We start from the raw sequence: 55520 nt of genomic DNA, 5'->3' as shown, positions 1-55520 counted from the left end.
CCATGTTGCGCAGCGAGCGGGGGTGGGCTGCAGTGCGCACCGTGCCGCTGGCTGCGTTACTGGTGGCCGGGTTGGTGCTGGGCGTGTGGTTGCGCCGCACTGCTTAGCACGGCGCCGTTGCAGGCTCAGGGCGTGACGATATTGAAGCGCCCGTCAGGCTCATCCAGCCCAGCCATGAACTGCATGAACTTCACCCGCTCACCGCTGATGTCGATATCACCCGTCTTGGCTTCCTTGAGAAAACCGGTCTGCTTGAGTGCGATGCGGTCCAGGGTGGCCTTGCTCATGTTGATCTGCACATCCGCTTGGGCGTGCTGTGCATGGTCGCGGTGGGTCAGCACGCCATTGCGCAGGGTCAGGGCGTAGTCTTCATCGATGTCGGTGAAGCGCCAGTTGATGGTCAGGTCCTGCTCAGCCGCCTTGGCGGCATCGACGCGCACACCCAGGTAGTCGAAGAACAGCGATGGGGTCAGTGCGCGTACCAGGTCGTCGGCGCTGCCGCCTTTGCTGGCACCGGCCGCGACGCCGTTGCGCAGCTCCTGCGCACCGGTCAGGTAGGCGTTGCGCCAGGTGGCGTTCTCGCTCTGGTAACCCAGTTGCTCCAGGGCATCGGCTTGCAGGTTACGTGCAGCGCTGTTGTCGGCTTGGGCGAATACCAGGTGCCGGGTGAGCTCCGCCACCCAGCGGTAGTCACCCTTGTCGTACGCCTCACGCGCCAGCGTCAGCACCCGCTCGCTGCCGCCCAGCGCTGCCACGTAGCGCTGGCCTGCATCGCTCGGCGGCAAGGGGTTGAGGGTCGCCGGGTTGCCGTCGTAGAAGCCCATGTAGCGCTGGTACACCGCCCGCACGTTGTGGCTGAGCGAGCCGTAGTAGTCGCGGCTGTACCATTTGTTGGCCAGCCGGGGTGGCAGCGAGGTCAGTTCGGCGGCGATCTCGGTAGGGGTGAGGCCGCGGTTGAGCAGGCGCAGCGTCTGGCTGTCGAGGAAGGCGTACATGTCACGCTGATCGGCCAGGTACTCACGGATCGCTGCGCCGCCCCAGGTCGGCCAATGGTGCTGGGCGAACACCACCTCGGCCTTGTCGCCGTAACGCAGCAGCGACTGGTCCAGGTAGTGCGCCCAGACCTTGGCATCGCGCACCTGCGCGCCACGCAGGGTGAGGATGTTGTGCTGCACATGGGAGGCGTTTTCGGCCATGCACAGGGCTTTGAACGCCGGGAACCACAGGTTCATCTCGGCCGGTGCTTCGGTGCCGGGCGTCAGCTGGAACTCGATATCCACGCCGTCGATGCGCAGGGTTTCGAACGGCTTTTCGATCAGCCGTGTCGGGGCGATGAGGCTGACTGTGGCATTGGCCGGCACGCCCTTGCCGAGGCCTGCGTCAACCTGCCCGCGGGCGCTGCGTGGCAGAGGCGCACCATACATGTACTGCGCCCGGCGCTTCATCGCCGGCCCGGCCAGTACGTTCTCGCTGATGGCATGTTCGAAGAAGCCTTGAGGGGCGATGACCTGGACCTTGCCGGCCTTTACATCGGCCTCATCGATCACCCCGCGCGCGCCGCCAAAATGGTCGACGTGTGGGTGGGTGTAGATCACTGCCACCACCGGCCGCTGCGGGCGATGCCTGAAGTACATGGCCAGCCCGGCCCGGGCGGTTTCCACCGACAGCAGCGGGTCCATCACGATCAGCCCGTGTTCGCCTTCGATCAAGGTCATGTTGGCCAGGTCCATGCCGCGTATCTGGTAGATGCGGTCGGTAACCTTGAACAGGCCGGCGATGGTATTGAGCTGGGCGATGCGCCACAGGCTGGGGTTGACCGTCGCCGGCGCCTCGCCCTTGAGGAAGGCGTAGCGCTGCAGGTCCCAGACCGTCTTGCCATCGGCATTGAGCACCGCCTGGTCGGCACTTTCCAGCAGGCCGCGGCGGGCGTTGTCGAAGTCTGCCCGGTTCTCGAAGGGCAGGCGCTGCAGCCACTGCTGGTTGCTTTGGCGCGTCAGCTCGGTGGCGTCCTTGGCCGGTGCCTGGGCCAGCACCGCAGAGGGCAGGGTGAGGGCCAGGAGGGTGGGCAGGTAGCGTAGGCGCATGGGGGTGGTCCTTGTTGTTATGGGGGCCACCACTCTAAGGACATCGATTGCCAGCGAACCAATACCACTCTTGCATGGGTGGCCATACCTGAATGCGATGGCTCAGCCGGCGCGAATGTCCATGATGCGCGCGACCAGCCAAGCCAGTGCCGGGTCGTGCTGACGATGGGCAAGGTACACCAGTTCCAGCTCGAAGGGCTCCAGGGCGAAGGGCAGGTCAAAGACCTGCAAGGGCAGTAGCTGGGCGAAATGGCGGGCCAGTGCGGTGGGCAAGACCACGCACAGGTCGGAGCTGGCGGCCAGGTGCGCGGCCTGCAGGTAATTGGGCGTGGTATAGGCGATGCGCCGCGCAAGGCCCTGCTCGGCCAGCCACTGGTCGACCATGCCCCGGGTCTGGCCGCCGTGCACCCAGAGGTGACGCAAGCCCAGGAAGGCTTGCAGATCGAGCGCGCCATCGACCTCCGGATGCCCCTGGCGCACCGCCACGTGCAGGGTTTCGCTGCGCCAGTGGCGGCGCTCGTAGCGCGCCGGCACATCGTCGAAGCGCCCCAGCACCAGGTCGAGTTCGCCACGGTCGAGGGCTTCGGCCGGCAGGTTGGGTGCCAGGTGCAGCACATCCACACGCAGATGCGGCGCCTGGGTTTGCAAGGTGGCGAGCAACCTGGGCATGCACAATTGTTCGGCGAAGTCGGTCAGGGCGATGCGCAGTTGCCGGTGGCTGCGGCCTGGGTCGAAGCTGTCGCCAGCGCCGAGGGTCTGCTCGATCTGCTGCAGGGCCGCGCGAATCGGCCCTTCCAGGGCCAGGGCGCGGGGGGTTGGGCGCATGCGTCGGCCGACCCGCACCAGCAGCGGGTCACCGAGAATGTCCCGTAAACGCGCCAGGGCGTTGCTCACCGTCGGCTGGGTCAACGCCAGGCGCTCGGCAGCACGTGACACGTTCTGTTCACGCAGCAGCATGTCCAGCACCCGCAGCAAGTTGAGATCGAAGTTGGCTATATTCATGCGAAAAATACATGGGATGGAAAATTAGAATTTCAAAAATAGTAGGCGCCTGACTAGGGTGGGGGCAATGCCTTTACACCGAATCAGGAGTGTCACCCGTGAGTACTTCCTATAACGTTCAGCAGGCTGCAGTGATCGGCGCCGGCACCATGGGCCGCGGCATCGTCATCAGCCTGGCCCGTGCCGGGCTGCCTGTGCTGTGGCTGGACAACGACCCCAGCGCCACCGAGGCAGGCCTTGCCATGCTCGCGCAGACGTGGGCGCAACAGGTCGCCAAAGGCCGCATCGACCAGGCCCAGGCCGATGCCTGCCTGGCTCGCGTGCGGCAGGTCACGGCTTACACCGAGCTGGCCGAGGCCGACCTGGTGATCGAGGCGGTGTACGAAAACCTGGCGCTCAAGCAAGAGATCTTCCGCACCCTGGACAGCACACTCAAGCCTGAAGCGATCCTGGCCAGCAATACCTCGGCGCTTGACATCGATGCCATCGCCGCCGTCACTGGGCGGCCTGAACAGGTGTTGGGGCTGCACTTTTTCAGCCCGGCGCATGTGATGAAGCTGCTGGAAGTGGTGCGCGGGAAGTGCACCGCGCCGGCAGTGCTGGAGGCGGCCGTGGTGCTGGGCCAGCGCATCGGCAAGGAGGTGGTGGTCGCTGGGAACTGCCCCGGTTTCATTGGTAACCGCATGTTGCGCACCTATGTCGCCGAGGCCCGCCAGTTGCTGCTCGAGGGTGCCACGCCGCGGCAGGTGGACGAGGCGCTGCAGGGGTTCGGCTTTGCCATGGGCCCGTTCCGCGTGTACGACGTGGTAGGCATCGACCTGGAGTGGCGCGCACGTCAATTGGCCGGGCAGGGGATGGATGCCCCGTTGGTCCAGGTCGACAATGCCCTGTGCGCGCTCGGTCGCTTCGGGCAGAAGGTTGGCCAGGGCTATTACCGGTACGCCCCCGGCAGCCGCGAAGCTGTGCATGACCCCGAGGTGGATGCCTTGGTGCTCAAGGTCGCTCAGGACCTGGGGGTGCGTCGGCGTCCGATCGACGATGAGGAAATCCGTGAGCGCTGCCTGCTGGCGCTGGTCAATGAAGGGGCGAAGATTCTTGAGCAGGGCATAGCCAGCAGCAGCCAGGACATCGACCGGGTCTACTTGCATGGTTATGGCTTCCCGGCAGAGACGGGCGGGCCGATGTCCTGGGCCGATCGGCAAGGGCTGGGGCTGCTGCTGGCGAGGCTGGAGCGGCTGCAAGGCCTGTTTGGCGAACACTGGCGCCCGGCGGGTCTTCTGATGCGGCTGGCGGCAGCTGGCAAACAGTTGGCTGACGTGAATGAGGGCCGCGTATGAGCTACCGAGCCCCCCTGCGTGACATGCAGTTCGTCCTGCATGAGGTGTTCGATGTGGCGCAACATTGCGCCCGCCTGGGCAACGGTCTGGGCGGTGACACCATCGATGGCATCCTTGAACAGGGCGCTCGCTTTGCCAGCGAGGTGGTGGCCCCGCTCAATCGCCAGGGCGACGAGCAGGGCTGCCGCCTGGAACAGGGGCAGGTGTTGACCCCCGAAGGCTTCCGCCAGGCCTACCGGCTGTATGTCGAGCAGGGCTGGGGCGGTATGACCGGCCCGACCGAGCACGATGGCCAGGGCCTGCCGCAGATGGTCGCCGCCTGTTTCCACGAAATGCTGATGGGCGCCTCGCTGTCGTTTCGCATCTATTCGGGCCTCACCGAAGGCGCTGTGCTGGCGCTGCATCGCCATGGCAGCCCGGCGCTCAAACGCGACTACCTGGGCAAGCTGGTCAGCGGCGAGTGGGCCGGCACCATGTGCCTGACCGAACCGCAGGCTGGCACCGACCTGGCGCTGTTGCGTACCCGGGCCGAGCCGCAAGGCGATGGCAGCTATCGCATCAGTGGCAGCAAGATCTTCATCAGTGGCGGCGACCAGGACCTGACCGACAACATCATCCATCTGGTGCTGGCGCGCCTGCCCGATGCGCCGGCCGGTGTCCGCGGCATCAGCCTGTTCCTGGTGCCCAAGTTCGAGTGCGCGGCCGACGGTGGGCCGGGGGTGCCCAACGCCTTGGGCTGCGGTGCCCTTGAACACAAGATGGGCATCAAGGGGGCAGCCACCTGCGTGATGAACTTCGACGGCGCCCGCGGCTGGCTGGTGGGTGAAGCCAACCAGGGCCTGGCGTGCATGTTCACCATGATGAACGATGCGCGCTTTCAGGTGGGGCTGCAGGGGCTGGGCATTGCCGAAGCTGCCTTCCAGGGCGGCCTGGCCTACGCCCGCGAGCGCTTGCAGTCGCGTAGCCTGGCCGGCCCGGTGGCGCCGGAGCGCAGTGCCGACCCGATCATCTGCCACCCTGATGTGCGGCGCATGCTGCTGACCCAGAAGACCCTCAGCGAGGGTTGCCGGATGCTGGCGGCCTATGCTGCACAGGCGCTCGACCTGGAGCAGGGTGCGGCGCAGCCTGAAGTGCAGGCTGCCGCCGGGCGTCGGGCAGCGCTGCTGATTCCGGTGGTCAAGGCCTTCCTCACCGATGTCGGCCAGGAGGTCGCCAGCCTGGGCGTGCAGCTGTATGGCGGCCATGGTTACATTCGCGAGTGGGGCATGGAGCAGTTGATGCGCGACAGCCGCATCACCCAGCTGTATGAGGGCACCAATGGCATTCAGGCCCTGGACCTCGTGCGCCGCAAGGTGCTGGCCGATGGTGGCGAGCAGCTGCGCCTGTTGATCGATGACCTGCTGGAGGCGGCGCACGCGTGCCGCGCAGATGACCTGGCAGCGATGGCCGAGGCGGTGACCCTGCGCCTGCAGGAGTGGCGCAACCTCAGCGCCGAGGTGCTCGATGCCTGCCGCTGCGACCCCCAGGAAATTGGCGCGGTGTCGGTCGATTTTCTTGCCTATTCAGGCTATGTGCTGCTGGCTGCGCTGTGGCTGCGGGCGGCCGAGCGGGCCCGTGCGGCACTGGCCGCCGGCAGCGGCGACAGCGCTTTCTATCAGGCCAAATTGCACGCAGCGGACTTTTACTGGCGGCGCATCCTGCCGCGCGCAAGTGCCCACTGTGAGGCTTTGCGTGGCGGCGCGCAGTGCCTGATGAGCCTGAATGAAGCGCACTTCGCCTTCTGAGCGCTGCGCCGTTCACCCACAAGAACAAAAGGACCCTGAACATGCAGCCATTCAGTTTTGCCACGACCGCTCACCTGCTCTGCGAACCGGGCGCTGCGGGTCGCCTGGCCCAGTTGTGTCAGCAACGCGGCGTGCGCCGCGTGCTGATCGTTACCGACCCCGGTCTGGTCAGCCTGGGGATGCTTGACGACATCCTGCCTGGCTTCACCCGGGCGAACCTGAGTGCGGCGATCTTCAGTGATGTCAGCGCCGACCCCAGCCATGCCTGCGTGCTGGCTGCCGTCGGCCGTGCCCGGCATATCGGTGCCGAGCTGATCGTCGGTTTCGGTGGCGGCAGCTCCATGGATGTCGCCAAGCTGGTCGCGCTGCTGGCCCACCCAGGGTGCGACCAGACCCTGGAGGCGGTGTATGGCATTGACCAGGCCAAGGGCCAGCGCCTGCCCCTGATCCAGGTTCCGACCACTGCGGGTACCGGCTCGGAGGTCACGCCCATTGCCGTCATCACCACCGGCGAGTGCGCCAAGATGGCGGTGATTTCACCGCTGCTGCTGCCAGACCTGGCGCTGCTCGATGCCGAGCGCACGCTGGGCCTGCCACCTGCGATCACGGCCGCCACGGGCATCGATGCGATGGTCCATGCCATCGAAGCCAGCACCAGCAAGTTCAAGCGCAACCCACTGTCCAGCCTGCTGGCCCGCGAAGCCTTGACACTGCTGGCAGGCAACCTCGACCAGGCAGTCCACAACGGCGGTAATCTGCAGGCCCGTCAGGCCATGCTGCTGGGGGCTTGCCTGGCCGGCCAGGCGTTCGCCAACGCACCGGTCGCTGCGGTGCACGCCTTGGCCTACCCGCTGGGGGCGCGCTTTCACGTACCGCACGGGCTGGCCAATGCCTTGGTCCTGCCGCATGTCATGCGCTTCAACCGTAGCGAGGCATTCGCCGACTACGCGGCGCTCGCGCCGGCCTTGTTGGGCGAGCGGCTGGTGCCTGGCGGGCCCCATGAGTTGTGCAGCCAGTTCATTGCCGAGCTGGAGCAATTGGCACCTCGCTGCGGCTTGCCGAGCCGGTTGCGGGATGTCGGCGTGCCCCGGCACAGTTTGCAACAGCTTGCTGAAGAAGCGCTGCAACAACAGCGCCTGCTGGTGAACAACCCGCGCAAGGTCACCCTTGCCGATGCCGTCGAACTTTACCAGGCGGCGTTCTGATCATGGCCAGGGAACGCCCGCTACGCGGCGCCTATCGCCACTTCCAGCCGATCACCACGCGCTGGCACGACAACGACCTGTATGGGCATGTGAACAATGTCGTCTACTACGGTTTTTTCGACAGCGCGGTGAACACCTGGCTGATCGAGCATGCCGGTCTGGATATTCACCGCGACCCGGTGGTGGCCTATGTGGCCGGGTCTGCTTGCGACTACTTCGCCGCGGTCGCCTTTCCGCAGCGCATCGAAGTGGGTATCGCGGTCACGGGGATAGGCAACAGTTCGGTGCACTACGCGCTGGCCGTCTTCGTCGAGGGGGAACCTCAAGCGTGCGCGGCCGGGCGTTTCACCCATGTATTCGTCGATCGTCGCGAGCAGCGTGCGGTTGCCATACCAGGCAAGGTGCGCAGGGCCTTGGAACTGTTGGCGGTGTGAGGTCACCTGCGGGGGCGGTGCTCGTTTCGCGCCGCCTCATAAAAGCCCAGGCAGCCCCGAACGCCTCTCTCAAGCCCCGCCCAGGCCATAACAATCTGGCATGGCACTGATCCGAAGACGCTATTTGTGAGCCCGCTTTCACTGCCCCGATAATCCAGATTACCGGTACCGCCTGCCTCGGCGACCGGCACTTCATCTGTGCTACCCCACCTTTCACTCTCGAATAAAACAACAAGAGGTTAAGAGTGAGCGAATACATCCGTATCTGCCGGCGCCAAGCGCCGCTGGCGGCGCTATGCTGCCTGCTCGCCGCTCCGGCGGCTGCCTTGCAGTTCCAGGCCGGCCCGCTCGAAGGGCGCTTCGACACGGCGCTGTCGTTCGGCACTGCCGTCAGCACAGCCAACCCCGACAAGCAGCAGTTGCAGGCCGCCAACAGTAATGACGGGCGGCGGAACTACCGCTCGGGTGATGTGTTCTCGGCCATTTTCAAAGCAACCCATGACCTGGAACTGCACCGGGACAACGTTGGGGTGTTTCTGCGCGGCACCTACTGGTATGACACGGTGCAGCGCGACCATAGCCAGCGGGCTGTGGACATCGACGACCACAACCGCCAGGCATCGGCTAAAACCGCCGCAGCGGAACTGCTCGATGCCTTTGCCTATACCCTCTACGACATCGACGGCGAGCCCGGCTCAGTGCGCCTGGGCAAACAGGTCGTGAACTGGGGCGAAAGCCTGTTCATCCAGGGTGGCCTGAACGTGATCAGCCCGTTCAATCAGGCCGCGTTGCGCCGGCCAGGCTCAGAGGTCAAAGACGCGCTGGCGCCGGTCAACCTTTTGTATGTCACGCAGAACCTCAACCAGGCCCTGTCATTCGACGCCTTCTACCAACTGGACTGGGAGCAGACCCGGTTGGACAACTGTGCGACCTTCTTCTCCAACAACGACTTCATGCCCGAGGGCTGCCAAGGCCTGGACGTGGGTGGGCAGATGGTCGCCAACCCGGGTGTTTCCCAAGCGCTGGCGTCCCTGGGTGTGACGCTCACCGATGAGGGCGTGCGCGTGCCGCGTGGGGCCGACCAGGATGCGCGCAATGGAGGCCAATGGGGGTTTGCCTTGCACTGGTATGTGCAATCGCTGGATACCGAGTTTGGCCTGTTCGCGGCCAACTACCACAGCCGCTCTCCCTACCTGGGCACAGTCAGCAGCCGCTACTACGCCAATACCGGTTTTGCCAGGGACCTGTGCAGCACGGTTGGCGTGCCACTGTCTGGCTGCGGTGCCTTCCTGGCGTCGAGCAGCGGGCAGTCACTGGCCGGCGCCCTGCGCATGGGAACCTCGCAGTACCTGGCGCAGTACCCCGAGGATATCCGGCTCTACGGCATCACCTTCGCCACCACCCTGCACAACGGCACCGCCGTGCAGGGAGAGTTGAGCCACCGCCCCAACCAGCCGGTGCAGCTGAACGGTAACGATGTGCTGCAGTCGCTGCTCAACGCCCCGGGCCGCAGCCCGCTCAACGCCGAAGGCCTGCGCCCATCGACCGACGACACCTTGTTCGACGGGTATCGACGCAAGGAAGTGACCCAGGCCCAAGTGTCGGCGATGCAGGCGTTCAGCCAGGTGATGGGCGCCAACCAGCTGCTGCTGATGGGGGAGGTGGGCGCAACCTATGTGGGCGGGCTCGAGGGGCGTTTCGGGCCGCGTTATGGCCGCTCCGGGGCCTACGGCAATGGTGAGCTGGCCGATAACAGCCTCTGCCAGGCGATCTCGAAAAGCCCTGCTGACTGCAACGGCGAAGGGTTCGTCACGCCGTTTTCCTGGGGCTACCGGCTGCGGGCGACCTGGAGCTACCAGAACCTGGTCCCGGGCCTGGACATCCGCCCTAACCTGGCCTGGTCCCACGACGTGAAAGGCTATTCGCCTGCCGATGGGTCGGGCTTCAATGAAGGCTCGCGCTCGATCAGCCTGGGCGTGGACGTGGCGCTGGCCAGCAAGTACTGGGCAAGCCTTGCCTACACCGATTATCTCGATGGCGATTACGGCACCCGCGGCGACCGCGACTACGTGGCCGTGAGCGTGGGCGCCAACTTCTAGACCACTCAAGGAGGCAAGACCATGTCCAAACGCAGCATGCACCCATCACCGGCCAACCTGCCCGCCATCGCTTTGATGCTGGCCGGTACACTTGCCCCGGGCGTGGCCAGCAGCGCACCGGCAGAGCAGGGCGTGATGCAAGGGTTTCCCCCTGCACCGCAGTTGCGCGTGAACCAGGCCAACGCGTTCCAGCCACCGTTCCTGCGCTGGTCCATGCGCCACGCCCGCGAGGTTTCGCCGACCCGAGGCATCGGCCGCGCGTCCACGCCGCTGGCCTTGCCGGCAGGCACCGAGCTGGCGCTTGACCAGGTGGCGTTCACTGCCGGCGAGCAGCCCCTGACGTTGGCGAGCTACCTGCAACAGACCAGCACCGATGGGCTCATCGTGCTGCACCGTGGCCAGGTGGTGTACGAGCGTTATCTGGAGGGTTTCCAACCCGGGCAGCCGCATATCTGGGCCTCGATGACCAAGTCCGTGACTGGCCTGATCGCCGCCCAACTGATCGCCGAAGGCACGCTGGACCCGCAACGTACATTGGCGCATTACGTGCCGGAACTCAGCGGCACGCCATTTGGCGAGGCGACGGTGCAGGCCAACCTGGACATGCAGGTGGCGGTGGAGTACCCGCCGCAGATGCCGCCGGACCTGGGGCTGTTTGCCGCCACGGGGCTCATACCTCGCGCCGAAGGCATGCCGGGGGATATCTACAGTTTCCTCCAGCACGCACGAAAGGCGCCCGACTCAGGCGCCAAACCGCTGTTTTTCTACCAGAACGGCTCACCCGAAGCGTTGGCCTGGGCACTGCGGCGCATCACCGGGCTGAACTGGGCGCAACTGGTTGAACAACGTATCTGGTCACGCTTCGCCCAGGACGACGCCTATGTGCAAGTCGACCCGCTCGGTACCGAGATGGCCAGCGGCGGTATCAGCTGCAACCTGCGCGACACGGCGCGCTTCGCTGAACGGGTGCGCCGTGAGCTGGCCCGTGACGTGAAGGGTGACAGTTTCAACCAAGCGGTGCGCAGCACGTTCCAGCCCGCCGACCCGGCGTCGTTCGCCCAAGGCAACCTTGCACCCGGCCGCCCGGGCTACGCTTATCGCAACTACTGGTATCAGAAAAACGATGGTGACGGCTCTGTCGAGGCCAGCGGGCGCTTCGGTCAGAAAATCTATATCAACCCGCGCCGCGAAGTAGTGATCGTCAAGCTGTCGGCCACTGCCGACCAGGCCCGGCGCGCCACCCGTGCCGACGGTGAGGCGAAAGTCACTGCCCGCGTGGTGGACTCACCGGCGAGGTTCAACGGCATGGTCACTGCGGTGTTGGCGGCGCTGCCGGGTTGAGCGGTGTGGGGCGTTCGGCGAATCGTTATCATGCGTGCCATCTTGCTGTGCTGTTCAACGCCCTATACCAGGTTCACTGCGCCGGAGGTGCAACATGAGCATTGATTGGATCAACTTCACACCCTGGAGTGCTTTGGGGGGAGGGGCTTTGATCGGGCTGGCCGCCAGCCTGTTCATTCTGGCCAATGGCCGCATCGCCGGCATCAGCGGCCTGCTTGCAAGTGTGATGCAAAGGCGCAGTGAGGGCTGGGGTGAGAAGGCGCTGTTTGTTCTCGGCCTGCTGATTACGCCTTTGCTGTGGGGGCTGTTCGCCGTGCTGCCGGAAATCGAAATCGATACCCCGTGGCCGGCGTTGGTGATTGCCGGGCTGCTGGTTGGCCTGGGGACACGATACGGCTCGGGTTGTACCAGTGGCCACGGCGTGTGTGGTGTCTCCCGCTTGTCTCCCCGCTCCATCGTGGCGACGGTGTGCTTCATGGCCAGCGGTTTTGCCACCGTGTACGTCATCCGCCATGCGCTGGGGGCCTGAGAATGAACAAGTTGACGGCTTTTGTCGCCGGGTTGATCTTTGGTCTGGGCCTGCTGTTGGCAGGAATGGCGAACCCCGCCAAAGTGCTGGCTTTTCTCGATGTGACCGGGGCCTGGGATCCGTCACTTGCACTGGTGATGGCCGGGGCCATCGCGGTGGCGGCTGCGCCGTTGAATTGGGCCCGCAAACACCAGCGGTCGTTGCTGGGTGCCCCTATGCAGTTACCTGTGAAAAGAGAGCTGGACGCCCGTCTGATCGGTGGCAGCCTGGTGTTCGGCATAGGCTGGGGCATTGCCGGCATCTGCCCGGGGCCTGCGGTCGCTATCTCGCTCACCGGGCACTGGCAGATACTGGTATTCGTATTGGCCATGCTGGCGGGGATGTATGCGTTCACTGTGCTGCAGGGGCGGCGTACACCCTGAGGAGGTGCCCGCCGCCTGTTTGAATGGATCACGCTGTCCTGAAACGAACGTCAGGCACAGGCCATTTCTTGCGTCTGCAGATATCCAGGTCAGTCAACGGTTGCTACATAAACCACCCGGTCACGCCCATTCTGCTTGGCGCTGTAGAGCCCGGAGTCGGCGCGTTCCAGCGCCCGGTCGAGGTGCTCTTGATCGTTGAGCAGCGTGCAGCCGATGCTCAGGCTGACACGCAGCGGGCCAGTGGGCAGTTGTAGCGGTTCGCTGCCGATCATCTGCCGCACCCGTTCGGCAATCCCCTTGAGCTCTTCGCTGTCGTTGACCATGACCAGCGCGACGAATTCCTCGCCGCCCTGGCGCACCACCAGATCGTCCGGGCGCAGCGCTGCGCGTAGGCGGCGGGCGCATTCGCACAGCACCTGATCGCCAGTGGCATGGCCATACCGGTCGTTGATGCTTTTGAAATGGTCGAGGTCTGCATAGATCGCCCCCAGGCGCAGGCTGCTCTGTGCTGCGCGGCGCCGCTCGTGGTCCTCGAACGCTGTCAGACCGTTGCGGTTCCACAGCTGCGTCAATGGGTCGAGCATGGCCTTGCGCTGCTCTCGGTCCATTTCCAGGCGCAGGTCACGGTTGGTCTGGATCAGGCCACGCAACTGCAGATAACCCTCTGCGAGGGTGGCCAGGTCCTTGAAGTTGGCTTGCTGCGTTTCGTTCAGCGTGCGCGGGCGAGGGTCGAGCATGCACAGCGTCCCTATGGCTTTGCCATTCCCCGCGCGCAACGGATGGCCGGCGTAAAAGCGGATGTAGGGTGGGCTGAGTACCAGCGGGTTGTCGACGAAACGCGGGTCATGCGTGGCATCGGGCACCAACAAGGTGCCTTCGCCAAGGATGGCGTAGCCACAGAAAGAAACGTTGCGCGGCGTCTCGGTGGCCTCCAGCCCGATACGTGCCTTGAACCACTGACGCTCCTGGTCGATCAGGCTGATCAGCACGGTGTCCACTTGCGCCAGTTGCTGGGTAAGCCGTACCAGGGTGTCGAGGTAATGCTCGGCCGGTGTGTCGAGCAGGTGCATCTCATCCAGAGTGCGTTGGCGAGCTGCTTCGTCGGAGGGCAGGGGACAAGCTGGCATGGGGCTTCCTTTTTCTGGGGGTTGCGGGCGGCACCTGTCAGAGGCTGCGGCATTCGTTGCGAGGACAGGATCAGCACGCGATTTCTAGCAAAACGGGATGTTCTGGTATAGGACGCAAACTGCAGCATTTCCAGGCCACATGCTAAATCCGCAGGCCAGGCCCAAGGACGCATTCACGCCTGATAGTTCGGCTCCAACAGTATCGCCCACCAGCTGCGTCAGGTCAGGACCATTCCCGGCAGGTTGTGAAGTGGTAGCGCTTTGGGCAGGAGTGGCCCCTCGTGCTCGGCGAAAAGGCCATGGCAATCAAGGTCAAGTCGGCGCGCTAGAGAGCAGCGAACGATGCGGCTATAGGTCCAATGGACCCGTTCCACGAGCACATGGCGTTATGGTATAACGTTTTCATGTGGCAAAAAGAGGCTCTGCCTCCTGCCGCTGTCGCCAACCACCACTCAACCCCCGCCTCAGGAACCTTCATGCGATTCACCCCAGCTTCGTTTGCCATCTTCACAGCAATGTTCACACCTGAAATCCTCGCCGAACAGACGGGTAACTCCACCATCATCCTCGGTGATGTGAATATCACCGAAACTGCTGCTACAGCCCTGAGCACTGAAAATGTGCTGACCTCGGTCGATGTCCTGGGCGGCGATCAGGTGCGAGACAAGAATGTGATGAACAGTTGGCAGCTGTTGGGGCAGATGCCGGGTATCCAGTTGACTGAAACAGGGCAAGGCGCCGAGTCAGGCAAGGTCACCTTCCGCGCATTCAATGGCGAGGGCTACATCAACGGCATCAAGACCTTGATCGACGGTGTGCCGAGCAATGTGAACAGTGGTAACCAGCGCTTCATTGACATGATCTTTCCGCTGGACATCGAGTACATCGAAGTCGTGCGCGGTACCAACGATCCGCGCTATGGGCTGCACAATATCGGTGGCAACATCAATTTCGCGACCCGCCAAGGCGGGAACTATGTCGATAGCCGTGTGACATACGGCAGCTTCGACACGCGTGAAGTGCAGTTGGCCGTTGGGCATGAAGAGGGGAATTTCGCCCAGAACTATATCCTCGCCAAACAGGACAGCAACGGTTTCCGCGACCACAGTGAGTCCAACAAATATGCGCTTGGCGGCAAATGGTTCGTCAGCAACGATGAACAAGACTTCCGTGTCGGCCTTATCGCTCGCCTTTACCACCACCAGGCCCAAGAGTCTGGTTTCCTCACCCGCGAACAACTGCACGCCAGCCGCACCCAATCGCCGGCCAAGAACGCCAATGACGGTGACGACCGCGACATGAAGCAGCTGAGCCTGCACGCCGACTGGCAGCTCGCCGACGACCTGAGCCTGAGCAGCAAGTTGTACTACAACAGTTACAACGATGACCGAACCATCACGTTCACCGATTACCAGCCCGGCAACGCGCCACGCCAGCGTCGGCAGTGGGATGAGCAGCAGCGCGGGATGCTCAGTAACCTGACCTGGCGCGCTAACGATGTGCTGACGCTGGATGGCGGCATCAACTACGAGGAGCAGGACAATGAGTATCGTCGCCTGCGCTACAGCTATGGGATCCCGACCGACTTCGATGCCCCTGCGGCACGTGTGCAGAACGACGACACTTACACCCTGCGCAATATTGGCGGTTATGTGCAGGCGGTCATTCAGCCTACCGACGCGCTGAAGATCATCCCAGCCATGCGCGTCGACAAGTTTTCTGGCAACAGCGTGACGCTTGGTGAGGTCAAGGGATCCCTGCAGGATTACGGCTGGATCCGCCAGCCGAAGCTGAGCGTCATCTACAGCCTCACCCCGGAGATCGACCTTTACGCCAACTGGGGGCGTACTTTCCAGATTCTTACCGGCTCTGGCGGGCCCGCTTACAGGGTGCCTGGGCAAACCTCGTACGACCCGTCGATCAACACCGGCAAGGAAGTCGGCATCAAGTTTCAGCCATTCCCTGGGGCTCAAGCGCGGGTTGCGCTGTGGCAGCAGGATGCGACCGATGAAGTTGCGAACATGCCCAGCACTGGCACCACGGTCGGTCTTGGCGAAACACGCCGGCGTGGCGTGGACATGCAGATCAGTGCTCAGCTGGACGATCAATGGACGGTATGGGCGTCCCACGCGATCCAGGAGGCCAAAGTGGTCAAGGCCTACGCGGCGAACGGCCAGTCTTTGGCGGGCAAAGAGGTATTTTCCACCCCGCGCTACATCAGCAATCTGGGCGTGGACTACCGATACAATGACGACTGGAAGTTCGGGGCGCAGGGGCGGGCGCAAGGCAGCTACTACATCGACGAGCAGAACGAGCAGGGCAAGTACGGCGGTTTCGTGGTCGTGGACGCCAGTGTCAGTTACCGTATCACCGCGTCAACCAGCGTGGATCTGCAGGTGAAAAACCTTTTTGACCGTGAGTACGAATATGTCTGGTATGACAACTTCTTCTGGGGCGGCGACGACCAGGCGATGTTCTCGCCAGCACCAGGCCGTTCAGCGTTCGTTTCGATAAACATGAGTCTTTGACAGGTCAGGGCATTGGCCAAGAGACTCTTGAGGGCGATCTAACGCCCTCAAGAGATCTGCGGGATCAAAAAGCCAGTTCACCCTTCGCCGCGAAAAGCCGAGCCGCTCGTTGCAAGCGTTGCAAGTGGCAGGGTCCAACCTGATGCCTGGCCGCCTGATGGCTTTAGGTTTAAAGTCAACTTCAAGGTCAACAGGCATTTCAGGGTGAGGCATGAGAATAGGCGAACTGGCGAAAATCAGTGGATTGAGTCCGTCACGCATCCGATTCTACGAGGCGAGGATTCACCACCGATGACGCGAAAAAGGTTGTTGAGCTGCTCAATGACCTGGGCGTCGACATGGTGGAGTTGTCGGGAGGCAGTTACGAAGTACCTGCCATGCAGGGGCACGCGCGCGATGGTCGCACCCTGGCTCGCGAAGCGTATTTCGTCGAGTTTGCCCGTGATCTCCAAACCGTCGCCAGAATGCCGGTGATGGTCACCGGCGGTATACGTCGCCGCCCGGTAGCTGAAAGCGTCGTGCAGAGCGGGGTGGACATGGTAGGCATGGGAACGGCGTTAGCCATCGATCCGCACCTGCCTCGTGCCTGGTTGCAGGGGAAAGACAACGCCCCTGAATTACCGCCGATCACCTGGAAAAACAAAGCCATCGCGGCCTTGGCGAACATGGCGGTAGTGAAGTTTCAATTGCGCAAACTAAGCCGGGGTAAAAAGCCCGACCCGAGCGTGTCGCCGCTGCGCGCGCTGATCCTGCAACAGCTCAACATGGCTTTTCGTACTCGCCAGCATCGTAAATGGAGTGAAAGGTCGGAGCATTACAACGGACTGAGAGACGCAAGATGACCCGTGCGCAGGGCCAATCTGGTCACAAGCTTTCCACTATCCCGTGTGGTACTTGTCCCAGAGCTTGTTCCGGAATCGATCGCCTGGGTCGACTTGTGCTTTGAGTGCGAGCAGACGCCGAGCGTTTGGGTAGGCACTTGAGAACTGTTCCTGCGTTGCATGCAGTTGATAGGGAAGGTAGTAGGTACCGCCAAGCAACAGCGCAGCGTCGATGAGTTCGCGTGTCCACACACCAACCTGCTCGCGATCATCTACCTCCACGCGCTGCCAATAATAAAGCACGAAGGAAAACACCTCTTCGCGTGCCCAGGACAGAAACGAGTCGGGGTCGGCTGGTGCGTGTCGAATGGATATATTGACGGCGTCAACGCGGTGCGCCTGGAGGATGGCGGCCATTTGTTTCACGAACGCTTTGAACTGTGCCACCGGCACAAAATACTCCTGCAATGCGTAGGTACCGTTCCGGGTTGCAATGGGGCCAAGCGAGGCGACATCCGCACTGGCCTCGTAGTTGCGCCGTACCACCGGTTGGTTGAAATAACGCAGTGGATCGATCACATCCTTGCGAAGCATTGGGCCGCCGGGAAGCTTGGTCACACTCCACATGACGGTCTGGTTGATTTTGTAAGACTGCCCCGGCGCAACCAGCCTTTCTGCGACCGTCAACGCTTTGTCCGAAGTGTGCCAAGTGACGGACGTGGCTGTGTCGAAAAAAGGGGGAGTCAAATCGGCGTTATGCAGGATGGCCTGTTCGTTGTTGCGCACTCGGTCATTGAAAAAACTCGGGTAATCAGCCGCTGGCATGCGCTGTATCTGACGTTCAATTGTGGTGTTGGGCACCAGGTCCAATTCGACCTCAGTGATCACCCCCATCGCGCCATAGCCACCGATAGCAGCGTAGAAGAGGTCGGAATTCGTGGTGCGGGACGCTTCTAATGCCGAACCGTCCGCAAGCACCAGTTGCAGAGAACGCACAGAGTTGATGACCGGGCCAGCGCCGACGTAGCGTCCATGAGCGTTGACCGAGAGCGATCCGCCGACGGTGAAATTGGCATAGCTCTGCATGATTTTTATCGAGAGGTCGTCTGGGTCGATGACCGACTGCAAGTCACGCCACCGCATCCCTGTATGCACGCGTATGACTCTGTTCTCAGGCGAGTATCGGATCACTTGGTCAAACTGCCGCATGTCGAGGTGCAGGCTGTCTTCGGTCGCAATTTGTCCCCCCATGCTATAACGGCCACCACCGATGCTGACTGGGCCTGACGACATAGCGAGCGCCCGCTGTATTTCGGCAGTGGTGCGGGGTGCGAACAGGCGATTGACCCAAATCGGATTGAGCATCGTCACATCGTTCACCAAGACGCCCGATGGTGCCGCCCATGACGACCAGGGCGCAAACACACTGACGGCAATCCCGGTCATGCCTGCCTGGAGTAGATGTCGCCGAGTGAGAGTAGGCGATGACGTTGAAACGGTATGCAGTTGTGTACTGTCGACCAATTAGGTTGCCTCGCCATGAACTGAAAATACCGGGCGTTTTCGGACTCCAAGCAGACTAGCTGAATTGACCGTACACCAGCGTATGGGCGTTACCAGCCCTTCGCCAAAGTTAGTTTTGCGTCCGGGCGGCGTGAAACCTGCGCAGCAGGTTGGCTGGTCAACTAACGACCTGGAAATCCCAAGCCTTCAGGCATGCGCTGTACCCGTGGGAGCCGCGCTTGCCGGCGATGGGCCGCGAAGCGGCCCCGGTTACAGATGTCCGCCATGGTCAGGCAGTTCAGCCCTTAGTGCATCATGCCCAGCTCGGCATCATCCATCAGTGCTTTGGCCAACGCACTCAGGTAGTGCGAGGCCCAGATCAGCTGTGGTTTACCGTCCATCAAGCCTTCGATGGTCAGGTCCCGCACATAGCCCATCAGCTCTGAAGCCTGTTCGCGGGCATTCTGGCAAGGGATGCCCGCTTCGATGCGAAACAATGGATGGGTCTGGTTTTCACCCTGGTAGAACGTGGTCTTACCGACAGTGACTTTGGTGTCATCTGGGGTCATTGCGTTGCCTCCCTGAAGGTTTAGGGCCTGGGCAAACGTCATGACGGACAACCCGCCTTTAGCTCAGCACCGGTCTCACGCAGCGCGCTGTGCGTACGGGCTTGCCGGCCACAGCGCCCGCCCAGGCAACACAGGCTTAACGGCCTAGTGCAGGGTGCGTGGTTCGGTCGGCATCTGCAGCTGGATCAGGGCTGATTCGAGCAGCACGCGTAGCGACTCGAGCTCATGCATCGAGGCCATCATCAGAACCGAGGCGGGCGTTCTGGGCTGTAGCGAAACAGCCTGCTGCGCCACGCTCTGCGCGCACAGGGCGAACTCCGCAGCCTGGATGATCGTGTCTTCGAGGGAGTGGTGGTTGTGGGGTGGATCGGGGACCATTTTGAGCATTGCATAGTACCTTCAATTAGGCGGTCACCTATCCGCTGTCAAACAGAAGGGTGGCAGCTGTACATGGGTTGACAGACCGGCGGACTATGCAAGTTCCGGCGCACGCAAGCGTGCCCGCACGTACAGCCGCCATTGAAGGCAAGCCGTATGCATAATACCGTCGCGGCCTGTCAAAGCCGATCGCTGAACAACAGCGACCCGCCGAGACTAGAATGCAGCCCAAGCGACCGCAACGGAAAAAGTGCGGCGGGAGTATGTTTGGGAAATGGACTACAAGGAAGAGGCAAAATCTGAGTTCTTGGCGTTTCCAGCGCTCAAGATGTGGGTGACGGAGTCTTGAAACACCACAGGTCATGGCTCAGCACTTTCACCCATGGCTGGAGGAGCGGCTCGGTGACGCTCGGTATCATCGATTCGAGCGCTTGGACGGTGACCTGCCAGTCGGTTGCGGGGATTGGCCTCATGAGCATTGTTGAGGCTGCTCAGTCGAAGCAATGAATGGGTTATAAGAATGGAATTAACGTGGCAACTGCGACACCGGCTTGAACCAAGAGCGTGACCGAGAGCCATTTGGGCTCCCGCCGGATAAACCAGTAAACCGCGTTGAATATCATTGAAATCACGTTGGTGAGCGCCAGGATCGCAAACGCAAGAATGCCCGAGATCTTGACGGGGGAAGTGGTTGGCGACTGAAGTACGTAAAGCGCCAGGATCGGGCCAAGGATCACTGTTGTGATCGAAAGGCCAGCCACCGTGCGGGTGAATTTCAAAGCCTCGTCGGGCGTCATTGCGTGGGATGTCCTTCTATGTCCGGGCTTGTGGCATCACTGCCAATGGGTACATTCTGCGGCGTCCACGTAAGGGTTCACAAGGACGTCCATGATTCCCATCGATATGCCGCTCATGTTGCTCGGCTACATGATCTACGTCTTTTCCGGGCTTGCACGCATCGCCCCCATCCAGTACTTGAGCGTTCCAAATGGAGGGTCACGTGCTTGCTTCGCCATGTTGCTCAACTGGCCGCGATCATGACCGACATTCGTCACCTCATGCGCAACGATCAGATGCTGCTGATCGTCAACGGCCGTTTGCACGTTATAGCCAACGGTGCCACTGCCCCGACCACCAACTGACATGGAGCGAGCATCGGGATCTGTGAGAGAGATTTGTTTGTCTGGGGTTTGAAGTAGCTGCGCTCAATGTCTTTGAGCTTCTGCATCTGCTGTTTCAGCGTTTCGATCTTCTCTTTCAGTTGCTCGGCCTTGGCCACAGCTACCTCCGGCATTGCCCGGTCCGCCGAATCCATCGCTGTCAGATAGCGCTCAATGCTCTGCTCGACTTGCTGCATACGGGCCTTCACCTTGGCCTGGGTGAAGTTACGGTCGCGATTGTTCACGGCTTTGAACTTGCTGCCGTCGATGGCAATGATTGAGTCAGAGAACAGGTTGAGGTTGCGACAGAGGATCACGAACTGACGGCAGACACTGCGAATGGCTTTACCGTTGTCCTTGCGAACGTCGGCGATGGTTTTGAAATCTGGAGCCAGACGCCCCGTAAGCCACATCAACTCGACATTGCGTTCAGCTTCACGCTCGAGCCGGCGGCTGGACTGAATGCGGTTTAGGTAGCCGTAGATGTAGATCTTCAGCAGGACCGCTGGATGGTAGGCCGGGCGACCTGTTGCTGCCGGATCGACGCCTGCGAAACCGAGCGCGCTCAGGTCGAGTTCATCGACAAAGACATCGACCACTCGCACTGGGTTTTCATCGGTGATGTAGTCATCCAGGCACTCTGGCAGCAATGTGACCTGCGTCCGAGCCTCACCTTCGATGAACCGCTTCATGATTGTCCCCGCCACGATCACGACGGTCAGAAGGTTAGACAACTGCGGGCGTTTTCACACAGCCTGGACCCATAGCTGCCGTTTGCTAGGGGCAGCTATGAGCCAAAACCGGACGCTCAAAGGTATCTGTGAATGCAGAGGCGATTCAATGTTCTTGTGAGGTTCAGAACGGGTTCAACGCTCCTTTACACGACTCGACAATCGAGGCCGCTTCGCGGCTCGTGGAATCACAGCTTGACCCAGGTCGCCTTTAGCTCGGTGTACTTCTCCAGTGCGTGCAGCGACTTGTCACGGCCATTGCCCGACTGCTTGAAGCCACCGAACGGTGCAGTCATGTCGCCGCCGTCGTACTGGTTGACCCAGACGCTGCCAGCGCGCACGGCACGGGCGGTCTTGTGGGCCTTGGAGATGTCCGAGGTCCAGATGCCAGCCGCCAGGCCGTATGGCGTGTCGTTGGCAATGGCGATGGCTTCTTCGGCGGTATCGAAGGCGATCACCGACAGCACTGGGCCGAAGATTTCTTCCTGGGCGATCTTCATGGCGTTGGTCACGCCGTCGAAGATGGTCGGCTCGACATAAGTGCCGCCCGTTTCTTCCAGGGTGCGCTTGCCACCGGCCAGCAACTTGGCGCCGTCCTTGTGGCCGGCGTCGATGTACGACAGCACGGTATTCATCTGCTGGGTGTCGACCAGCGCACCGACCGTGGTCTGTGGGTCCAACGGGTTGCCTGGTTTCCAGCCCTTGAGCGCTTCAACCACCATGGGCAGGAACTTGTCCTTGATCGAACGCTCGACCAGCAGGCGGGAACCGGCGGTGCAGACTTCGCCCTGGTTGAAGGCGATGGCACTGGCGGCAGCTTCGGCAGCGGCCTGCAGGTTCGGGGCGTCGGCGAAGACGATGTTCGGGCTCTTGCCGCCGGCCTCCAGCCAGACGCGCTTCATGTTCGACTCGCCAGCGTACACCATCAGCTGCTTGGCGATCTTGGTCGAGCCGGTGAACACCAGGGTATCGACGTCCATGTGCAGGGCCAGGGCCTTGCCGACGGTGTGGCCGTAGCCTGGGAGTACGTTCAGCACACCGGCCGGGATGCCGGCTTCGATGGCCAGTTGGGCGATGCGGATAGCGGTTAGCGGCGACTTCTCGGATGGCTTGAGTACCAGCGAGTTACCGGTGGCCAGGGCTGGAGCGATCTTCCAGCAGGCCATCAGCAGCGGGAAGTTCCACGGTACGATGGCACCGACCACACCCACTGGCTCGCGGGTAACCAGGCCTAGCTGGTCATGCGGGGTGGGGGCAACTTCGTCGTAGACCTTGTCGATGGCTTCGGCGGTCCAGTGGATGGCATTGGCCGCACCTGGCACGTCGATGCTGGAGGAGTCGCCGATCGGCTTGCCCATGTCCAGGGTTTCCAGCAGCGCCAGCTCTTCGACGTTCTTGCGCAGCAGGTCGGCGAAGCGGATCAGCTTGGCTTTGCGCTTGGCCGGAGCCAGCTGCGACCACACGCCGGAATCGAACGTTGCACGGGCGTTTTCCACCGCGCGGTTGGCATCGGCCAGGTCGCAGCTGGCAACCTTGGCCAGGAAGCGTCCGTCGACCGGGCTCAGGCAGTCGAAGGTTTCACCGGATGCGGCGTCGGTGTATTCGCCGTTGATGAAGGCACGGCCTTCGATCTTCAGCTGTTCGGCGCGGGTTTGCCAGGCCTGGAAGGTAAGGTTCATGCAGTGGCTCCTGTAGTGCTGCGACGTTCGGCGCGCTGCCGGCAGGCAGCGCCAAACGCCTGGAATATCGTCAGGTAATGCGGATGCTCCAGCACCCGCCATTCGGGATGAAACTGCACGCCGAGTGCAAAGTCCTGCGCCCAAGGCAGCGACACGGCTTCGATCAGGCCATCCTCGGCCAGTGCCTCGACCCGCAGGCCAGGCGCCAGCCGGTCGATGCCCTGGCCATGGATCGAGTTGACCTGGCAGCGGCGCGGCAGGCCAAGCCGCGCCAGCAGGCCGCCAGGCTCCACCAGCAGGGGCTGGCGCGCGGCGTATTGCACCGCCACCGGTTGCTCGGCGGGCTCGCGGTGGTCTTGGTAGGGCGCCACTTCATGCACGCACGCGTGCAGGGTGCCTCCGAGCGCCACATTGAGCTCCTGGAACCCTCGGCAGATCGCCAACAGCGGTACACCGGCGCTGAGCGCGGCGGGGATCAGCGCGAGGTTGCAGGCGTCGCGGGCCAGGTCGTGCAGAGTGCCTGCCGGGCTGGGTGCGCCCTGGTAATGCCAGGGCTCGATATTGGACGGCGAACCGGTCAGCAGCAGGCCGTCGACATGGGCGAGCAGGTCACTCGGCTCGAACAGGCCGGGCAGGGCCGGCAGCATCATCGGCAACGCGCCCGCGGCGTCGAACACTGCGCGCACGTACTTGTCGCCGACCATGTGAAACGGGTGCGCACCCAGCTGCCGCGTGCAGGCGCTGACCGCCACGAGGGGAAATTTGTGCATGTTTACCTCGATGATGAGCGCGCCTCAGCGCAGCTTCTCCAGCAGTCGGTAGTACCACATGCCTGCGGCCAGCAGCGGGTTGCCCAGTTGCTCGCCCAGCGGGACCTTGATGTGCTTGCACGTGGCGAAGGTGTCGAAACGGGCCAAGGTGCCGGTCAGGGCCTCGGCCATGATCTCGCCCATGATGTGGCTGGTGGCGATGCCATGGCCGGAGTAGCCCTGGCAGTACCAGACGTTGTCCGACAGCTTGCCCAGTTGCGGGATGCGGTTTACCACGATGCCCATGGCGCAGCTCCACTGGAACTCGATCGGCACGCCCTTGAGCGCCGGGAAGGTGCGTTCGATGCACGGCCGCAGTTCGCAGGCGATATCCCGTGAGTCATTGCCGGAGTAGTTGGCACCGCCGCCGAACAGCAGGCGTTTGTCGGCGGTGAGACGGTAGTAGTCGAGGACGAAGCGGCAGTCGTACACCGCCACGTCCTTCGGGTTGATCTGCTCGGCCAGCGCGCCGAGCGGCGCGGTAGTCACGATGCCGCCCATGGCCGGGAAGATCTTACCCTTGAGCTGGCGCGGTTCCAGCTTGTGATACACGTCGCCGGCCAGCAGCACCTGGCTTGCATAGATCCGACCCTGGGCGGTCACCACGGCAGGGCGTGGGCCGTGGATGATGTCCAGCACCTCTGAGTGCTCGAAGATCAGCGCGCCCAGTGAGTGCGCGGCGCGGGCTTCGCCAATGCACAGGTTGAGCGGGTGCAGGTGCAGGTTGCGGCTGTTGTGCAGGGCACCGCAGTACAGCGGGCTGTCCAGAAAGCCGCGCACCTCATTGCGGTCCAGCAGGCTCACCGCAGCCCCCATGCCGCGGCGCTGGGCCTCGTCATGGCTGGCCTGCAACTCGCGCATGTGCACAGGCTTCATCGCCGCGTGCAGGTGGCCGCGCTTGAGGTCGCAGTCGATGCCGTAGCGCGCCACTCGCTGCTCGATGATCTGGTGGCCGCGCCAGCGCAGGTGCCAGATGAAGTCGTCGACTTCGGCGCCCAGTTGCTTGTGCATCTGTTTGCGCATGGCCTCGTCGCCGGACAGGCTGCCGGTGACCTGGCCGCCGTTGCGCCCGCTGGCGCCCCAGCCGACCTTGTGGGTTTCCACCAGCGCGACTTTAAGCCCGCGCTCGGCCAACTCGACCGCCGTGGCGACGCCAGTGAAGCCACCGCCGATGATCGCCACATCGACGCTGACGCTGCCTTGCAGGGGCGGGTAGGCGGTGTCTTCGGCCAGGGTGGCGGTGTAGTAGGACGGTGGCCGCAGCGCTGCGGCCGGTTGCGCTATTTCATTCATGGCGTTGTTCTCCGGGGCGCGAAGGCAGGGGCGGGGCTCAGGCATTGGTCAGGTACCAGCGCCAGTCCTGCTCGCCCACTTCGGCCATGAACTGCCGGTACTCGGCTTGTTTTACCGCCAGGTAGACGCGCAAGAATTCGTGGCCGAATGCATCACGCGCCCAGCTGGACGCCTGCAATGCCTGCAGAGAACTCAACCAGTCGGTCGGCAGCAAGGTCTTGGCCTGGGCATAGCCGTTGCCTTCTACCGGTGCGCCGGGGTCAAGTTGCTGACGGATGCCGTGGTGTATGCCAGCGAGGATTGCCGCAGCGGCCAGGTAGGGGTTGGCATCGGCGCCGCAGATGCGGTGTTCGACATGCCGGGTGTGGGCTGGCCCGCCAGGCACGCGCAGGCTCACGGTGCGGTTGTCGACACCCCAGGTCGGCGCCAGTGGTGCATAGCTGTTGGCCTGGAAGCGGCGGTAGGCGTTGGCGTTTGGGCAGAACAGCAGCAGCGAGTCGAGCAGGCTGGCAAGCATGCCGCCGACCGCCTGGCGCAGCAGCGACGTGCCGGCCGGGTCGCTGCTTGCAAACAGGTTGTTGCCTTGGGCATCGGCGAGGCTTACGTGCATGTGCATGCCGGTGCCGGCCAGGTGATCGAACGGCTTGGCCATGAAACAAGCCTGCATGCCGTGGGCGTGCGCCACGCCCTTGACCAGGCGCTTGTAGCGCACGGCCTGGTCCATGGCCAGCAGTGCGTCACCATGCTCCAGGGTGATTTCCACCTGGCCGGGGGCATACTCGGAAATCGCCGTACGGGCCGGGATGCCCTGGGCCTTGCAGGCGGCGTACACGTCTTTGAGGAACGGCTCGATCTGTTCCAGCTCCCGCAGGCCATAGACCTGGGTCTGCCGCGGGCGTGCGCCGTCCTGGTCCAGAGCCGGTTGCGGGCGGCCCTGGGCGTCACGCTGCTGGTCGAGCAGGTAGAACTCCAGTTCGCAGGCCATCACGGGGTACAGGCCATCGGCTTGCAGTTGTTCGATGACGCGGATCAGCAACTGCCGTGGGTCGGCCACGGTGGCGGGCAACCCTTCGCTGGGGTGCATGGACACCTGCACTGCGGCCGTGGGGATCTGCCGCCAGGGCAGGCGTACCAGGCTCCCCTCCAGCGGGTAGGCCCGGCAGTCAATGTCGCCGACGTCCCAGACCAGCCCAGTGTTTTCGACATCTTCGCCCTGCAGCGACAGGCCGAGCATGGTGCTGGGCAGCGGGCGGCCGGTCTGGTACAGCGCCAGCAGCTCTTCGCGGTGTAGCAGCTTGCCGCGGGGGATGCCATTGGCGTCGAGGATGAACAGCTCGATCAGCTCGATATCGGGGTTGTCGGCGAGGAATGCCTGGGCGTGGGAGGGCGGGGCGAAGGTCATGGTGGTGAGCACCTGTTTTTTGTGGTTTGCGTAAAATCTACGGGGTGTAAATTACGCAATCAATACTTTTGTGTGAAAATAATTGCGCAATGCGTTATTTCCGCCCGGTTATTCGCAGAAGCGCCCGTGCCTACAGGTAGGCCGGAGAATCTGCTAGCCTGTGCCCCGCCACCCGATCCACCATGGAAGCGCTGAACATGTCTATTTCCACCCTCGACCCACTGGACTTCGAGATCGTCCGCGAACTGCAGGAGGACGGGCGACGCGCCTTCCGGGAGGTCGCGCGTAACCTGTCGGTGCCGGAGGCGACCATCCGCACCCGGGTCAAGCGCCTGCAGGACCAGGGCATCCTGCAGATCCTGGCGTTCACCAACCCCTCCAAGCTCGGCCACGCCAAGCTGGCGCTGCTGTTCGTCAATGTGGCGCCGCAGGACCACGACCGCGTAGCCGATACCCTCAGCCGCTGGACCGAAGTGAGCTACCTGTCCACCACCATGGGTACGGCGGATATCTGTGTGCAGGTGCTGTGCCGCGATGACGAGAGCCTGTGGAACCTGCAGCAGAAAGTGCGCAGCCTGCCGGGCATTCGCGATGTGCGGACCTTGCAGGAGGTGAAGGTGCACAAGATCCGCTTTACCTTGCCGCCGGCGGAGACGGAGGGCTGAAATGCGTGCTGCGCGGCCCAGCCGGGGCTGCGCAATAATTGGCTGAAGTTCCTGCGCAATGCGTGAACTGTTGCACCATCCCCGATCTGCCCCCGTGATCCCTTCGCTTGCCTTCTCCGTCGAGACCGCCTTCCTAGAGCCGTTCTGCTGCGTCTGCACGGCTTTCGCGCAACGCGCACCTATTTTGCACATTGCGTAAAAAAATTCTTTTTATGTTGCGCAATGCGCATTGTTATGAAATAAAAATATACACATGCGCAGAATCGTGACGTAACATCTGCTCATCGAGACCCATAAAAAAAACAGAGGGCGATACGATGCAACAGGCCATTGCAGGCACCGCGCCAACGGCGCAGTTGGTCAAATCCATCCGCTGGTGGGACGGGGTAGCGATCACCCTGAGCTTGCCCGCAGCGTTGTTCGTCGGCCTGGGTTATTCGATCGGGGCCATCGGCGCCTGGGCGGCCATGGCCTTATGGGCACTGATTGCCGCCGTGGCGGTGCTGCACAACTGGCTTTATTCGGAAATGGGCGCGATGTTCGCCGACAAGTCCGGTGGCATCGCCTTGTACGCCAACGAAGCCTGGTCACGGCGCATGCCATGCCTGGGCCCGCTGGCTACTTATGCCTACTGGTTCGCCTGGGCCACCGCGCCGGCGATCTGGGGGTTGGCGGTGGCGCAGATCCTCTCCGAACAGTTCTGGCCCGAAGTCACCGCGCATTACGACCTGGGGCCTGTGCAACTGGGCCTGCCGCAGGCCATCGCCCTGGCTGTGGCGCTGTTCAGCTGGGCGCTGAGCATGGTCCAGCTGCGCTTTACCATGGTCATCCTCACCGTCGCCGGCGTGCTGCTGATGGTGCCGGTGCTGGTGTTCGGCACCAGCTTCATGACCAGTCCGGTTTGGAGCACGGCCAGCTTCACCTGGCACACCGGTGAAGGCCTGCACGGCCTGCGCACAGTGCTGGCCTGGCTGTTCATCATGGCCTGGTCGGCGTATGCGGTAGAGGCTGCGGCGTCTTTCATCCCTGAGTTCCGCGATACCGTAAGCGATACCCGCAAGGCACTGCGCATTGCAGCGCTGATCCTGCTGCTGGTGTTCACCCTGGCGCCACTGGGCCTGACCGGCCTGCTCGGCGAGCAACTGATGGCCGAGCGGCCTTATGGCTTTTTGCAGGCGGCCGCCGAGGTACTGCTGGGCGGTGGTGCAACGCTGGTCACTCTGGTGTTGATCGCCGGCATTCTGGTGCTCTCCGTGATGGGGACCGCCGATGCCGGCCGCGCCTTGTATCAAAGCGCCCGTGACGGTTTGACCGTGCGCCAGTTCGGCGAACTGAACCGCGCCGGCGTCCCGGCCCGGGCGGTCACCGTGCAACTGTTCATCAATGTCGCCCTGGTGCTGCTGGTCGGCAACCCGCTGGCGGTGATCGTCGCCGGCAATATCGGCTACATCCTTGCGCACTGCCTGGCGGTTGCCGGTTACGTGGTGCTGCGCCTCGACCGCCCGGAGCAGGCGCGGCCGATTCGCCTGGGGCGTGGCTGGGTGTGGGTGGCCATGGCCCTGGCAGCTTTCGACGGGCTGATCTTGCTGGTCGGCGTGACCAGCGCCTCGATCACCGGCTACGGCGGCCTCAAGGAGGTGCTGATCGCCGTCGCGGTGCTGGCCGTCTCCCAGGCCCTTTACCGCCTGCGCCGGTTGCAAGACCGCAAGGCCGACGCGTGCGCGAGCCCGCGCTGACGCACTACCCCCGACTTCGCTGACAAACCCCGTAAGAGGAGTGCACCTGATGCGTGCAGATGACTCCGGCCGCCTGTGCTGGCCGAAAAAAAGCCCTGTGGCCGTTTCCCTGACCTTCGATGTCGACGCCGAGGCCGGTTTGCTGGGCGACAGCCCAAGCTTCGCCCGCCGCCTGACCAGCCTGTCGGAAGGGCGCTTCGGCGTAACCCGCGGCGTGCCGCGCATTCTCGAACTGCTGCGCCGGCACAAGATTGCCGCGACGTTTTTCGTGCCGGGCTACACGGCCGAGCAGCACCCGCACCTGATCGAGCTGCTGCTCAAGGATGGCCACGAAATCGGCCACCACGGCCACATGCACCTGCGCAGCGACAAGGTCAGCGCCGAACAGCAGGCCGAGGAGATGGAACGGGGCCTGGCCGCACTGGCCAAGGCCGGTGCGCCGAAGCCCGCCGGTTATCGCTCGTCGTCCTGGGAGCTGACCCCGGAAACCTTCGAGCTGGTGCTGGCCAACGGCTTCGCCTACGACTCCAGCTGCATGGGCGACGACCGCCCGTACTACGAGCACTTCAATGGCGCCTCGCTCCTCGAACTGCCGGTGCACTGGTCGCTGGACGACTGGCCAATGTTCGGCTGGAGCATCGACAACGGCGGCAACTTCACCGCACCCCGGGTGCTGTTCGACAGCTGGCTGGCCGAGTATGAATCGGCGCGCCGCGATGGCCGCCATACCAGCTTCACCATGCACCCCGAGGTGATCGGCCGGGCCGCGCGCTTCGAGCAGCTCGAACGCCTGGTCGAGCGTATGGCCAGCGACGGCGATGTGTGGTTCGCCCGTCTCGATCAGGTGGCTGCCCAGGTCTCACCGCAACTGCAACAGGTACAACCATGAGCACGCTGTTCCGTTCCACCCAACTGCAACCGGCCGCGCGTGGCCGCGAGTTCGGCGAAGTGTTCGCCGCCAAGGTGCGCGCCACCGTAGCGGCCTATGAAGGCCTGTTCGCTCGGGTTGCCCAGACCCCGTTCGATCTGCAAGCCATGGGCACACGCTGCCTTGAACAGGTGGCCGCGTTCGCGCCGCCGCTGCATGTGGAAATGCTCGGCATCGCCGAAGGCGCCGGCATCGACCCGGCGCTGATCGGTGCGATCAATGCCCGCACCGAGGTGCTTGCCGTGCTGGGGGCGCAATTGCGCGGCGAGTGCTCCACGGTGGTCCAGGTCGACCCGTGGGGCGCGCCGGTCACCGCGCAGACCTGGGACTGGTACGCCGAGTTCGCCGAGCAGTGGCTGACCTGGGAGATCCCCCACGCCGATGGCCGCCTGACCACCACCGTTACCGAGTACGGCATCGTCGGCAAGCCCGGGGTCAACAACCGCGGCCTGGGTGTGCACTTCAATATCCTGCACCACGCCCACGATGGCGCAGGCATCGGCGTGCCGGTGCATGTGCTGTCGCGCTGGATCCTCGACAGCTGCAGCGACATCAACCAGGCCCTGCAGCTGTGCCAGCGTGCAGCGGTCTCCGCCTCCAGCTCGCTGACCCTGGTCGCTGCCGCCGAGCGCGCCAGTTGCGCGGTGTCGGTGGAAATCCACCCGGGTGGGCCAGGCCTGGTGTTCCCCGGTGCCGACGGCTTGCTGGTGCACACCAACCACTTTCTCTCCAGCCCCGCGCGCGGCTTCGACACCGAGCCCGGCAGCTTCCCGGACACGCTGGTGCGTTACGACCAGTTGCAGCGCCGCCTCGGCAACCGCCCAGGGCTTGGCGTCAACGACCTGCTGCAGGCCCTGAACAGCCACTTCGGTACCACCGGCGCGCTGTGCTGCCACCCAGACCCGGCACTGCCGGCAACGGGGCAGTACGCGACCCTGGCCAGCATCACCCTCGATGTGCTCAACGGCACTCTGCACGCATTGCCGGGGGGCCCATGCCGCCACCTGTAAACCATTGCCACCAAGGAAACCACGCCATGCTCCAACTCAAACGCCTCGACAACATGGACATCCTCACCAACAACGTGCAGCGCCTGGTGGACTTCTACCACGGCACCCTCGGCCTTGGGTTCTTCCTGCCCTACGTCGCCGAAGAACGCTGGGCCGCCATCGAGATGGGCAACGTCACCCTGTACCTGTTCCACACCACCAACCCGGCACCGGTCGAGCGCCGCACGGCGGTGAACCTGGAAGACAAGCCGGGTTTCGACTCCTTCGCCTTTGAGGTGGAAAACCTCGATGAAGCCATCGCCTACCTGGACGGCAAAGTCGAGTGGGTAACGCCGGCCCCTATCGAATGGCAGCACCCCAACGGTACCCACTACCGCTACCGGCCGATGTTCGACCCGGACGGCAACATGTTCTACGTCACCGAACCCCACAAGACCGTCTGAGCCGGGAGCCGAAACATGTCCATTACCCACAAAAAATCTGCCCGCCTGGCCCCGGCGTCGGTACTGGCGCTGGCCCCCGAAGCGCGCTCGCTCGATGGCCGTGTGGCGCTGGTCACCGGTGCCGGCCGTGGCGCCGGCCGTGCCCATGCCCGGCTGTTGGCGCGCCGCGGCGCCGCGGTGGCGGTGGTCGATATCGATGAAGACGTGGCCCGCGCCACCGCCGCCGAGATTGCCGAGGAGGGTGGCCGCGCCATTGCCCTGGCCTGCGACATCACCGAACGGGCGCTGGCCGAACACTGCGTGGTGCAGGTCGTCGAGCAGCTGGGTGGCCTCGACATCCTGGTGCACAACGCTGGGCTGATCTACTCCATGACCGGCCTGGAAGCCACCGACGATGGCAATTTCGACCGGCTGCTGGCGATCAACGTCAACGCGCCGCTGTACCTCACCCGTGCAGCCCTGGCACACCTGCGTCGCAGCCCGGCGCCGCGGGTGATCTTCATCAACTCGCAGTGGGGCCAAGTGCCCGACGGCCACTCCTACGGCTACATGGTCAGCAAGTCGGCGCAGCTGGGGCTGATGAAGACCCTGGCCAAGGAGTTCGTCGGCGAGGGCATCCTGGTCAACGCCATTACCCCCGGCGCGATCCTGACGCGCATGGTGCCCGAGGAGTACATCGAGGCCGAGCAGGCCGCCATCCCGCTTGGCCGATTGGTACACCCCGAAGAAATCGCTGCGGTGGTGGCGTTCCTCGCCTCGGACGAAGCGGCGTTCATCACCGGCCAGGCCATCCCCGTCAACGGTGGGGCCCTGGTAGTCGGCATCTGACAACAAGAACACCCTGTGAGGACTATTCCATGACGACTCAAGCAACCCAGCGCCAACGCGCCGAACAGGCCATGCGCCGCCAGTGGTTCCCGGTGGCCCGATCGACCGACCTCGGCACCCCGCAATCGGCCACGTTACTGGGCGAAAAACTGGTGGTGTGGCGCACCGCCTCCGGCCAGGCGGTGGTCCAGGAGGCGCGCTGCCCGCACCGCGGCGCCGACCTGTCGCTGGGCGAAGTTCACGGCGAGAGCCTTGGCTGCCCGTACCACGGTTGGCGCTTTGCTGCCGAGGGCGGCAAGTGCAGCCATGTGCCGTCGCTGGAAGACCAGTGCAAGATTCCCCAGGCCGCGGCCGTGCGCACCTTCGCCTGCCAGGAGCGTTATGGGCATGTGTGGACGGCCCTGGAGGAGCCGCTGTTCGAGCTGTACGACCTGGCCGAGTGGCGTGAGCTGGACCTCGAATGGCTAGCGGCCGAACCGCTGGACTCGCCCACCGGCGTGGCGGTGGCGGTGGAGAACTTCGGCGATGTCGCACACTTTTCTTACATTCATCGCGGCATGATGGGCCACGTCAACCCGGTGGTCGAACCGCTCAACGTGCGCCGCGAAGGCCTCGACATCTGGATGGACCGGCCGCTGCAGGCCTGTGAGGGCGAGTGGGCCAACGACGGCGATTGCATGATGAACTACCACATCGTCGCCCCGGGCCTGGTGGCCATCACCTACGACTACGAACGCCTGGGCAAGCGCGTGGTGGCCGGCTTCCCGTGCCCGGTGGCCTATGACCATGTGAAGATCTTCTGGGGCGTGGCCAATGATCGCAACTACACAGGTGGCGACCTGCAGGAGTGCCTGCGCGTCGAGGAACTGCTGTACCTCGAAGACCTGCCCGTGGCCGCGACCATCACCCCGGCGGAAATCGATTGGGACGCCAAGCAGGTCGAGCATTCGGTGCCTTCGGACCTGTATACCCTGAATTACCGCCGTGCCTTCCGCGAGTTCATCGAACGCGGCCAGCACGTGCCGGTGCGCCTGGTCGACGAACCGAGGGCGTTGCCGTGAGTGCCTTGGGCGAGACGCTGGCGGTGCAGGTAGCCGGGCTGCGGTTGGAAGCCGAGGGCGTGATCTCGCTGGAGCTGCGTGCCCTTGACGATACCGTGTTGCCGGCGTGGGCCCCGGGCGCGCACATCGACCTGCTGTTGCCCTCGGGGCTGGTGCGTCAGTACTCGTTGTGCGGTGACCCGCAGCAGCGTCGCAGCTGGCGCATCGCCGTGCTCCTGGAGGCCAATGGCCGGGGCGGTTCGCGTGAGGTGCATGGTGCCTTGCGCCTGGGCCAGCAACTGGCGATACGCGGGCCGCGCAACGCCTTCAGGATGCAGGAAGGTGAAGCCTATCTGTTTGTCGCTGGCGGCATCGGGGTTACCCCCATCATGGCCATGGCGCAGGCCGCCCAGCGCGCGGGTGTCGATTGGCAAATGCTCTATGGCGGTCGTTCGCGCCACTCGATGGCCTTCATTGACGAGCTGCAGGCCATGGGCGGGGGGCGTGTCGAAGTCGTGCCGATGGACGAGGTCGGCCTGCTCGACCTGGACGCCGTGGTGGCCGCTGCACGGGCTGGGCGTCAGGTTTACAGCTGTGGGCCGGCAGGGCTGCTGGATGCCCTGACAGCGCGTTTTGCCGAGGCAGGGTTGCTGGAGCGCCTGCACCTGGAGCGCTTCGCCCCGGTGCAGGCGCCGGTGGAGCAGGGCGGTGAAGCGTTGACGATCATTCTTGCCCGCAGCGGCACTCAACTGCAGGTGCCGCCCGGTTGCACGATCATGGCGGCGCTGCGGGCGGCGGGGCACGAAGTGGCGTCATCCTGCGAACAGGGTGTGTGCGGCATGTGCGAGACGCGAGTGCTGGATGGCGTGCCGGATCATCGCGACATGCTGCTCAGTGAAAGCGAGCGGGCGCAGGGGAACGTGATGATGCTGTGCGTTTCTCGGGCTTTGACGCCGACCCTCACGCTCGACCTGTAGTCACTAGCCTGTTCAGCCGTACAGAGTAGCGCCTGCCCAGTGCACTCCAGGGTAGGCGCTCTATGTGTATACCATCCAATTGTTCAACAACGACACAAGTATTGCCAGGCAACGTAATACATCTGCCTGCTCCCTTGAGCAGTCGCTTCGACTGGCAGAAGCTTGTCGTGAGCGTCCGCTTAGGGTCCAGGCTGTGTGAAAACTCGCGGAATGCGTTGAAGGTCGTGGCTATCTAGGGGCGCTTGCAAAACTGGCAGGAAATTGCCTGGATTAGCTCAGTTGGCCTCGCAAGGGTGCATCTGGCCGGTATGAGTCCTTCGTGGAGACTTTGGGGCCCCTAACTGGCGGCTCAGTAGGCCATTTCACCTTTTGAGCGCTTCGAGCAGCCCCCTGATGCCCAAGATGCTCATCATTCGCTTGAGGTTGTAAGCGAGCACATGGAGGCTCATTTCAGTACTGACCCTTGGCAGGGTCCTGGTCAGGAAGTGGGTCGCCCCCATCCAGTACTTGAGCGTTCCAAATGGATGCTCAACGGTTTGACGGCGCACCTTCATTTTCCCAGGATCGTGCTCCAGTTGAACCTGCATCGAGTCGAGGGTCGCTTCATGTTCCCAGCGTTTCAACCGCCGCTCCTTGCCCGTCGTACATTGCTTGTGCATCGCGCAGGACTGGCAGCCCGAGAACCAATAAACGTGCATCAGCATCCCGTCTTCCCAAGTTGAGTAACGCTTGGTCAGTAATTGCTCCGCAGGGCATCGATACTCATCCGATGCCGAGACGTACAGGAAATCCTGCTTGCCAAATCGACCTTCGGCTTTGCTGCTAGAGGTCAGTGGTTTCGGTACGAAGGGCGAGATTCCAGCTTGCTCACATGCAACGATTTCCGTGCCTGTGTAGTAGCCCCGGTCGGCAACGACATTCAGCGATTCAGTACCGATTTGATCACGCGCTTGCTTCGCCATGTTGCTCAACTGGCCGCGATCATGACCGACATTCGTCACCTCATGTGCAACGATCAGATGGTGCTGATCGTCAACGGCCGTCTGCACGTTATAGCCAACGGTGCCACTGCCCCGACCACCAACTGACATGGAGCGAGCATCGGGATCTGTGAGAGAAATTTGTTTGTCTGGGGTTTGAAGTAGCTGCGTTTCAATGTCTTTGAGCTTCTGCATCTGCTGTTTCAGCGTTTCGATCTTCTCTTTCAGTCGCTCGGCCTTGGCCACAGCCACCTCCGGGATTGCCCGGTCCGCCGAATCCATCGCTGTCAGATAGCGCTCAATGCTCTGCTCGACTTGCTGCATACGGGCCTTCACCTTGGCCTGGGTGAAGTTACGGTCGCGATTGTTCACGGCTTTGAACTTGCTCCCGTCGATGGCAATGATTGAGTCAGAGAACAGGTTGAGGTTGCGACAGAGGATCACGAACTGACGGCAGACACTGCGAATGGCTTTACCGTTGTCCTTGCGAAAGTCGGCGATGGTTTTGAAATCCGGAGCCAGACGCCCCGTAAGCCACATCAACTCGACATTGCGTTCAGCTTCACGCTCGAGCCGGCGGCTGGACTGAATGCGGTTTAGGTAGCCGTAGATGTAGATCTTCAGCAGGACCGCTGGATGGTAGGCCGGGCGACCTGTTGCTGCCGGATCGACGCCTGCGAAACCGAGCGCGCTCAGGTTGAGTTCATCGACAAAGACATCGACCACTCGCACTGGGTTTTCATCGGTGATGTAGTCATCCAGGCATTCTGGCAGCAATGTGACCTGCGTCCGAGCCTCACCTTCGATGAACCGCTTCATGATTGCCCCCGCCACGATCACGACGGTCAGAAGGTTAGACAACTGCGGGCGTTCTCACACAGCCTGGACCCATAGCAGACCTCCGGTTTTCTGAGGTTCCACTGAGCTTTACTGCCCCTGTATTCTCACCACGTTCATATCGGGCTCATAGCGGTCCTGGAAGATAATCATGGAAGAAGGGAAGAGCAATGGCTGCTGAATATAACTGGGTACTGGTCCTCGGGGCTGTGCTGAGCCTCATGGCGGCAACGCTGCATGTGGTCGCTATCATTATGGGGCCCTCGGGTTATCGGCTGTTTGGCGCCGGCGAGCGTTTCGTCCGCGCTGCCGAAAAAGGCAAAATTCATCCGCCTCTCATCACGCTGGGCATCGCACTGGTTCTCGTCTCTTGGGCTGCCTATGCACTCTCCGGTGCTGGGATAATCAGGCCGCTGCCGCTGCTGCGTCCGACGCTCGTCGGGGTAACGCTCGTCTACTTGGTGCGGGGATTAATAGGGCCGTTTTTCCTGGCGGGTACGGGGCGCACGATACAGTTCATTGCGGTCAGTTCAGCGGTCTGTACCCTCTTTGGTCTCGTTCATCTCGTGGGAGTGATTCAGATTGGGGCCTGATGGCACAACGGATGGCTACCAGTTCTGGTATGGGGCTCTGGCCCAGTTCGCCTTTTACTTGATTGCGGATATGGATCGCTCAGGGGGCAGTCCACTACCACAAAACGCCGCTGCATTCACTGGCCGCTTCGGGTCGAAAGCTGCCGGTCGGGGTTGACTGTTTTCGACCCAAATCCGTCTTTCGCGAAGATCCGCTTGCGGCCAGAGCACGCTGCTTGAACCACATGCGCGCTCTAAGTCGAAACAACGTCATGCCTGGCTTGCTGACTGAAACAATCCGCGAACGACTTCCCTCAACCACCGGTTTCCACTGTCCTGATGATATCGGGCATGCCAATGCTGTTTGACTGTGAACCCTTCAACTTCGAACGGGCAATCATGGACCTGCAGCCCATGCATGTCGGCCAGTGTCCGGCCGATATGCCGCGGCAAGGTGGCGAGTAGATCGGTAGTCCCGATTATCATCCCTAAGCCGAGAAACGCCGGCAGCTCCAGCATGATTCGCCGTTCGATCCCGGCCCGCGCCAATCCCGCTTCCAGCAGCTTCTGCCCGGTGCCGAAACTGATCTGCACATGCCCCTCGGCCCGATACCGCTCCAGGCTCATGCCCTTGCCCAGGCGCGGATGCTGCGGGTTGCTCAGGCACACCCAGTCCTGCTCGAACAGCACCTGCTGATACATCCCCCCTCCCAGCCAGGGCACGAAGCCGATGGCCAGGTCCGCTTCGCCCGATTCCAGGGCACTCTCGGTATTGCCATCGATCCGCGCCGCCTCCAGGCGTATGCCCGGCGCATGCTTGCGCAAATGGTTGAGGATGCTGGGCAGCAAGGTGATGTGGCTGGCATCGCTGACACACAGGCGAAATCGCCGCTGCGCGGTGGCGGCGATGAACTGCGGCTCCCAGGCGGTCAGCCGCCGTAGCGATTCCAGCACCTCACGGCAGGGCCCTATCAGCTGGTCGGCGCGCGGGGTAGGGGCCATGCCGCCCGGCGTGCGCACGAACAGTGGGTCGTTCAATTGTTCGCGCAGGCGCGCCAGCCAGATGCTGATGGTCGGCTGGCTCTGCCCCAACTGCTCGGCGGCGCGGGTCACGCTGCGGCAGTGGTACAGCACGTCGAACAGTTGCAGCAGCTTGGGCTCGGGCAGGGCCTCCAGGGTCGTCATTATTAACAATCTCAATAGGCTTATTGAGGTCATTGTATAGCGCAAATAATCCCCGCTGCATAAGGTGATCGCAAATCACAGGAGGTCTGCGACGTGAAAATCTGCATTCTGGGTGCCGGTGCACTGGGTTGCGCCATCGGTGCGGCCCTGAGCGAGGCAGGGCATGAAACCTGGCTGTTGAACCGCGGCCGCGCGCACGTCGAGGCGATGAACCAGCAGGGCCTGCGGGTGCAGGACGAGCGGGGCGAGCGCTATGTACCGGTCAACGCGGCCATCGAAGCCGAGGACGTCGGCGTGACCGACCTGGTGGTGGTGTTGGTGAAGTCGTTTCACACCGCCGAGGCCATCGCCGGTGCCGCCGCGCTGATCGGGCCGCAGACGCTGGTGCTGTCGCTGCAGAACGGCCTTGGCCACGAGGACATCCTGGCCGAGGCGGTGGGCCGCGAGCGGGTGCTTGCTGGCAAGACCTATGTCGGCGGCGTGCTGCTCGCCCCGGGCTCGATCAGCGCCGGTGTCGTCGGTAAACAAACCTTCATTGGCGAGCTCGGCGGCCAGCTGACGCCGCGCGTGCAGGCCATCGCCGAAGCTTTCAACAACGCCGGGCTGGCCACCACGGTCAGTGACAACATCCTCGGCACCATGTGGGACAAGCTGCTGGTCAACGTCGCGACGGGCGCGTTGAGCGGCATCACCATGCTCAGCTATGGGCAGCTGTACAGCGAGCCGCTGCTGGAAAGCACCGCCAAGGCTGCCGTGGCCGAGGCCATCGCCGTTGCCGAACGGGCGGGCATTCGCCTGAGCCTGACCAGTCCCGAAGCGGCATGGACGCTGGCTGCCGAGGGCCTGCCGGCCAGCTTTCGTACCTCGATGCTGCAAAGCCTGGAAAAGGGCTCGATCACCGAAATCGATTTCATCAACGGCTCCGTCGTGCGCTGGGGCCAGCGCCATGGCGTTGCCACCCCCGTCAACGCGACCTTGGTGGCCTGTATCAAGGGCATCGAACGCGCGATGGCCGATCACCAGAAAAGGGACACTCCATGAGCCAGCCGAAAGCCTATCTCGAACACGTTGCCTTCTGGGTGCGGGACATTCAGTGGCATATCCGTTTTTTCAACGAAGTGTGCGGTATGACCATGCGGGAAGTGCAGGGCGACGTCGAGCAGCCGACGCAGTACTGGACGCTGGGCGGCCTGCAGTTCATTCACCAGCCTGACTTCGCCGGGCCGGAGGGTCGCATGGCGCACCTGGGCATCATGTGCGAGGACCTGGAAGCCGCCCTGGCCACAGCCCAGCGCTTCGGCGTCAGCGAAATGCCTCAGGGCCGCAACTGGCTGCGCCTGCCCGACGGTTTGGCGGTTGAGTTCATCCAGGCCTCGCCGGCCAAATGCGTCGCCCAGGCACTGGCCATCGACCCGCGTGCGGAGGTATCGGCATGAGCGTAGTGGAAAAATTCTGGGACGATGCCCGCGAAGGCGATGAATGCCTCAGCCCCACCTACACGGTAACTCGCGAGCGCATCCTGGCCTACGCCGACCTTACCGGCGACCACACCCCGGTCCATGTCGATGAGGCATACGCCAATGCCAGCCATTTCGGCTGCCTGGTCGCCCACGGCTTGTTCGGGTTGTCGATCGCCGACGGCCTGAAGACCCAATGCGAGTACCGCTTCGTGCCGGGCATGTCGCTGGGCTGGACCTGGGATTTCGTGCTGCCGATCAAGGTCAACGATGTGCTGCATGTACGCATGCGCGTGGGGGCGATGCGTCCCAGCAAAGGCCGCCCGGGCTGGGGCATCGTGGTCCTGCCGTCGGAACTGATCAACCAGAATGGCGAGGTCGTGCAGCGCGGCGAGCACCGCCTGATGGTGCCGAGGAGGGCAGACGCATGAGCCAGGCATTGCCATTGGCGGGTATCCGCGTCATCGACTACAGCCACTTCCTCGCCGGTCCTTATGTGGGGCGCTGCCTGGCCGCGCTGGGTGCCGAGGTGATCAAGGTCGAACGGCCGGGCAGCGGCGATGCCGGCCGCCAGCATGCGTTTACCCTGGATGACCAGCAGAGCGGCTACTTCCTGCAACTGAACATGGGCAAGCAGGGCGTCAGCGTCAATATGAAGGACCCGCGTGGCAAAGCCTTCATGCAACGCCTGACCGATTCGGCCGATGTGTTCATCGAAAACTACCGCCCCGGCGCTCTGGACAAGCTGGGCCTGGGTTACGCCGAGCTGTCGGCGCGCAACCCGGGTCTGGTGTACTGCTCGATTTCCGCCTACGGGCACACCGGGCCGGACGCCCACCGCGCCGGCTTCGGCCTGATCGCCGAGGCCAAGAGCGGGATCATGCAGATGGTTGGCGTGCCGGGTGAGGCGCCGCCGCTGCTGCGTATTTCCCTGGGCGACATGTACACCGGCATCCACGCGGTGGCGGCGATCAATGCCGCGCTGCTCGGCCGCGTGAACAGTGGCCGTGGCCAGCACATCGACATGGCCCTGTACGACACCCTGGTGTCGATGCACGAATACGCGGTGCAGTGCTACACGCTGTCCGGTGGCACGGTATTGCCCCAGCAGACTGGCCACGACATGCCCACCTCGACCCTTTACGGCGTGTTCCGCGCCGCCGACGGCGACCTGGTGATCGCCGCCCAGGTCGACGATGCCTGGCGGCGCTTCGCGGCCATGCTCGAAGCCAACGGCGGCCCGCCCGGGTTCGGCAGCGACCAGCGCTACCACAGCCTCAACGGCCGCAACGCCCACCGCGAGGCGATCCTGGCGGTGGTCCGCGACTGGGTCGGCGCGCGTCGGGTGGCTGAGATTCTGGCGTTGCTCGATGCCATCGACATCCCCAGTGCCAAGGTCCAGCGCATCGACGAAGTGCTGGCCGACCCGCAGATCCAGGCACGCAACATGGTCATCGAGCAGCAGCATCCACGCTACGGCACGCTGCGCCTGCCCAACCTGCCGTTCCGCTTTTCCGACTGCGATACCACGATCCACCAAGTCGCCCCGGACCTTGGCCAGCACAACGCCGAAGTGGCTGCCGGGCTTGGCTTCAGCCCTGAAGAAATCGCCGTCCTGCAGGCGGATGGTGTGCTGTTTACCCACGGAGATGCACGATGAGCGACCGCTACGCAGTGATCGGCCGGCCGATCAACCACACCAAATCCCCGTTGATTCATAGCCTGTTCGCCCAGGTCAGCAACCAGCAGATGGAATACGGGGCTATCGAAGGCTCGCTGGATGACTTCGAAGCTCAGGTGCTGCAGTTTCGTAGTGAAGGCGGGAAGGGCATGAACATCACCGCCCCGTTCAAGCTGCGTGCCTTCGAGCTGGCCAGCCGGCGCAGTGAGCGGGCGCAACTGGCACGGGCGGCCAATGCGCTGAAGTTCGAGGACGGCTGCATCATCGCCGAGAACTTCGATGGCATCGGTTTGCTGCGCGACATCGAGGAGAACCTTGGCGAGCCGCTGCGCAACCGCCGTGTGCTGCTGCTGGGCGCCGGCGGTGCGGTGCGCGGGGCGTTGCTGCCGTTCCTGCAGGCGGGGCCACGTGAGCTGGTGATCGCGAACCGTGACATGGCCAAGGCGCTGACGCTGCGTAACGAGCTCGATCACCCGCGTCTGCGCATCAGCCGCTACGAAGAGCTGGAAGGGCAATCGTTCGACATCGTGGTCAACGCCACCTCGGCGAGCCTGACCGCCGAGGTGCCGCCACTGCCGGCGGATGTGCTGGGCGAAGCGCGCCTGGCTTATGAGCTGGCCTATGGCAAAGGCCTCACGCCGTTCCTGCGCCTGGCGCGCGAGCAGGGCCAGGCGCGCCTGGCCGATGGCGTCGGCATGTTGGTGGAGCAGGCCGCCGAGGCGTTCGCCTGGTGGCGCGGGGTGCGGCCCGACACACGTGCGGTGATCGATCAGCTGACGATTCCCCTGGAGTAGGTCGATGGTCGCCAAAGTACTGATGCTGCATGGCATCAACCACAACATGTTCGGCAAGCGCGACCCGCGCCAGTACGGCACGGCGACCCTGGCAGACATCGACCAGGCATTGCAGGCCCTGGGCGAGGAGCTGGGGGCGCAGGTCGAGAGCTTCCAGAGCAACTTCGAAGGCGCCCTGTGCGAACGCATCCATCAGGCCTATGAGGACCGGGTGGATGCGGTGCTGATCAATGCCGGCGCCTGGACCCACTACAGCTACGGCATTCGTGATGCACTGGCCATTATCGAAGTGCCGGTGGTTGAAGTGCACATGTCTAACATCCATGCCAGGGAGCCGTTCCGCCATCACTCGGTGTTTGCCGAGGTGGTGCGAGGGCAGATCTGCGGGTTTGGTGTCGAAACCTACCTGCTGGCGTTGCGTGCGGCAATCAACATGCTCTGAACAAGGCCGCTTCGCAGCCCATCGCCGGCAAGCGCGGCTCCTACAGGTACACCGCCTGCCTCAAGGCTGGCGACATTCTTTAGAGTTGTACCAGTGTCTTCACTGGTCACACTGTCGGCAGGTAAGCTCGGCGTTCTGAGACGACACCAAGGACGGCATCCATGTGTTCCCTTACCAACGAGCAGCTACAAGCGATCGTCCACCAGAACCCGATAAATCGTGCGCTGTTGGCGACGCTGCCAACACTCGACATTCCGAATGCCATGCTGGTCGCAGGGGCGCTGTTCCAGACGTTCTGGAATCACCGTTCGGGAGAAGCTGCCGAGTGGGGCATCAAGGATTACGACATTGCCTACTTCGACACAGACTTGTCCTGGGAGGCGGAAGATCGAGTCATAGCTGAGGTTCAGCAGGCGTTCTCTCATCTGGGCGTCAACATCGAGATCCGCAACCAGGCCCGCGTGCACTTGTGGTACGAAGCGAAATTCGGCGGGGCCTATCCACCGTTGAAAAAGGTAACGGATGGTATCGACCGCTATCTCATTCGATCGACTTGTCTCGGCGTTGACGCCGGTACTGGTGAGCTTTATTGCACCCATGGCTTGAACGATCTCTCGAACGACTGGCTCAGGATGAACGAGTTGAATCCACGCCCAGATTTATTCAGAGCGAAAGCTGCCAGCTACCAGGCTCGCTGGCCATGGCTTCAATTGGTTGAATGAGCGTCGGCCAGCGGCAGCAATTGTTCGATAACGCTAATGGCGTCCGTTGTCATGGGACAGTCCCAAACCAAGATACGGTGGTGGCCTCAATGATTCGGCATTCTGCCCCTCAAAGCGAAGGCGTACCCTGGATGGCCCTTTATGTCGCATAGGGAGATTGCGATGACCCCCGACAAAGTCTGCCCTGTAGTGCTCTCGTATTCACTACCCACCAAGATTCTTCTGTTCAGGCACCCTTTGGCAGGCACGCAACTGGTGAAGGGCACCATCGAGAATGGAGAAACACCCCGCATGGCTGCATTGCGAGAGCTGGCAGAGGAGTCCGGTATTACTGACGCAGTGATCGACAGCGATCTGGGTTGCTGGAAGGCTGATCACCAACATCAGGTGTGGTCGTTTCACCTTTGTCGCGCTGAGAGCGAGCTGCCCGAGTGCTGGGTTCATCAGACGCTGGATGATCACGGCCACCGCTTCGAGTTTTTCTGGGCTTCGCTCGACAACCTGCCCTACAGCGACTGTCACCCAGTCTTCCAGCGAGCACTGGTATTTTTATGCGAAACGCTGAGCGCGTCCGGCCATTGGAGAGAGGAGGGGCGCCAGCACGATGATTGAACAGCTATCAAAGGTCGAAAGCAGTAGCTCCGACCGGCAGATATCGACCCATAGCACGCATGGGTAACCGGGGCCGCTTCGCAGCCCATCGCCGGCAAGCGCGGCTCCCACAGGCACACCGCATGCCTGAAGGTTGCGAGCCGCGCAGGGAGAGACCAGCATCGGCTGATGCTGATCGGCAGGGCCAGTAGCGCGTCCCGTCAGCGGCTGCTTCCATGACATCGGCGTATTCAGCACCGAGTATTGCCAAGGTCAGCTCATGAACGGTTGTGGCATCCAGATATCACCAGCCTTCGGGCATACGCTGTACCTGTGGGAGCCGCGCTTGCCGGCGATGGGCTGCGAAGCGGCCCCGGTTACCAACGCCGGCTTTGGGTGTTTGCTGCCATTGGCGAGCAACTGTTGTCGACCCAAAGAAACGCGGCGTTGTCCAGTCTCGTCCATGCCGCTCAAAGCCTCAGATCGAGCGCTGGTTCACACGGGCAGAGAGTTGCTCAGCGTTTTCCTTGCGCTCCGAATAACGGTCTACCAAGAACGCCTGGCGGTCGCGCAGCAGGACGGTGAACTTCACCAGTTCCTCCATGACATCCACCACGCGATCGTAGTACGGCGAGGGCTTCATCCGCCCGGCGTCGTCGAACTCAAGGTAGGCTTTGGGCACCGAGGACTGGTTCGGGATGGTGAACATCCGCATCCAGCGCCCAAGCACGCGCAGTTGGTTGACCACGTTGAACGACTGCGAGCCGCCACACACCTGCATGACCGCCAGGGTCTTGCCTTGAGTAGGGCGCACCGCACCCAGTGCCAGGGGAATCCAGTCGATCTGCGCCTTGAATACCGCAGACATCGCACCATGGCGTTCTGGCGAGCACCAGACCTGGCCTTCCGACCACTGCATCAGCTCACGCAGTTCCTGCACTTTGGGGTGCTCGGCAGGTGCATCGTCAGGCAGCGGCAGCCCCGACGGATTGAAGACCCGTGTCTCGGCGCCCAAGTGCTCCAGCAACCGTGCGGCTTCTTCCACCAGCAAGCGGCTGAAGGAGCGTTCACGGGTCGATCCATACAGCAGCAGGATGCGCGGTTTGTGCTCGCTGGAACGGGCTACCGCTGGCGGCCCATCGAGCAGCGCCAGGTCGAGATTGGGCAGGTGCTCAGACATGTTTCCTCCCGCTCAAAGCGTGCCGATGCGATCCAGCTCATGCTTGAGCTGGTCACGGTCGAGGTGATCGAAAGGCAGTGCGAAGAATGCCTGGCAGCGTGATGCGATGCGGGCCAGCGTGGCGCGGAACGCAGCGTCGACCGCCGCCGCCTCACCCACGACATCGGACGGGTCCTCCAGCCCCCAATGCGATTTCAAGGCCGGGCCGAAATAGACCGGGCAAGCTTCGCCGGCTGCCTTGTCGCAAACGGTAATGACGATGTCAGGAGGGCAATCCTCGAACGCGTCATTGCCCTTGCTGCTCAGCCCATTGGTCGAGATGCCGGCGTCTTGCAAGGTTGTCAGGCTGCGAGGCAACACCTGGCCTTTGGGAAAGCTGCCGGAGCTGACTGCTTCAAATCCGTGAGGCGCCAAATGATTGAACATGGCCTCGGAAAGGATGCTGCGGCAACTGTTGGCCGTGCACATGAACAGGACTCGCATAGAGGCTCCTCCGCTTCGTGGCGGATGTCAGAGGCTCAGGCGCAATGCCAGAGCCGAAAGGGTGATCAACAGAACCGGGAGCGTCAGCACAATGCCGACCTTGAAGTAGTAACCCCAGGTGATGCGCATGCCTTTGCGCTCCAGCACGTGCAACCACAGCAGCGTGGCGAGGCTGCCGATAGGGGTGATTTTCGGGCCGAGGTCGCAGCCGATGACGTTGGCGTAGATCATCGCCTCGCGCACCAGCCCTTGCGCCTCGCTGGCCTGGATCGACAAGGCGCCGACCAGCACGCTGGGCATGTTGTTCATGACCGAGGACAGCACTGCAGCGATCAACCCCGTGCCGATGGCGGCACTCCAAAGCCCTTGCTGCGCAAGGCGATCGAGCAGCTGGGTGAGCATATCGGTGAGGCCGGCGTTCTTCAGCCCGTAGACCACCAGATACATACCGAGAGAGAAGATCACCACCTGCCAGGGCGCTTCGCGCAGCACACGACGGGTCGAGATGCGATGCCCGCGAGCGGCGACGGCGAAGAGGATCGCCGCACAGGCCGCGGCTACCGCGCTGATCGGGATACCCAGGGGTTCCAGGGCGAACAGCCCGATCAGCAACACCAGCAGCACCCAGCCACCGACGTTGAAGGTGGCGCGGTCGTGGATCGCCTCACTTGGCGCTTTCAGGGCAGCGACCGTGTACTGCTCAGGGATGTCACGGCGGTAGAACAGGAACAGCACCAGCAGGGTGGCGGCCACGCTGGCGAAATTCACCGGCACCATCACCGAGGCGTATTCGCTGAAGCCCAGTTCGAAGTAGTCGGCGGAGACGATGTTCACCAGGTTTGAGACTACCAGCGGCAGGCTCGCCGTGTCGGCGATAAAGCCTGCGGCCATGACGAACGCCAGCGTAGCGGCGGGCGAAAAGCGTAGCGCCACTAGCATCGACATCACGATAGGGGTGAGGATCAGTGCCGCACCGTCATTGGCGAACAGCGCCGACACGGCGGCACCCAGCAGTACGCAGAAGGCGAACAGGCGGTAGCCGCTGCCGTTTGCCCAGCGCGCGACGTGCAGCGCGGCCCATTCGAAGAAACCCGCCTCGTCCAGCAGCAGGCTGATGATGATGACAGCGATGAAGGTGGCGGTGGCATTCCAGACAATGGCCCACACGGTCGGGATATCGTGCAGCGAAACGGCACCCGCTGCCAGGGCGATGAGCGCACCGAGCGTGGCACTCCAGCCAACACCAAGCCCCCTCGGTTGCCAGATGACCAGGATGAGCGTGAATACAAAGACTGCAATGGCGACCAGCATGAAGACCTCGCTTGAAATAGGTCAGCAGCAGGCAGCATCACGGACGGGCCGGCCGTCCATGTTCTTCAGCCGCAGAGCGTTATCTGCCAACCATTGTGCGTTGGCCTGCAAGGTCACCTGCAACATTTCATGCACCCAGGCGGGCAGTTCCGGGTTCAGGCGGTAGTACACCCACTGGCCCTGCCTGCGATCGAGCAGCATGCCATTGCTGCGAAGCTGCGCGAGGTGGCGGCTGATCTTAGGTTGGCTGTCGTTCAGCGCGCACATCAGTTCGCAGACGCAAAGTTCACCGAGACTGGCAATCAACAGTGTGGCCCGAGCACGGGTTTCGTCGGAGAGGCATTTGAAGACATCAGGCGGGGTGAACATGGCGGTACCGGAATATATGGATAGCCGAATATACGTATTTTCATATGTGCTGTGCAAGCTTCTCAGGGCTGAGCGGTCGCTAAGGGGCCAGGCTGTTTGAAAAAACTTGCGAGTTGTGCTCGCGTGCGACCTCAAGCCAATGATGAGTATCGATGCCTTGCGTAAAACACGACGTCACTGAGAAGCAAAGTACTAAACCACGGTCTACTCTCTCTAGTCGTCATAGAGGCTATGCCGAAACGATGTAGGGCATTGTTTAAAAGGGACTGGAAATGGCTGTTCTCAAATAACGCATGAGAGACCCAGACAGCTGGTTTCCGACCTTAACGCCCTGATTGCTCTGTTGACGCAGACTGCGCCAGGCGGGGCACTGAGCAATCGGTGTCCTGTTCCATTCCAAGTGTGGAGCAAGGAACGATGACCACTTCGAATCGTATCGCGCACGCGAAAGGGTGGATGCCCGCGGCGATAACGGTATTGGCTTTGCACAGTAGTGGCGTGTCAGCGGGAGGCATCTTCATCTATGAGGCCGGCCAGGAAAGTAACGGCCTGGCCAACGCGGGCTCGGCGGCGCTCGCCACAGACCCCAGCGTGTTGATGAGCAACCCGGCAGGCATCGCCTTGCTGCCCGGCACGCAGGTCAGCGCCAACGCACAGGTCATCCTCGGCGACCTGCGTTACTCACGCGACAGCAACAACCAGTTCGACGGCAACGAGGGCGGCAATGCTCTGCAGTATCTACCGGGCGCCAGCCTGTTCATCAGCCACCAACTCGATGACCGTTCGGCGATCGGATTCGGCATGTACGGCAACTTCGGCCTGGCACTGAACTACGACGACGACTGGGCAGGGCGGTACTTCACCCAGGAAGCGGCTGTGATCGGCGTCTCGTTTCAACCCACCTTTGCCTACAAGTTCACCGATGACCTCACTGTCGGCATCGGCCCTCGCATGATGCTGGGCTATTACCGCACCGAGGTGGCCATCAACAACAGCCTGCTGGGGTTGGTCGAGCGGCCTGATGGCCAACTCGAATACAAGGACACCGACTTCGGCATGGGTGTGAACCTGGGCGTGCTCTACCAGGTCGACCCCCGCACGCGTATTGGCCTGGCCTACACCAGCAAGGTGAAGCTGGAGTTCGAGGACAGCCCGCATGTCCGCGACATCAACAACCCCCTCATCAACGCCGCGCTCAACCGCTTGGCGGTGGACACCCTGGAATTGGACATGAACGTGCCGCAGACCGCGACGTTCAGCGTGGCCCACCAGTTGGACGAGCAATGGACGTTGCTTGGCAGCGTGGGTTGGCAGGACTGGAGCGATTTCGGGGATATCGGCGTGGAGGTCGATGCCAATGCCGCCGGTGTCAGCCGCACGGTCGATCGCAAGTACAAGGATACCTGGCACGCCTCACTCGGCGCGCAGTACCAAATGACCCGCCAGCTGCGCTGGAGCGTTGGGGTGGGGTATGACAGCTCGGCCGTCGATGACAAGGATCGCACCGTGGACAACCCGATGGGCGAGACGTGGCGCTTCGCGACCGGGGTGAACTATCAGGTTGAAGAAGGCTTGGACCTGCACCTGGCCTACACGCTGCTCTGGCTCGGCGATATGGACGTGGAGCAGACCAAGGCACGCTCCGGCGATACGTTGTCAGGCAGTTTCGACAACGCCGCCTTGCACGTCATCGGCGGCGGTGCAACGTGGCGATTCTGAAGGTTTTCATCCTCGATAACCGCTTCAACGTGGAAGGAGAAGTTGCATGAAAAGTAGGCCGCTTATTGCAACCGTGTGCCTCGCATCGCTGTTGCTGCATGGCTGTGCGAGCAAATACGTGGAGCCTGATGATTACTCCGGGTTTCTGAAGGACTACAGCAAGCTCAAAGAGGAAAAATCACCGTCAGGTGCGGAGGTTATGCGCTGGATCAAGCCGGGCATCACTGCCAACCAATTTACCAGGGTCTATATCGAACCCAGCCAGTTTTATCCCAAGCCGCAACCCACTGCGAAAATTCCGCAGCAAACCTTGCAAGGCATAACCCAATACTACGATCAGGCGCTGAAAAACCAGTTTTCCACCGTGCTGCCGCTGGCGACCAGCCCTGGGCCAGGTGTGCTGGTGGTGCGCCCGGCGATCACTGGGGTAAGCGCTAAAACCAAGGGGTTGCGCCCGTATGAAGTTATCCCGATCGCGTTGGTGGCCGCCGGCATCAGCACGGCGACGGGGATCCGCGATCAAGACACCAGCGTGGCCACCGAGGCCGCATTCATTGACGGAAACTCCAACGAGGTAGTGGCCCAGGTGGTACGCAAAGGAGCAGGTACTGAATTGGAGAACTCCTCGCAGGTCATGCAGGCCACGGACGCACGTGCCGTGCTCGATGGCTGGGCCAAGGACATGGTCAGTTCATTCAAGGCCCTGAAAAAGTAGCCCGAATGTTCCCCTGCCGTGGCTGCGGCAGGGGCATCGGCATTTGATGCACGGACTCGAAGTTTCAAGGATGCCCCGATGAAAACGGTCATGCTCAAGCTCAAACATGAATTCCTGAAAGTGCTTCCTCCCACCGTGTTTTTTTTCGTGATCCTGCACATCGTTGCGCTGATTCGTGCGCTGATGATCAAAGGGTCAGGGGTGGAGCTGCCTGTTTCAGCGTCGGTCCTGATCGCCGCGCTGATATTGGGCAAGTCCGTGCTGGTGGCGGATATGCTGCCTTTCATCAATCGCTTCCCCGACAAGCCACTGATCTGGAACGTCGCCTGGAAGACCTGCATGTATGCCTTGGTCGCGCTGATCGTCCATTACCTGGAGCGTCTGTATGAGTATTGGAAAGAGGCGGCCGGTGTGATGGATGCCAATGCGCTGCTGTGGTCATCCATTAACTGGCCTCGCTTCTGGGCGGTTCAGATCCTGTTGATCACCTTGATATTCATGTATTGCGTCATCGCTGAACTGGCGCGCGTCATTGGCCGCGAGCGCCTTAAACGCATGTTCATTGGTCCGCTGCCGCCAAAACAGCCCGATATGCCGAAACACAGCGGATAGCCGAACGATGGATCCGGTTTGGCCACTTGGCTTGCAGTTGACGGGAGACACCGCGTTGAAAAAGAACGTTTACCCGCTTTACGCGCTTGCTTTGTTGGCGCACAGCGGCCAAGGCCAAGCAGAGGATTCGGCAGAGCTTGCCAAGAAGGCGCTGAACCCGGTTGCGGCCATGTACAGCTTGCCGGTGCAATATAACTGGGACCAAAAACTGGGCCCCAATGGCGAGGGCAAGCGCAGCCTGACCAATATCCAGCCCGTGCTGCCGTTCAGCCTGAATGATGACTGGAACCTGATCTCCAGGACCATCCTGCCTGTCGTCGACCAACACGGTTTGGGTGGCGCGGCGGACACCTCCGGTGTGGGCGATGTGACCCAAAGCTTTTTCTTCTCACCGAAACAACCCACGGCCAGTGGCTGGATACTGGGCGCAGGGCCGGCGCTGTTGATACCAACAGGCAGCAACGACGTGCTGAGCAGTGAACAGTGGGGGCTCGGACCGACAGCGGTAGCCTTGAAGCAAGCCAACGGGTGGACGCACGGGATACTGGCGAACCATATCTGGGGGCTGGAGGGCAGCCCTGCAGATGGCAAGGAGAAGGTCAACCAGACGTTCATGCAGCCGTTTCTTTCCTACACGAACAGCGCCTTGACCACATTTGGCATCAACAGTGAGTCGACCTACGACTGGCAATCCAAACAATGGTCAATTCCAATCAACCTGATGGTGACCCAACTACTGAAAGTGGGTGGGCACCCCATTACCGTCCAGGCGGGCCCGCGTTATTGGCTCGACTCACCGGATAATGGCCCCGAAGGCTGGGGCTTTCGGTTTGCTGTAACGCTGCTTTTCCCAAGGTAATGCACGCCGGCATCGCTAATACGCCTGCAAGAACAACCCGCAAGGGTTGCTGATTCTATTGATCACGGAGCTAAGGATGGGGCGTCGCGACAAAGGCAATATTCTGGGCTTGGCATTGAAGGCCTTGTCCTGGTCTGCAGTTTTGATCACCTGCCTGGTTGGCTCAGTGGGCTCTGCGCTGTGTGCCGAGCAGGCGGGGGCTGCACCCGCCTTTTCGACCGAATCCGAAGGCTATGTTGCTGCCGCTACTTGCCTTGGCTGTCACGTTGACCAGGCCAAGGCCTGGAAGGACTCGGATCACGGTTGGGCGATGCGCGACGCCAACGAGACCAATGTGCTTGGCAATTTCAACGACGCGCGCTTCGACGAGGCCGGGGTCTCGGCGCATTTCTTTCGCAGGCACGGCGGCTTTTACGTCAATACCGAAGGTGAGGATGGCCAGCCGGCAGACTTTAAAATCATCTACACCTTCGGCCACTATCCGCTGCAGCAGTACCTGGTTGCACTGCCCAGGGGCCGCCTGCAGGCGTTGACCATCGCCTGGGACAGCAGAGCCAAGGGCGAGGGCGGGCAACGCTGGTTCTCGCTCTACCCTGGGCAACGTTTTGCACCCGATGACCCTTTGCACTGGACCGGTCGCTACCAGAACTGGAACGGCATGTGCGCCGATTGCCATTCCACGCGTTTGATCAAGCACTACGACGATCGCCAGGACAGCTTCGCGTCCACCTGGAAAGAGCAGAACGTTGGCTGCCAGAGCTGTCATGGGCCTGGCCAGGCCCATGTCGATTGGGCGAACAAAGCCACATCCGCTGAGCAAGCCGATGCGTCGGCCAAGGACATGGGCCTGGCTGTCGATTACAAGGCGTTGGGCAGTCAGGGCCTGGTCGAGCAGTGTGCGTTCTGCCACAGCCGGCGGCAGACCCTTGGCGTGGGCCAGCTCCCCGGTCATCCGCAGCTCGACCAGAGCCTGCCGGCAACATTGCGCGCGGGGCTTTATCACGCAGACGGCCAGATCGACGGTGAGGTGTACGAGTACGGCTCCTTCACGCAAAGTAAGATGTACAACGCAGGGGTGGGCTGCACCGACTGCCACAACCCTCATACCGCCAAGGTCAAGGTCGAAGGCAACGGGCTGTGCCTGCAATGCCACAACGGCAATCCACCGGTAGCCCGCTTCGCCACCCTGCAGGCCAAGGACTATGATACGCCGGCGCACCATCACCACGTCGCCGGCAGCCCTGGCGCCCAGTGTGTCAGTTGCCACATGCCGACCAAGACCTACATGGTCGTCGACCCCCGGCGCGACCACAGCTTGCGGATCCCGCGTCCGGACCTCGCCAGCAAGGTCGACAGCCCCGATGCCTGCACGGCTTGCCACCAAGACCAGCAACCGGCTTGGGCCGCCAAGGCGATCGAGCAGTGGTTTGGCAAGCCGCAGCGCCCGGTTTTGTTTGGCGAGGCGTTCCAGGCGGTGCGCAATGGCCAAGGTATCCCATTGAACCTTTTGGGCACGGTGCTGGCAGACAAGACCAAGCCAAGCATCGTGCGCGCCACTGCCGCCGAACAGATGGCTGACCTGGGCCCTCAAGCCCTCATCAGCCTGGGCTGGGCGTTGAACGATCCGAGCCCATTGGTGCGTGCCTATGCCACGTCTGGGTTCTCGAGCGTGCCGCCAGAGCAGCGCCTCAAGCCGCTGTTGCCCCTGCTCGAAGACCCCTCCCTGGCGGTGCGCGATGAGGCAGTGCGGGCGCTTGCGGATGTGCCCAGCACGCAGTTGCCGGCCCAGGCGAAGGAGGCGTTCAGCACAGCGCTGGCAGACTACGAGGCGCGCCTGCGTGGCAATGCAGACCTGCCAGGCGGGCGCTTGAACCTGGCCGTTCTGTTGAGCCGCCAGGGGCGTCAGCAAGAAGCCATGGAGCAGTACCGTCAGGCACTGCGCCTTGACCCATACTTTGTGCCGGCGCGGGTCAACCTGGCCAATCTCGCCACAGCCGAGCACCAGCTCGATGAAGCGGAAAACGTACTGCGCGCAGGCCTGGCGCTGGAAAAGATGTCGACGACCGATCACGGCAACCTGGCGTACATGCTGGCCCTGCTGCTGGTGGAGCGACGCCAGCCCGAAGAGGCCGTGGGCTTGATGGAGTCGGCAGCGGTCGCGCTGCCAGGCAATGCGCGCATTCGCTACAACCAAGGTTTGCTGCTGTCGCGCATGAACCGTCGCGATGAGGCCTTGGCGGCGCTGGAGCGTGGCCTTGAGCAGGCACCGGATAACGCCGACCTTCTGTACTCGTTGATCTACCTGCATGCCTTGGCCGGTGAACGCAGCGAAGCCTATGCCTATGTGCAACGGATGCGCAAAGCGGCCCCTGACGATTCACGCCTGCAAGGCATCGAGCCTTACTGGCAAAAGTACGAAAGCACCAATTGAGCTGGCGATGGCGCTGTGAGCGGCTAGATTTACCTCGTCGCCTTCGAGCAGTTGCGAACATCCGTGGGGCCTCGTGTCGATGCCCCGACTGACAAGGACCGAGCAGTGGATACACGCGAGCAGATTGCTGAACTCGAAGCCAGTGTGGCGCAGAGCGTGCTGGGCCAGGCCGACACCATTCGGCATGTGATTCTTGGCTTGCTGGCCAATGGTCACGTATTGCTGGAAAGCCTGCCGGGGCTGGCCAAAACGCGTACCGTCAAGGCGCTGGCCACCCACCTGGAGGCCAGCATGCGGCGCATCCAGTTCACCCCCGACCTGCTGCCGTCGGACATCACTGGTGGCGAAATCCTCCAGCAGACCGCACAGGGCAACGAGATCAAGTTTCAACCCGGGCCGTTGTTCGGCAACGTGATTCTTGCCGATGAGATCAACCGCGCCCCGGCCAAGGTTCAGGCGGCCCTGCTTGAAGCCATGGAGGAGCGCCAGATTACCGTGGCCGGTCAGAGCTACCCGATGTCAAACCTGTTCATGGTGCTGGCGACCCAGAACCCCATCGAGCAAGAGGGTACCTACCCGTTGCCCGAGGCGCAGATGGACAGGTTCCTGATGAAGCTGCAACTGGACTATCCCAAGGTGGAGGATGAAACCCTGGTGCTGCGCCTGGTGCGCAACGAGGAACAACAGGCAGGCCACCCGCACCAGGCGCCTGGGCGTCTGCCCCAGGACGTGGTGTTCGCCGCACGCAGTGCGATCGCGGGCATTGAAGTGTCGCCGGCGATCGATCGTTACCTGATCGACCTGATCAACGCCACCCGCCACCCGGTCGAGCATGATCCGGACCTTGCGCGCTGGATCAAGATCGGCGCCAGCCCACGTGGCGGGATCAGCCTGGACAGAGTGGCGCGTGCCCACGCATGGCTGGCCGGGCAGGGGTACGTCACCCCGGACAATGTGCGAGCAGTGGTCCATCCGGTGTTGCGCCACCGATTGCAGCTCTCCTACGACGCGGTTGCCGATGGCATCGGCGCCGACCAGGTGATCGACCGGCTGCTGGACACGGTCGCCATCCCGGCCTGAACGGAGCGAGCCCATGCAACCGACCCAGGATGGTTTCGTCTACGCCTCGCTCAGCCAGCTGATGGCGTTCGAATACCGCGTGCGCGGCTTGAGCTTCCTGGCGCGTCAGCCGCTGGCAAGCATCCTGGCGGGCAATCACGCCTCACGCCTGCGTGGCCGCGGCTTGAGCTTCGACGAGCTGCGCCGTTACATACCTGGCGATGATCTGCGCCACCTCGACTGGCGCGCATCGTTACGCTACGGCAAGCCGTTCGTGCGCACCTTCACCGAAGAGCGCGACCGGCCGACACTGCTGCTGGTCGATCAACGCATGAATATGTATTTCGGCTCCCGGCGCAGTTTCAAGTCAGTCACCGCTGCCGAGCTTGCCGCATTGTCGGCATGGATAGCCCTGCAGGCCGGTGATCGGGTGGGCGGGCTGGTATTCGATGATCAGCAAGTGGTGCACATCAGGCCGCTGCGCAGCCGCGCACGGGTGCAGGCCCTGTGCGCGGCAGTGGTGCGCAGCAACAACCGCCTTAGCGCGTCAGGCCCGGACAGCGAGCAAGAGGGGCAACTCGACACTGCGCTGCGCAACGTCATCGGCCTGGCCGGGCATGATGCGCTGGTCTGCATCATCAGTGACTTTGCCGGGGTGACGGAGCAGACCTTGAAGCTGTTGCGGCAACTGAGCGCGCACAATGACGTGATCGCCATGCAGGTGTATGACCCTATCGCGCTGGATGTCCCCGACAAGGGGCGTTTGAGCGTGACCCAGGGCGAGATGCAGATCGACCTTGAAATCGGGCGGCGCCAGGTGCACCGGCCGCTGGGCGATTTTCTCTCCGGGCGCCTTGAGCAAGTGGCGCAGTTGCTGCGCCGCAGCCAGATACCGCTGATGATGATCAGTACCGGCGATGAGGTGTTGGGCCAGGTGCAGCGTGAACTGGGGCGGCTTGGGGGCGGTGGCCGATGAGCGCCCGGCCGTCGCCTGCCGCCATCGACCAGCTCAAGGAGCTGCCGTTGCCGGTGCCACCGTTCAGTTATGCCCCGCAAACCTGGGGTTGGGCGGTATTGCTGGCCGTTGTGGTGGTGGTAGGGCTCGCTTATGCCGTGTATGTCTGGCGGCGCTGGCAGCGTGATCGTTATCGACGTGAGGCGTTGCAGCGGCTCGACGCCCTTGTTGCGGCGCAGGCCCAGCCTGAGCAGCGTTTGCCAGCGCTGCGTGAATTACCGGCGTTGCTCAAGCGCGTAGCGCTTTCCATGCCTGACGCGCCAGCGGTGCACGGCCTGTCAGGCCAGCAATGGCAGGTGTTTTTGCAGCAGCGGGCACGCTTTGCCTTGCCTGAGCAGTTCGCCGCGCAACTGCACACGCTGGCTTATGCGCCAGACCTGCAGGTGCAGGCAATCGGCGAGCCTGAGCTGCGAACCTTGGTGAACACCTGCAGGCGCTGGATCGAGGCTCACCATGTGGCAGTTTGATTACCTGTGGGTGTTCTTGTTGCTGCCCTTGCCCTGGCTGGCCTACCGCTTCATGCGCCCCTATCACGAGGCGCGCAGCGCATTGCGGGTGCCGTTTTTCTTCGCCATGAGCCGTGCGGTGAACCAGCTCCCCGACACCACGCCACCCTCGGGTGGGCGCTGGCAAGTGCTTTTG

The 55520-nt window shown here is 62.7% G+C and carries 54 protein-coding genes and 3 pseudogenes (2 of these 57 running past the window's edge); 39 read left to right on the top strand and 18 right to left on the bottom strand.

Annotation, left to right across the window (positions count from 1 at the left end; genetic code table 11):
• Positions 1 to 107, top strand: the final stretch of a protein-coding gene (locus tag ACIPZC_RS10710; protein ID WP_400626785.1) for a DUF202 domain-containing protein. 193 nt of this gene lie to the left of the window's left edge; 107 of the gene's 300 nt are visible here — the last part of the coding sequence; its start codon lies beyond the left edge, outside the window; the stop codon is at positions 105 to 107.
• Between the two features lie 18 nt (positions 108 to 125).
• On the opposite strand, the gene ACIPZC_RS10705 is transcribed toward ACIPZC_RS10710, so the two are convergent.
• Complete coding sequence (locus tag ACIPZC_RS10705; protein WP_400626783.1) at positions 126 to 2084, bottom strand: alkyl/aryl-sulfatase; 1959 nt, start codon at positions 2082 to 2084, stop codon at positions 126 to 128.
• Positions 2085 to 2186: 102 nt separating this feature from the next.
• Positions 2187 to 3086, bottom strand: a complete 900-nt coding sequence (locus ACIPZC_RS10700) for a LysR family transcriptional regulator (RefSeq protein WP_241805296.1) — start codon at positions 3084 to 3086, stop codon at positions 2187 to 2189.
• Between the two features lie 98 nt (positions 3087 to 3184).
• On the opposite strand from ACIPZC_RS10700, the gene ACIPZC_RS10695 reads away from it, so the two are divergent.
• From ACIPZC_RS10695 to ACIPZC_RS10660, 8 genes are all read left to right on the top strand, one after another.
• Positions 3185 to 4423 carry a 3-hydroxyacyl-CoA dehydrogenase NAD-binding domain-containing protein gene (locus tag ACIPZC_RS10695; RefSeq protein WP_400626781.1) on the top strand — a complete coding sequence of 413 codons (1239 nt, stop codon included), beginning with the start codon at positions 3185 to 3187 and terminating at the stop codon, positions 4421 to 4423.
• A complete protein-coding gene (locus ACIPZC_RS10690) occupies positions 4420 to 6207 on the top strand; it encodes an acyl-CoA dehydrogenase C-terminal domain-containing protein (RefSeq protein ID WP_400626779.1) in 1788 nt (595 codons plus the stop codon). The genes ACIPZC_RS10695 and ACIPZC_RS10690 overlap by 4 nt, the downstream gene beginning before the upstream one ends.
• 41 nt (positions 6208 to 6248) lie before the next feature.
• Positions 6249 to 7412, top strand: coding sequence for an iron-containing alcohol dehydrogenase (locus tag ACIPZC_RS10685; RefSeq protein WP_241805293.1), 1164 nt, complete (start codon positions 6249 to 6251; stop codon positions 7410 to 7412).
• A 2-nt stretch (positions 7413 to 7414) separates the two neighbouring features.
• Positions 7415 to 7846 carry a thioesterase family protein gene (locus tag ACIPZC_RS10680; RefSeq protein WP_241805292.1) on the top strand — a complete coding sequence of 144 codons (432 nt, stop codon included), beginning with the start codon at positions 7415 to 7417 and terminating at the stop codon, positions 7844 to 7846.
• 245 nt (positions 7847 to 8091) lie between these two features.
• Positions 8092 to 9945: a DUF1302 domain-containing protein gene (locus ACIPZC_RS10675; RefSeq protein WP_400626777.1), complete on the top strand. Its 1854-nt coding sequence runs from the start codon at positions 8092 to 8094 to the stop codon at positions 9943 to 9945.
• A 21-nt stretch (positions 9946 to 9966) separates the two neighbouring features.
• Positions 9967 to 11286 (top strand): serine hydrolase domain-containing protein, encoded by a 1320-nt coding sequence (locus ACIPZC_RS10670; RefSeq protein WP_400626775.1) that lies wholly within the window; start codon positions 9967 to 9969, stop codon positions 11284 to 11286.
• Between the two features lie 94 nt (positions 11287 to 11380).
• The gene (locus ACIPZC_RS10665; RefSeq protein ID WP_400626773.1) at positions 11381 to 11815 is read left to right on the top strand and encodes a YeeE/YedE family protein; all 435 of its coding nucleotides are present in this window, start codon (positions 11381 to 11383) and stop codon (positions 11813 to 11815) included.
• A 2-nt stretch (positions 11816 to 11817) separates the two neighbouring features.
• Positions 11818 to 12237 carry a DUF6691 family protein gene (locus ACIPZC_RS10660; protein WP_241805288.1) on the top strand — a complete coding sequence of 140 codons (420 nt, stop codon included), beginning with the start codon at positions 11818 to 11820 and terminating at the stop codon, positions 12235 to 12237.
• Between the two features lie 89 nt (positions 12238 to 12326).
• Here the strand turns inward: ACIPZC_RS10660 and ACIPZC_RS10655 are convergent, their stop codons facing one another.
• Positions 12327 to 13364 (bottom strand): diguanylate cyclase, encoded by a 1038-nt coding sequence (locus tag ACIPZC_RS10655; RefSeq protein ID WP_267816852.1) that lies wholly within the window; start codon positions 13362 to 13364, stop codon positions 12327 to 12329.
• A 476-nt stretch (positions 13365 to 13840) separates the two neighbouring features.
• Here ACIPZC_RS10655 and ACIPZC_RS10650 point away from each other — a divergent pair, with 476 nt between their 5' ends.
• From ACIPZC_RS10650 to ACIPZC_RS10640, 3 genes and pseudogenes are all read left to right on the top strand, one after another.
• Positions 13841 to 15892 carry a TonB-dependent receptor gene (locus ACIPZC_RS10650; RefSeq protein ID WP_400626770.1) on the top strand — a complete coding sequence of 684 codons (2052 nt, stop codon included), beginning with the start codon at positions 13841 to 13843 and terminating at the stop codon, positions 15890 to 15892.
• A gap of 211 nt (positions 15893 to 16103) precedes the next feature.
• A pseudogene (locus tag ACIPZC_RS10645) lies at positions 16104 to 16169 on the top strand (MerR family DNA-binding transcriptional regulator); the annotation flags it as partial.
• Positions 16162 to 16734 (top strand): annotated as a pseudogene (locus tag ACIPZC_RS10640) (2,4-dienoyl-CoA reductase); the annotation flags it as partial. The pseudogenes ACIPZC_RS10645 and ACIPZC_RS10640, both read left to right, overlap by 8 nt.
• Positions 16735 to 16770: 36 nt before the next feature.
• Here the strand turns inward: ACIPZC_RS10640 and ACIPZC_RS10635 are convergent.
• The 4 genes from ACIPZC_RS10635 to ACIPZC_RS10620 all read right to left on the bottom strand — a co-directional run bounded on the left by ACIPZC_RS10635 (position 16771) and on the right by ACIPZC_RS10620 (position 19960).
• Complete coding sequence (locus ACIPZC_RS10635; RefSeq protein WP_400626768.1) at positions 16771 to 18159, bottom strand: FAD-binding oxidoreductase; 1389 nt, start codon at positions 18157 to 18159, stop codon at positions 16771 to 16773.
• Positions 18160 to 18521: 362 nt separating this feature from the next.
• Positions 18522 to 18785 (bottom strand): DUF3077 domain-containing protein, encoded by a 264-nt coding sequence (locus ACIPZC_RS10630; RefSeq protein ID WP_241805282.1) that lies wholly within the window; start codon positions 18783 to 18785, stop codon positions 18522 to 18524.
• Positions 18786 to 18929: 144 nt separating this feature from the next.
• The gene (locus ACIPZC_RS10625; RefSeq protein WP_400626766.1) at positions 18930 to 19172 is read right to left on the bottom strand and encodes a hypothetical protein; all 243 of its coding nucleotides are present in this window, start codon (positions 19170 to 19172) and stop codon (positions 18930 to 18932) included.
• A gap of 503 nt (positions 19173 to 19675) precedes the next feature.
• Positions 19676 to 19960: a hypothetical protein gene (locus ACIPZC_RS10620; RefSeq protein ID WP_241805277.1), complete on the bottom strand. Its 285-nt coding sequence runs from the start codon at positions 19958 to 19960 to the stop codon at positions 19676 to 19678.
• A 91-nt stretch (positions 19961 to 20051) separates the two neighbouring features.
• On the opposite strand from ACIPZC_RS10620, the gene ACIPZC_RS10615 reads away from it, so the two are divergent.
• Positions 20052 to 20204 (top strand): hypothetical protein, encoded by a 153-nt coding sequence (locus tag ACIPZC_RS10615; protein ID WP_400626872.1) that lies wholly within the window; start codon positions 20052 to 20054, stop codon positions 20202 to 20204.
• On the opposite strand, the pseudogene ACIPZC_RS10610 reads toward ACIPZC_RS10615, so the two are convergent.
• From ACIPZC_RS10610 to ACIPZC_RS10590, 5 genes and pseudogenes are all read right to left on the bottom strand, one after another.
• Positions 20159 to 21015: pseudogene (locus ACIPZC_RS10610) on the bottom strand (IS1182 family transposase); the annotation flags it as partial. The gene ACIPZC_RS10615 and the pseudogene ACIPZC_RS10610 sit on opposite strands and share 46 nt — an antisense overlap.
• 227 nt (positions 21016 to 21242) lie before the next feature.
• A complete protein-coding gene (locus ACIPZC_RS10605) occupies positions 21243 to 22733 on the bottom strand; it encodes an aldehyde dehydrogenase (protein WP_400626764.1) in 1491 nt (496 codons plus the stop codon).
• Complete coding sequence (locus ACIPZC_RS10600) at positions 22730 to 23503, bottom strand: gamma-glutamyl-gamma-aminobutyrate hydrolase family protein (RefSeq protein ID WP_400626762.1); 774 nt, start codon at positions 23501 to 23503, stop codon at positions 22730 to 22732. Before ACIPZC_RS10600 ends, ACIPZC_RS10605 begins: the two co-directional genes overlap by 4 nt.
• Before the next feature lie 24 nt (positions 23504 to 23527).
• Positions 23528 to 24835 (bottom strand): NAD(P)/FAD-dependent oxidoreductase, encoded by a 1308-nt coding sequence (locus tag ACIPZC_RS10595; RefSeq protein ID WP_400626760.1) that lies wholly within the window; start codon positions 24833 to 24835, stop codon positions 23528 to 23530.
• A gap of 37 nt (positions 24836 to 24872) precedes the next feature.
• The gene (locus tag ACIPZC_RS10590) at positions 24873 to 26237 is read right to left on the bottom strand and encodes a glutamine synthetase family protein (RefSeq protein ID WP_400626758.1); all 1365 of its coding nucleotides are present in this window, start codon (positions 26235 to 26237) and stop codon (positions 24873 to 24875) included.
• A gap of 197 nt (positions 26238 to 26434) precedes the next feature.
• On the opposite strand from ACIPZC_RS10590, the gene ACIPZC_RS10585 reads away from it, so the two are divergent.
• From ACIPZC_RS10585 to ACIPZC_RS10550, 8 genes are all read left to right on the top strand, one after another.
• Positions 26435 to 26902 (top strand): Lrp/AsnC family transcriptional regulator, encoded by a 468-nt coding sequence (locus ACIPZC_RS10585; RefSeq protein ID WP_125924058.1) that lies wholly within the window; start codon positions 26435 to 26437, stop codon positions 26900 to 26902.
• Positions 26903 to 27219: 317 nt separating this feature from the next.
• Positions 27220 to 28638, top strand: a complete 1419-nt coding sequence (locus ACIPZC_RS10580; RefSeq protein ID WP_400626756.1) for an APC family permease — start codon at positions 27220 to 27222, stop codon at positions 28636 to 28638.
• A gap of 49 nt (positions 28639 to 28687) precedes the next feature.
• Positions 28688 to 29527: a polysaccharide deacetylase gene (locus ACIPZC_RS10575; protein WP_400626754.1), complete on the top strand. Its 840-nt coding sequence runs from the start codon at positions 28688 to 28690 to the stop codon at positions 29525 to 29527.
• Complete coding sequence (locus tag ACIPZC_RS10570; RefSeq protein WP_400626752.1) at positions 29524 to 30576, top strand: C45 family autoproteolytic acyltransferase/hydolase; 1053 nt, start codon at positions 29524 to 29526, stop codon at positions 30574 to 30576. Before ACIPZC_RS10575 ends, ACIPZC_RS10570 begins: the two co-directional genes overlap by 4 nt.
• Positions 30577 to 30602: 26 nt before the next feature.
• A complete protein-coding gene (locus tag ACIPZC_RS10565) occupies positions 30603 to 31019 on the top strand; it encodes a VOC family protein (RefSeq protein WP_400626750.1) in 417 nt (138 codons plus the stop codon).
• Positions 31020 to 31034: 15 nt separating this feature from the next.
• The gene (locus ACIPZC_RS10560; RefSeq protein ID WP_400626748.1) at positions 31035 to 31847 is read left to right on the top strand and encodes an SDR family NAD(P)-dependent oxidoreductase; all 813 of its coding nucleotides are present in this window, start codon (positions 31035 to 31037) and stop codon (positions 31845 to 31847) included.
• 29 nt (positions 31848 to 31876) lie between these two features.
• The gene (locus ACIPZC_RS10555) at positions 31877 to 32908 is read left to right on the top strand and encodes a Rieske 2Fe-2S domain-containing protein (protein WP_400626746.1); all 1032 of its coding nucleotides are present in this window, start codon (positions 31877 to 31879) and stop codon (positions 32906 to 32908) included.
• Complete coding sequence (locus ACIPZC_RS10550; RefSeq protein ID WP_400626744.1) at positions 32905 to 33864, top strand: PDR/VanB family oxidoreductase; 960 nt, start codon at positions 32905 to 32907, stop codon at positions 33862 to 33864. The genes ACIPZC_RS10555 and ACIPZC_RS10550 overlap by 4 nt, the downstream gene beginning before the upstream one ends.
• Positions 33865 to 34226: 362 nt before the next feature.
• Here ACIPZC_RS10550 and ACIPZC_RS10545 read toward each other — a convergent pair whose 3' ends face one another.
• A complete protein-coding gene (locus ACIPZC_RS10545) occupies positions 34227 to 35663 on the bottom strand; it encodes an IS1182 family transposase (protein ID WP_400626742.1) in 1437 nt (478 codons plus the stop codon).
• A gap of 188 nt (positions 35664 to 35851) precedes the next feature.
• Here ACIPZC_RS10545 and ACIPZC_RS10540 point away from each other — a divergent pair, with 188 nt between their 5' ends.
• On the top strand, positions 35852 to 36274 hold the full coding sequence (locus tag ACIPZC_RS10540) for a hypothetical protein (RefSeq protein ID WP_400626740.1): 423 nt from the start codon (positions 35852 to 35854) through the stop codon (positions 36272 to 36274).
• 249 nt (positions 36275 to 36523) lie between these two features.
• Here ACIPZC_RS10540 and ACIPZC_RS10535 read toward each other — a convergent pair whose 3' ends face one another.
• Positions 36524 to 37438 (bottom strand): LysR family transcriptional regulator, encoded by a 915-nt coding sequence (locus ACIPZC_RS10535; protein WP_241805268.1) that lies wholly within the window; start codon positions 37436 to 37438, stop codon positions 36524 to 36526.
• A 93-nt stretch (positions 37439 to 37531) separates the two neighbouring features.
• On the opposite strand from ACIPZC_RS10535, the gene ACIPZC_RS10530 reads away from it, so the two are divergent.
• The 8 genes from ACIPZC_RS10530 to ACIPZC_RS10495 all read left to right on the top strand — a co-directional run bounded on the left by ACIPZC_RS10530 (position 37532) and on the right by ACIPZC_RS10495 (position 43146).
• Positions 37532 to 38479, top strand: a complete 948-nt coding sequence (locus tag ACIPZC_RS10530; protein ID WP_400626738.1) for a ketopantoate reductase family protein — start codon at positions 37532 to 37534, stop codon at positions 38477 to 38479.
• Positions 38476 to 38874 carry a VOC family protein gene (locus ACIPZC_RS10525; RefSeq protein ID WP_400626736.1) on the top strand — a complete coding sequence of 133 codons (399 nt, stop codon included), beginning with the start codon at positions 38476 to 38478 and terminating at the stop codon, positions 38872 to 38874. The genes ACIPZC_RS10530 and ACIPZC_RS10525 overlap by 4 nt, the downstream gene beginning before the upstream one ends.
• Complete coding sequence (locus ACIPZC_RS10520) at positions 38871 to 39326, top strand: MaoC family dehydratase (RefSeq protein WP_400626734.1); 456 nt, start codon at positions 38871 to 38873, stop codon at positions 39324 to 39326. Before ACIPZC_RS10525 ends, ACIPZC_RS10520 begins: the two co-directional genes overlap by 4 nt.
• On the top strand, positions 39323 to 40555 hold the full coding sequence (locus tag ACIPZC_RS10515) for a CaiB/BaiF CoA-transferase family protein (protein WP_241805264.1): 1233 nt from the start codon (positions 39323 to 39325) through the stop codon (positions 40553 to 40555). The genes ACIPZC_RS10520 and ACIPZC_RS10515 overlap by 4 nt, the downstream gene beginning before the upstream one ends.
• A complete protein-coding gene (aroE, locus tag ACIPZC_RS10510) occupies positions 40552 to 41370 on the top strand; it encodes a shikimate dehydrogenase (RefSeq protein WP_400626732.1) in 819 nt (272 codons plus the stop codon). The genes ACIPZC_RS10515 and aroE overlap by 4 nt, the downstream gene beginning before the upstream one ends.
• A 4-nt stretch (positions 41371 to 41374) precedes the next feature.
• The gene (gene aroQ, locus ACIPZC_RS10505; protein WP_400626730.1) at positions 41375 to 41812 is read left to right on the top strand and encodes a type II 3-dehydroquinate dehydratase; all 438 of its coding nucleotides are present in this window, start codon (positions 41375 to 41377) and stop codon (positions 41810 to 41812) included.
• A gap of 161 nt (positions 41813 to 41973) precedes the next feature.
• Positions 41974 to 42534, top strand: coding sequence for a nucleotidyltransferase family protein (locus ACIPZC_RS10500; RefSeq protein WP_400626728.1), 561 nt, complete (start codon positions 41974 to 41976; stop codon positions 42532 to 42534).
• A 162-nt stretch (positions 42535 to 42696) separates the two neighbouring features.
• Complete coding sequence (locus tag ACIPZC_RS10495; RefSeq protein ID WP_400626726.1) at positions 42697 to 43146, top strand: NUDIX domain-containing protein; 450 nt, start codon at positions 42697 to 42699, stop codon at positions 43144 to 43146.
• A gap of 457 nt (positions 43147 to 43603) precedes the next feature.
• Here ACIPZC_RS10495 and arsH read toward each other — a convergent pair whose 3' ends face one another.
• From arsH to ACIPZC_RS10475, 4 genes are read right to left on the bottom strand one after another with little or no spacing between them, the layout of a single operon-like run.
• A complete protein-coding gene (gene arsH / locus ACIPZC_RS10490; protein WP_241805251.1) occupies positions 43604 to 44305 on the bottom strand; it encodes an arsenical resistance protein ArsH in 702 nt (233 codons plus the stop codon).
• Between the two features lie 12 nt (positions 44306 to 44317).
• Positions 44318 to 44788 carry an arsenate reductase ArsC gene (locus tag ACIPZC_RS10485; RefSeq protein ID WP_400626724.1) on the bottom strand — a complete coding sequence of 157 codons (471 nt, stop codon included), beginning with the start codon at positions 44786 to 44788 and terminating at the stop codon, positions 44318 to 44320.
• A 27-nt stretch (positions 44789 to 44815) separates the two neighbouring features.
• Positions 44816 to 46099, bottom strand: a complete 1284-nt coding sequence (locus ACIPZC_RS10480; protein ID WP_400626722.1) for an arsenic transporter — start codon at positions 46097 to 46099, stop codon at positions 44816 to 44818.
• 21 nt (positions 46100 to 46120) lie between these two features.
• The gene (locus tag ACIPZC_RS10475; RefSeq protein ID WP_241805248.1) at positions 46121 to 46468 is read right to left on the bottom strand and encodes a metalloregulator ArsR/SmtB family transcription factor; all 348 of its coding nucleotides are present in this window, start codon (positions 46466 to 46468) and stop codon (positions 46121 to 46123) included.
• A gap of 456 nt (positions 46469 to 46924) precedes the next feature.
• Between ACIPZC_RS10475 and ACIPZC_RS10470 the strand changes: the two genes are divergently transcribed.
• The 9 genes from ACIPZC_RS10470 to ACIPZC_RS10430 form a co-directional block, all read left to right on the top strand.
• The gene (locus ACIPZC_RS10470) at positions 46925 to 48187 is read left to right on the top strand and encodes an OmpP1/FadL family transporter (RefSeq protein WP_400626868.1); all 1263 of its coding nucleotides are present in this window, start codon (positions 46925 to 46927) and stop codon (positions 48185 to 48187) included.
• A 46-nt stretch (positions 48188 to 48233) separates the two neighbouring features.
• Positions 48234 to 48902, top strand: coding sequence for a DUF3313 domain-containing protein (locus ACIPZC_RS10465; RefSeq protein ID WP_400626720.1), 669 nt, complete (start codon positions 48234 to 48236; stop codon positions 48900 to 48902).
• Between the two features lie 78 nt (positions 48903 to 48980).
• A complete protein-coding gene (locus ACIPZC_RS10460) occupies positions 48981 to 49514 on the top strand; it encodes a hypothetical protein (RefSeq protein ID WP_241805246.1) in 534 nt (177 codons plus the stop codon).
• Between the two features lie 7 nt (positions 49515 to 49521).
• Positions 49522 to 50373: a transporter gene (locus ACIPZC_RS10455; RefSeq protein ID WP_400626718.1), complete on the top strand. Its 852-nt coding sequence runs from the start codon at positions 49522 to 49524 to the stop codon at positions 50371 to 50373.
• A gap of 76 nt (positions 50374 to 50449) precedes the next feature.
• Complete coding sequence (locus tag ACIPZC_RS10450) at positions 50450 to 52804, top strand: tetratricopeptide repeat protein (protein WP_400626716.1); 2355 nt, start codon at positions 50450 to 50452, stop codon at positions 52802 to 52804.
• 105 nt (positions 52805 to 52909) lie between these two features.
• Entirely contained in the window at positions 52910 to 53884 is a 975-nt protein-coding gene (locus tag ACIPZC_RS10445) for an AAA family ATPase (protein WP_400626714.1), read from the top strand.
• Between the two features lie 13 nt (positions 53885 to 53897).
• Entirely contained in the window at positions 53898 to 54839 is a 942-nt protein-coding gene (locus ACIPZC_RS10440; protein WP_400626712.1) for a DUF58 domain-containing protein, read from the top strand.
• Positions 54836 to 55345: a DUF4381 domain-containing protein gene (locus ACIPZC_RS10435; protein ID WP_400626710.1), complete on the top strand. Its 510-nt coding sequence runs from the start codon at positions 54836 to 54838 to the stop codon at positions 55343 to 55345. Before ACIPZC_RS10440 ends, ACIPZC_RS10435 begins: the two co-directional genes overlap by 4 nt.
• On the top strand, positions 55332 to 55520 hold the start of the coding sequence (locus ACIPZC_RS10430; protein ID WP_400626708.1) for a vWA domain-containing protein. The gene runs 804 nt beyond the window's last position; 189 of the gene's 993 nt are visible here — the first part of the coding sequence; its start codon is at positions 55332 to 55334; the stop codon falls past the right edge of the window. The genes ACIPZC_RS10435 and ACIPZC_RS10430 overlap by 14 nt, the downstream gene beginning before the upstream one ends.

Origin of the sequence: Pseudomonas sp. NPDC089743 (genome assembly GCF_044748785.1) — a bacterium.
GTDB lineage: Bacteria > Pseudomonadota > Gammaproteobacteria > Pseudomonadales > Pseudomonadaceae > Aquipseudomonas > Aquipseudomonas putida_X.
Note: the sequence above shows the minus strand (reverse complement) of the source record. Positions and strands in the feature narration are given on the sequence as shown.

Coding starts and splice junctions, on each gene's coding strand:
- ACIPZC_RS10660 (WP_241805288.1), top strand. CDS start 11,818: ATGAACAAGTTGACGGCTTTTGTCGCCGGGTTGATCTTTGGTCTGGGC.
- ACIPZC_RS10605 (WP_400626764.1), bottom strand. CDS start 22,733: ATGAACCTTACCTTCCAGGCCTGGCAAACCCGCGCCGAACAGCTGAAG.
- ACIPZC_RS10620 (WP_241805277.1), bottom strand. CDS start 19,960: ATGACGCCCGACGAGGCTTTGAAATTCACCCGCACGGTGGCTGGCCTT.
- ACIPZC_RS10690 (WP_400626779.1), top strand. CDS start 4,420: ATGAGCTACCGAGCCCCCCTGCGTGACATGCAGTTCGTCCTGCATGAG.
- ACIPZC_RS10565 (WP_400626750.1), top strand. CDS start 30,603: ATGCTCCAACTCAAACGCCTCGACAACATGGACATCCTCACCAACAAC.
- arsH (WP_241805251.1), bottom strand. CDS start 44,305: ATGTCTGAGCACCTGCCCAATCTCGACCTGGCGCTGCTCGATGGGCCG.
- ACIPZC_RS10595 (WP_400626760.1), bottom strand. CDS start 24,835: ATGAATGAAATAGCGCAACCGGCCGCAGCGCTGCGGCCACCGTCCTAC.
- ACIPZC_RS10460 (WP_241805246.1), top strand. CDS start 48,981: ATGAAAACGGTCATGCTCAAGCTCAAACATGAATTCCTGAAAGTGCTT.
- ACIPZC_RS10485 (WP_400626724.1), bottom strand. CDS start 44,788: ATGCGAGTCCTGTTCATGTGCACGGCCAACAGTTGCCGCAGCATCCTT.
- ACIPZC_RS10440 (WP_400626712.1), top strand. CDS start 53,898: ATGCAACCGACCCAGGATGGTTTCGTCTACGCCTCGCTCAGCCAGCTG.
- ACIPZC_RS10545 (WP_400626742.1), bottom strand. CDS start 35,663: ATGAAGCGGTTCATCGAAGGTGAGGCTCGGACGCAGGTCACATTGCTG.
- ACIPZC_RS10520 (WP_400626734.1), top strand. CDS start 38,871: ATGAGCGTAGTGGAAAAATTCTGGGACGATGCCCGCGAAGGCGATGAA.
- ACIPZC_RS10600 (WP_400626762.1), bottom strand. CDS start 23,503: ATGCACAAATTTCCCCTCGTGGCGGTCAGCGCCTGCACGCGGCAGCTG.
- ACIPZC_RS10635 (WP_400626768.1), bottom strand. CDS start 18,159: ATGACCGGGATTGCCGTCAGTGTGTTTGCGCCCTGGTCGTCATGGGCG.
- ACIPZC_RS10685 (WP_241805293.1), top strand. CDS start 6,249: ATGCAGCCATTCAGTTTTGCCACGACCGCTCACCTGCTCTGCGAACCG.
- aroE (WP_400626732.1), top strand. CDS start 40,552: ATGAGCGACCGCTACGCAGTGATCGGCCGGCCGATCAACCACACCAAA.
- ACIPZC_RS10450 (WP_400626716.1), top strand. CDS start 50,450: ATGGGGCGTCGCGACAAAGGCAATATTCTGGGCTTGGCATTGAAGGCC.
- ACIPZC_RS10625 (WP_400626766.1), bottom strand. CDS start 19,172: ATGCTCAAAATGGTCCCCGATCCACCCCACAACCACCACTCCCTCGAA.
- ACIPZC_RS10630 (WP_241805282.1), bottom strand. CDS start 18,785: ATGACCCCAGATGACACCAAAGTCACTGTCGGTAAGACCACGTTCTAC.
- ACIPZC_RS10555 (WP_400626746.1), top strand. CDS start 31,877: ATGACGACTCAAGCAACCCAGCGCCAACGCGCCGAACAGGCCATGCGC.
- ACIPZC_RS10535 (WP_241805268.1), bottom strand. CDS start 37,438: ATGACGACCCTGGAGGCCCTGCCCGAGCCCAAGCTGCTGCAACTGTTC.
- ACIPZC_RS10560 (WP_400626748.1), top strand. CDS start 31,035: ATGTCCATTACCCACAAAAAATCTGCCCGCCTGGCCCCGGCGTCGGTA.
- ACIPZC_RS10500 (WP_400626728.1), top strand. CDS start 41,974: ATGTGTTCCCTTACCAACGAGCAGCTACAAGCGATCGTCCACCAGAAC.
- ACIPZC_RS10655 (WP_267816852.1), bottom strand. CDS start 13,364: ATGCCAGCTTGTCCCCTGCCCTCCGACGAAGCAGCTCGCCAACGCACT.
- ACIPZC_RS10580 (WP_400626756.1), top strand. CDS start 27,220: ATGCAACAGGCCATTGCAGGCACCGCGCCAACGGCGCAGTTGGTCAAA.
- ACIPZC_RS10680 (WP_241805292.1), top strand. CDS start 7,415: ATGGCCAGGGAACGCCCGCTACGCGGCGCCTATCGCCACTTCCAGCCG.
- ACIPZC_RS10525 (WP_400626736.1), top strand. CDS start 38,476: ATGAGCCAGCCGAAAGCCTATCTCGAACACGTTGCCTTCTGGGTGCGG.
- ACIPZC_RS10435 (WP_400626710.1), top strand. CDS start 54,836: ATGAGCGCCCGGCCGTCGCCTGCCGCCATCGACCAGCTCAAGGAGCTG.
- ACIPZC_RS10590 (WP_400626758.1), bottom strand. CDS start 26,237: ATGACCTTCGCCCCGCCCTCCCACGCCCAGGCATTCCTCGCCGACAAC.
- ACIPZC_RS10670 (WP_400626775.1), top strand. CDS start 9,967: ATGTCCAAACGCAGCATGCACCCATCACCGGCCAACCTGCCCGCCATC.
- ACIPZC_RS10665 (WP_400626773.1), top strand. CDS start 11,381: ATGAGCATTGATTGGATCAACTTCACACCCTGGAGTGCTTTGGGGGGA.
- ACIPZC_RS10475 (WP_241805248.1), bottom strand. CDS start 46,468: ATGTTCACCCCGCCTGATGTCTTCAAATGCCTCTCCGACGAAACCCGT.
- ACIPZC_RS10650 (WP_400626770.1), top strand. CDS start 13,841: ATGCGATTCACCCCAGCTTCGTTTGCCATCTTCACAGCAATGTTCACA.
- ACIPZC_RS10585 (WP_125924058.1), top strand. CDS start 26,435: ATGTCTATTTCCACCCTCGACCCACTGGACTTCGAGATCGTCCGCGAA.
- ACIPZC_RS10615 (WP_400626872.1), top strand. CDS start 20,052: ATGATTCCCATCGATATGCCGCTCATGTTGCTCGGCTACATGATCTAC.
- ACIPZC_RS10495 (WP_400626726.1), top strand. CDS start 42,697: ATGACCCCCGACAAAGTCTGCCCTGTAGTGCTCTCGTATTCACTACCC.
- ACIPZC_RS10470 (WP_400626868.1), top strand. CDS start 46,925: ATGCCCGCGGCGATAACGGTATTGGCTTTGCACAGTAGTGGCGTGTCA.
- ACIPZC_RS10705 (WP_400626783.1), bottom strand. CDS start 2,084: ATGCGCCTACGCTACCTGCCCACCCTCCTGGCCCTCACCCTGCCCTCT.
- ACIPZC_RS10455 (WP_400626718.1), top strand. CDS start 49,522: ATGGATCCGGTTTGGCCACTTGGCTTGCAGTTGACGGGAGACACCGCG.
- aroQ (WP_400626730.1), top strand. CDS start 41,375: ATGGTCGCCAAAGTACTGATGCTGCATGGCATCAACCACAACATGTTC.
- ACIPZC_RS10465 (WP_400626720.1), top strand. CDS start 48,234: ATGAAAAGTAGGCCGCTTATTGCAACCGTGTGCCTCGCATCGCTGTTG.
- ACIPZC_RS10570 (WP_400626752.1), top strand. CDS start 29,524: ATGAGCACGCTGTTCCGTTCCACCCAACTGCAACCGGCCGCGCGTGGC.
- ACIPZC_RS10515 (WP_241805264.1), top strand. CDS start 39,323: ATGAGCCAGGCATTGCCATTGGCGGGTATCCGCGTCATCGACTACAGC.
- ACIPZC_RS10540 (WP_400626740.1), top strand. CDS start 35,852: ATGGCTGCTGAATATAACTGGGTACTGGTCCTCGGGGCTGTGCTGAGC.
- ACIPZC_RS10480 (WP_400626722.1), bottom strand. CDS start 46,099: ATGCTGGTCGCCATTGCAGTCTTTGTATTCACGCTCATCCTGGTCATC.
- ACIPZC_RS10575 (WP_400626754.1), top strand. CDS start 28,688: ATGCGTGCAGATGACTCCGGCCGCCTGTGCTGGCCGAAAAAAAGCCCT.
- ACIPZC_RS10700 (WP_241805296.1), bottom strand. CDS start 3,086: ATGAATATAGCCAACTTCGATCTCAACTTGCTGCGGGTGCTGGACATG.